Raw genomic sequence first — 55,105 nt, 5'->3', positions numbered from 1 at the left:
AGCTGCTCGGCGGCACGCACGCTGCGTTCGAGCTTGGCCACCGGGTCGGCGCCCCAGACCCGCTGGGAGATGAGCAGGCACGGCGTGTGCACCGACAGCACCGGGACGCCGTACCGCTCGGACAGCTCGCCGACGGCGTCGATGTCCTGGCTGACCGCCTCGGCCCAGACCATCAGCTCGACACCGTCGTAGCCGAGGCGCGCCGCGTACTCGAACGCCGCCTCGGTCCTCAGCGGGTAGACCGAGGCCGTCGACAGACCGACCTTGATGGCGGGACGCACTGGCCGGCTAGCCGGACTGCAGCAGCGCCAGGGGCCCCAGCGTGACCAACGCCCCGACCGCGACGGCGATCAGCGTGCTGCCGATGTCCTCGGTCTTGCGCACCACCCGCACCCCGACGACGAGGCCGAGGATCACCAGCACGGACAGCACCAGCGCGACGATGTTGTTCCATTTCCAGAGCTGGTCGAAGGCGACGAAGAGGCCGGCGCCGAAGACCACCGCGAGGATGCACTGCCCGACGATCCAGGCACCGCGGATGAACGCCGCCATCGGGGTGTCCGGCGTCTCGCGCACCGGGCCGTGCAGGTCCAGGTCGAGGTCGTCGACGTCAGGTGCGCCGCGCCCGCGGGCCAGGTCGTCGGCGACGGTCTGACCGCCGAACAGCGGGTTCTGGGAACCGCGCATGTAGGACGGCTCGTCGTCGTCGGTGTCCGCGGTGCCGGAGTAGCCGGCGTAGTCGGCCTCCGCCGGGTCCGCGAGGTCGAGCGGGGCGTCGAGGGCGTCGTCGCCGTAGGCCTCGCCGTAGGTGGCGTCCAGGTCGAGCACCGCGGGGTCAGGGCTCATGTCCTCGGCGCCCGCGGCAGCCGTGGACGGCTGGCGGCGCAATGCGTGCGCGTAGTGCGGCTTGCGCGGCGGCTGGAAGTCCACCGGATCGGGGTCGGCGTCCCGGCTGCCCAAATGAGCCGTGTAGTCGGCCTCGGGATCGTCGTCGTCATCGACCGGCGTCTCCGGTTCGGCCTCCGGTTCCGGCGCCAGTTCCACTGTGCCGTTGGTGGGGAGCCTGCCGGTGACGTCGTTGCCGCCGTCGGTGTCGACGGGCGCGTCCTCATGGCGGACGTCATCGCGGACGTCGTCGTGGGAGACGTCGCGGGCGTCGTCGTGGGAGACGTCGCGGTCGGAGATGATCGGGATCTCACCGGTCAGCTCGGCGACGGTCACCGAGTCGGTGTTGCCGCGCCGACGCCTGCGCCGGCCGCCGACGGGCGGGGCGCCGATCGTTCCGTTCTTCGCCAGCAACTCGGCAACCGAAATGGGCCGGGTGCCGCCGGCGTTGTCTTCTGGTCCTGTCATCGTGTGCTGCCTTTGGGCCTGAGAACCTCTCGTCGCGCATCTCGCACGGACGTTTCCACCAGGGCGGTGCCGTCGGCCTCACTGTCGAGTTTCCGCAGAATCAGGCCTTCCCGCAATGCCCATGGACAGATGTCCACGGAGTCGATCGAAAGTGCGCGCATGCTCGCCTCGGCTACCAGAGCTCCGGCCACGATCTGTGGCGCCCGGTCGGCACTCACCCCTTCCAGTTCGGCACGGTCGGCCGTCGTCATCCTAGAGATGAAAGCTATGAGCTGCCGCAACCCGGTGGCCGTGAGTGTCCGTTTCACCCGCGGCCCGGCTCCCGACGGCGCCGCGCCGGTGAGCCGCGCCAGCGACCGGAACGTCTTCGAGGTGGCGACGGCGAGGTCCGGGCTGCCCGCCTTCAGCAGTTCGGCGCCAGACTCGGCCAGTTCGGTGGCCAGCCAGTCGCGCAGCATCGCCACCCTCCGCCGGCCCGGCGGGTCGTCCTGCAGCCATTCCCGCGTCAGCCGACCGGCGCCCAGCGGCAGCGACAGCGCCGCCTCGGGCTCCTCGTCGACCCCGTTGGAGAGCTCCAGCGAACCCCCGCCGATGTCGATGTTGATGATCCGCCCGGCGCTCCAGCCGTACCAGCGGCGAACGGCCAGGAAGGTCAGCCGCGACTCGTCGACCCCGCTGAGCACCTGCAGGGAGACGCCCGTCTCGGCCAGCACCCGGGCCAGCAGGTCCTCGGAGTTGGTGGCGTCACGCACGGCCGACGTCGCGAAGGCCATCAATTCCGCGCACCCTGAACTGGCGGCGATCTTGGCGAACTCGTCGATGGTGTCGACGAGCTTGTCGGCGCCCTTGCGGGTCAGTTTGCCGGACGAGTCGATGGCCTCGGCCAGCCGCAGTGACGCCTTCGTCGAGCTCATCGGCGTCGGGTGACCGCCACGGCGGGCATCGACCACCAACAGATGCACCGTGTTGCTGCCCACGTCGAGTACGCCCAGTCGCACTCCCCCAACCTAGTGGGTGCCGGGCGAACTTCCGGGAGGACTCCGGCAATGCCCGTGAAGTGCCTCCGGCCATCTGTGGCGGGAGTGCCCCGCGGCGGACCGGAAGGCGTTGCGACGCATGATCGATGTGATCTTCGCGCTGCGGCGACGCGCTCGCATTCCTCATGCCGGATGACCGGTGCCGGGAGTAGCGTGTCGTCGTGGACAGTTCACATCCCGGCGAGGTCGAGCTCGACTTCGCCCGCGAGTGGGTCGAGTTCTATCATCCCGACGACCCCGAACAGTTGATCGCGGCCGACATGACGTGGCTGTTGTCGCGGTGGACCTGTGTCTTCGGCACGCCCGCATGCCAGGGCACCGTGGAGGGCAGGCCGGATGACGGCTGCTGCTCGCACGGCGCCTTCCTGTCCGACGACGACGACCGCGCCCGGCTCGACGACGCGGTCAAGCACCTCACCGACGACGACTGGCAGTTCCGCGAGAAGGGCCTGGGCAAGAAGGGCTACCTCGAGATGGACGAGTACGACGACAAACCCAACCTGCGGACCCGCAAGTACAAGGGCGCGTGCATCTTCCTCAACCGGCCCGGCTTCGAGGGCGGCATCGGCTGCGCACTGCACAGCAAGGCACTCAAGATGGGTGTCGAGCCGCTCACGATGAAGCCGGATGTGTGCTGGCAGTTGCCGATTCGGCGTAGTCAGGATTGGGTGACCCGGCCCGACGGCACCGAGGTGCTCAAGACGACGATCACCGAGTACGACCGTCGCGGCTGGGGTGAGGGCGGCGCCGACCTGCACTGGTACTGCACGGGCGACCCGGCCGCGCACGTCGGATCGCGGCAGGTGTGGGAGTCCTACGGTCCCGAGCTCACCGAACTGCTCGGCGAGAAGGCCTACGCCGAGCTCGCCGCGATGTGCAAGCGGCGCAGCGGTTTAGGGCTGATCGCCGTCCACCCCGCCACCCGCGCATCGGAGTCACACGCTCATGGCTGACACACTCTTCCTGTTCCGGTTGATCCCGCCGCGGGCGGACTTCGCGCAGACGATGACGGCCGACGAGCAGCAGGCGATGGCCGGCCATCAGGACTATTGGCGCACGTTGCTGGCCGACGGCAGGGTGGTGGTCTACGGCCCGGTCGCCGACCCCGAGGGCGTGTGGGGCATGGGTGTGCTGCGCGCCCGGGACCAGGCCGAGGTGCTCGAGATCGGCCATCGCGACCCGTCGGTGCTCGCCGGGGTCAACTCGTTCGAGGTGTTCGAGATCATGGGCGGAATCACCGGCTAGCTTCGCCGCGTCAAGCGGTTGTCGATTCAGATCGGCCCGATTTCGCCATTGTGCTCGGGGCACAACTCAACGGCGGAGTACTGAGCGAACAGCGTGGCGTAGTAGTTCCTGTTGGGAGAGTCGTCCCCGTTGTACGAGAGCAACACCTCTTGGATTGCCGCAGCCTCGCCGCCCGAATCGAAAGCCGCACACACCCTGCGACCGACGTCGAGAGCATCCTCGGCACAACCCGGGCATTCGATCGCGTAATGGTTCAGGGAGTCGATCGCCTTGAGGAAGCCGTCCTCACTGGCACCCGCCATCGGGGCACCGGCCAACCCCATCCCGGCGGCGGCCAGCATCGTCAACACGAGCTTCGTCATGCAGCCTCATCATGCCCGTCGCCGCGCGTAGTTGTAACGAAGTCACGCGATCGAGTTGTCAAGCGGTTGTCCACAGTCGCGAGTTCATCCACAGCTTGCCGTCGGTAGTCGTTGCGGCCGACTCCTGCGTCGGTGGTGCGCCGTAAATTCGCTCATATGTTCGAAGCGTTGGAGATGCCGGACCGCGACGTCCGCGGTGGCGCGGCCGTGGCGGCGTGGGCGCGGGTGGAGAACGCGGCCGCGGCGCGGCGATTGGCCGCGATCGCTTCGGTGTTGCAAGCGCGTCTTGCTGCTTCGAACGCCGCCGAGAGGGAGCAGTGGTGCCTCGACAACTGGGCTGCGGTGAGCGCCGAGGTGGCGGCCGCCATGGGAGTGACGCTCGGGGCGGCATCCCATCAGCTGATGGTGGCCAGGGCACTGGCCGACCGGCTGCCGCGGGTGGCCGATGTCTTCGCCGCCGGCGAGGTGTCCTACCGGCTGATCAACACGATCGTCTTCCGCACCGCGTTGATCAAGCAAGAGGAGGCGCTGGCCAAGGTCGATGCCGAACTGGCGGCGCACATCAGCGGCTGGGGATCGCTGTCCGCGGCCAAGCTGGAGGGCGCGATCGACTACTGGGTCGACCGCTACGACCCCTATGCACTGCGCCGCATCGAGATTCACGCACGCAACCGCCACGCCGATTTCCACATTCCTGATGGCAGCGGCGTGGGGTCGCTGTGGGCGCGCATGTACGCCCATGATGCGGTGGCTCTGGACAAGCGGCTCGATGCGATGGCTCGCGCGGTGTGTGACGCCGACGGCCGCGATCTCGACCAGCGCCGCGCCGACGCGCTCGGCGCATTCGCCTCGGGAGCTGACCGTCTGAGCTGCAATTGTGGTGAATCAGACTGCGCCGCAGCGGGAGTGACACCGAGCAACGCGGTGATCCATGTCGTGGCCGACGAGAGCAGCCTGGCCGAGTCCGAGGAAGCTCGATTGAACGGCGCCGAGCCGGAGCGTCCGACCGCCGGTAAGCCACTGCAGGAGCAGACGATCGCCGAAGCTTTCTGGCAGCCGGCGCCGAAAGGACCCACCGATGCCACTCCCGGCGTCCTGATCGGCGGCGGTCTGCTGCCGGCACCGGTGCTCGCGACGCTGGCGCCCCGGGCGTTGGTGCGTACGATCGTCCACCCTGGCGACAGTCCCCCGGAGCCTCGATACCGGCCATCGGCCAAGCTCGACGAGTTCGTCCGCTGTCGCGACATGACGTGCCGCTACCCGGGCTGCGACGTGCCGGCGTGGGACTGCGACATCGACCACACGATCAGCTATCCGGCCGGTCCGACGCAGGCCGCCAACCTGAAGTGTCTGTGCCGGAACCATCACCTCTTGAAGACCTACTGGAGTGGGTCCGACGGCTGGCGGGACCGGCAACTGCCCGACGGCACGGTGGTGTGGACGAGTCCCGACGGGCTGACGCACACCACCGAACCCGGCAGCCGGCTGCAGTTCCCGGCGCTCTGCCGGCCCACCGCTGCGGTGACCGTCCGCGGGGAGACAGTGGTCGCGACGGGTGTGATGATGCCGCGGCGGTCCCGAACCCGAGCCCAAGACCGCGCGGCCCGCATCGACGCCGAGCGCCGCCTCAACGAGGACTACGTCGCGGAGCGAAACAGGCCCCCGCCCTTCTAGAGGCCGCTAGGACGTGACGGCGAACAGCTGCCACGGCCCCGGCACGCCCTTGAGGTCATGCGCGCCGCGGTCCTCGAATTCGAGGCCCGAGCCGATCACCAGGTCGCGCAGGGTCCGGGACACCAGCACATCGTTCGGCCCCGCCAGTGCGCTCACCCGCGCACCGATGTGCACACCGATCCCGCCGATGTCATCGCCGCGGACCTCGCACTCCCCGGTGTGCAGTCCGGCGCGCACCTCGATGCCGAGCGCCCGCACGGCGTCACGGATCGAAATCGCGCAACGGATCGCGCGCTGCGGGCCGTCGAACATCGCCAGGAACCCGTCGCCTGACGTGTTCACCTCGCGACCCCGAAAGCGATTCAGCTGCGCCCGCACCACGGCGTCGTGCGCATCGAGCAAGGCATGCCAGTCGCGGTCACCCATCGCGGCCGCGCGTCGCGTCGAGTCCACGATGTCGGTGAACAGCACCGTGGCCAGCACACGGTCTTCGGCCACGTCCGCCTGGTGACCGGTGAGGAACTTCGCGACCGCCTGGAAGGACTCGCGCCACGGTTCGACGAAGTGAAACGTGTTGCGCCCCGGCAATTCGACATACCTCGCGCCCGCCACGTGTTCGGCGATGTACCTGCCCCAGTCGGACGGGATGATCGGATTGTCGCTGTGCTGGACGACCAGGGTGGGCACGCGGATCGCCGGAAGCAGCGCCCGGACGTCGAGTTCGGATACGAGTGCCATCATGAGGGCGACGGTCGCGGGACTCGCCGCCAGCCGTTCCATCCGGGCCATCGATGTTCGGATCTCCTCGTTCCACGGCATGTCCGGATTGAGCGTCCGTTCATACTCACCCGTTCCCCAGACGGCGACCATGGCATCGAAGAAGTCCTCTGGAGTCAGCGCGTCGTGCGCAACCGGATCCGCATAGGCCTCGAGCGCGACCAGCGCGGCGGTGCGGGCCGGATGTGTGGCTGCGAACAGCGCCGCAGCTGCGAAGGCGCCGTCGACCGCGACGAGGACCGCTTCGCTACTCCCGAGATCGTCCAACACTGCGGTGATGCTGTCGGCCCAGTGCTCCAGCGTCGGCAGCCCGCCCCCTCGGACGGGGTCGGAGGCCCCCACGCCCGGCAGGTCGAAGAGGATGAGCCGCCCGAGTGATGTCATCGCTTCGATCCAGCCCTGGACGGATGGTAGGTCCGGCAGAAGGTCGCAGCACGTGAACCAGGGCGGGATGAAGACGATGTCGCGCGGACCTTCAGTCGACGCCCGGTAGGCGACGCGCAAGTTCCCGTTCATCGCATACCGCGTCTCCGAGAACACGGCCGGAGTCTAAGCCGGGGAACAGCCGGAGTTCGGGGCTCTCGCCGAACCGGGCGGCTAGGACACCCGGGCGTCGATGAAACGTGGTGCGGCCGTGCGGCGGATGGCGGGCGCGACCGGCCGGCCGTCCAGCAGCCCGTCGACGGTCCCGGCGTCGATGGCGCGGCGGTAGACGGGCAGGGCGCCGCGCACCGCGGTGATCGTGTGCTCGATGTCCGCATCGGTGTGCGCTGCCGAGGTGACGAACGACTGCCCGAGCACCCCGCGGCGCAACAACTCCTGCAGGAACAGCGTCCGGTACGCCTGGGACGGAACACCGTCGGCGTCGCCGGTGACGAACACCAGGCACGACGGCCGGCCGATCACCCGGACGTGGCGTTCCAAGCCGTGCTCCGCCACCGCCGCCGTCACGCCGTCGGCCAGCAGCCGGCCCGCGCGTTCCATCCGCCCCACCGGGTCGCCATCTCGGTACGCCTGAACCACCGCCGAAAACGCTGCGAGCGAGGCGGTTTCGGCGCCGTGCGTGGTCGACAGCAGGAACACCCGGTCCTCGTCGGTGCGCAAGCCGCCCCGTTCCATGTACTCTCGCCGACCGGCCAGCGCTGACAGCGGGAACCCGTTGGCCATCGCCTTGCCCCAGCACGACAGGTCCGGTTGCACGCCGTACACGGCCTGCGCGCCACCGGCCGACCAGCGGAAGCCGGTGATCATCTCGTCGAACACCAGCAGCGTGCCGTGCCGGTCGCACAGCGCGCGTAGGCCGGCCAGGAAGCCTGGCGCCGGTTCGGCGGTCGCGGTGGCCGCCTCGAGGATCACGCATGCGACGTCGTCACCGGCCAGCGCCGCCGCGACCGAGTCCAGGTCGTTGTAGGTGAACCGGACCGTCGTCGCGACGTGCGCGTCCGGGATGCCGCTGTTCATCGCGGTCGTCCCGATGAACCAGTCGTCGGTGGAGAAGAACGGCTGCTCACACGCCGCGACCTTCACCCGCCCGGTGACAGCCCGGGCCAACCGCACCGCCGCGGTCGTCACGTCGGAGCCGTTCTTCGCGAACTTCACCATGTCCGCTCCCGGCACCAACGACAGGAAGTCCTCGGCGGCGGCGACTTCCATCGCCGTCGGCCTGCTGAAGTTCACGCCGTCGGCGATCGCCCGGCTCACCGCCTCCACCACCGGCCGATAGCCGTGGCCGAGGGTCACCGAGCGCAATCCCATTCCGTACTCCACATACGAATTGCCGTCGACGTCCCACACACGTGCGCCGGCCCCGCGCGTCAGCACCGGTGTCATGAACTCCGGGTACTGGTCGGACCCGCGCGCGTAGGTGTGCGCCCCGCCGGGGACAAGATCGTGCAACCGCTCCTGCAGCGCGCGCGAGCGTTCGAACGAAGGGTCTTGCGGCACAGCGAACCTCTCGTCGGTCACCCACCTGCCCGCCAGTGCGGGCATCCTCGACGACACCTCGGGCAGTAGGTCGGGCACGGTGAGCAGAACGGTGTCGGGCCCGGCGGCCTGCAGGTCCTCGGGCGAGATGATCGGCACGTCGGTGCCCGGCATCCGGCGGTCCTGTTTGGCCGGCGACGCATCGGCGACGCCGCCGATCAGCGAGCGGTCGAGGCCGGCGCGGGCGAACAGCGCCACCGCCCGCGACGCGGCGCCGTAGGCGTACACCCGCCGCCCCGCATGTCGTTCCGACTCCAGCCACCCGCGCAGTTGCGACGCGTGGGTGTCGGCGGCGGTCTGCAATGCCCCGACCAGCCGCGGGTCGGTCATCGCCGCGTCCGCGTCAAGCAACGCCGCAGCCTCGGGTCCCGGTGGCGCGTCGCCGTGCACGGCGGCCACCAGCACGGTGCCGCCGTAGAGGTCGAAGTGCCACACCGTCTCCGCCCTCATCCCCGCGCCAGCGAGCAGCCGGACCAGGGCGGGCATCGAGTAGTAGGCGAAGTGTCCGTGACGCAACGCATTCCACTGCCCGTGCGACACGATCGCGGCCAGCGAATGGTACTGCAGCAGCAGCACGCCACCAGGTCGGGTAGCGGCCGCACGCTGTGCGAACGCCGCTTTCTGATCGGGTTCGTGCATGATGCCGAAGCAGTCGAGCACCACGTCGGCGGGTCCCGGGGTGGTGGCGAATCCGCGGTCGGCGAGCAGCGGAAGCCAGCTGCCGCCGTGCGGACTGCCGAACTCGCGGACGGTGGCGCCCGTCAGCCAGCCCTGGCCGGCCACCCGGGCCACCGCGTCGGCAGCCTGGTCGCGAAGCGCCTGCGGTTCGATCCCGCGCGGTTCGTCGGTCACCGTGTCGTCCTCGGACAGCTGGGCCAGCCCACAGTCCGGGCACAGCGCCATCGCCAGCGGATGAGCCGTCTCCTGCGGCCGGACCGGCGACGACGCCGGCGGGAAGTGATCGGCCGCGGGCACGGCGCCCAGGTCCAGCACCCGGTGCAGCGCAGGCTCCCCGCATCCGCGACAACTCATGGCAGCATGTCCTCGTGCGTATCGAGCAGGCCGAACTGGCCGGGGTGGTGGTGCTCGTCCCGCAGCCGCACCGTGACGATCGTGGCCTGTTCACCCGCACCTTCGACGCAGACATCTTCGACGATCACCTCGGCACCCCCGGCGCCGCCGCGGCGTTCCGGCAAGATTCGCAGTCCCGTTCGGCCCGGGGTGTCATCCGCGGCCTGCACGGACGGCGAGGCCGCGGCGAGGCGAAGCTCGTCCGCTGCGCGCACGGCGCGGTGCACGACGTGCTCGTCGACGCCCGGCCGTCGTCGCCGACCTTCGGACGGCACCAGTCGTTCCTGCTCGACGACAACGACTTCCGTCACCTGTACGTGCCGCCCGGCATCCTGCACGGCTTCCAGGCGCTCACCGAGACGGCCGACGTCTGCTACCGCATCGACCGTCCGCACGACCCGGCCGAGGACGTCGCGGTGCACCACGCCGATCCCGAACTGGCGATCGACTGGCCGCTGCCGGTGACGCGCATCTCCGACCGCGACGCCGCCGCGGGCACCTGGGGCGAGCTGCTCACGCAATTGCGCTGACACGTCGCATCGTCTCGTCGATCGCTCCGCTGCCACGCAATTCCTGCAGTCGCGCCAACCGGGTGAATTTGTGTTCGAAGTCGTTGCGCTGCAGACCGTTTGCCGTGTACGCGGCATACAGCTCGGCGGCACCGTCGGCGATCGACCATGCCGCCTCGAAGCCGAGCTCGTTGCGGGCCCGGCTGAAGTCGACCCGGTAGGAGCGCGGGTCGGCGCCGCTCTCCCCGGTGATCGCGACCGTCGAGCCGGGTACGACATCGACCACCTCGTTGGCGATCTGCGCCACGGTGACGTTGTTCGCCTCGCCGCCGACGTTGAACGCCCGGCACGAGATGGTCTCCGCGGGCGCCGACAGGCAGACCGCGAACGCCTGCGCGATGTCGCGGGCGTGCACCAGCGGGCGCCACGGCGTGCCGTCCGACATCACCCGCACCACACCGCTGAGCACCGCATGGCCGACCAGGTTGTTCAGCACGATGTCCGCGCGCAGTCGCGGCGAGAAGCCGAAGGCCGTTGCGTTGCGCAGGAACACGGGGATGAAGTCGTCGTCGGCCATCGCCGCCACGTCGTCCTCGACGCGGACCTTGCTGATCGCGTACGGCGTCAGGGGTCGCAGCGGCGCATCCTCGGCGACCAGCCCGTCGCCCGCCGCGCCGTACACCGAGCAGGTCGACGCGTAGAGGAACCGCTTCACGCCCGCGTCCTTGGCCAGCCGTGCCAGCCGGACCGACGCCCAGTGGTTGATGTCGTAGGTGATCTGCGGCTCCAGCGCCCCCAGCGGGTCGTTGGACAGCGCGGCGAGGTGCACCACCGCGTCGAATCCGCGCAGCTCCTCGACGGTCACGTCGCGCAGGTCGGTGCGCAGGCCGGGCGGGTCCACCGGAGCCTGGCCCAGCACGCAGTCGCTGAAGTAGCCGTTGTCCAGGCCCACGACGTCGTGGCCCGCGGCCTGCAGCACCGGGACCATCACGGTGCCGAGGTATCCCTGGTGGCCGGTGATCAGAACCCGTTGTGTCATGCGGCGTTGCCTTTCCCGAATTTGACGACGACCTTGTCGACCACGAATGCCTCGGCGTGACTGCTGCGGCACTGTACGCCGCGCAGCCGCGACAGCCCGAGGAACGACAGTTCGTCGAACCAGTCCCTGGCGGTCTGGGACGGATAGTGCTTGTGCAGCAGCCGGACCTTCTCCTCGGCCGTCGCGGTGTCGAGCGGATGGAACACCGTCACCGCGGGGGTGTCGGTTTCCCACTTGAGGATCTCGTAACCCAGGATCAGCTGGTCGCGGAACTCGGTGGGCACCAGTTCGGCGAGCATCCGGTGATCCTGGTGGGCGTCGCCGCGATGCGTGGCGAACACCACGTCGGGCGAACAGGTCGCGCGAAACGCCTTCAGCGCGTCCTTCACCCGCTCCCAGTGCGCAGGTGCGCGCCCGTCGGGCACGTCGAGGATCGTCACGGCCACCGTCGCACCCGGACAGAACGCCGCGAGCGCGGCCCGCTCCTCGGCCTCACGTTCGGTACCGGCGCCGCTGAGCACCAGCGCATGCACACGCAGGCCGGGGTTGGCCTCTGACAGCGCCAGCAGTGTGCCACCCATGCCGATGGCGATGTCGTCGCAGTGCGCCCCGAGGACGGCGATCTCGCTCAGATCGCCTGCCTGCAGATCGATCACGTCGCCGGTGCGAGCTGCGGAGCCGCCTTCGAGTGCTCCCAGAGCATCCACGGCCGGTCGCCCCGCTGGTATCCGGCGTCGAGCTCGGCACGCTCCTTGAAGGTGTCGGCCGGCTTCCAGAACCCGAAGTGCTTGTGGCCGTACAGCTTCCCCTGGGCGGCCAGCTTGCCGCAGACGTCCTCGACGAGGTCGCAGTTCTCGGTGAGCAGCTCGAGCACGTCGGCGGTCTTGAGCACGAAGAAACCGCCGTTCTCCCAGATCGGGAGTCGCGACACGGCGGTGATGCCGCTGATGTTGCCGTCTTCGGCGATGTCGACGCAGTGGAACGACGACTGCGGCGGCACGATCAGCATCGAGGCGGCGGCGCCGGACGCCTTCACCTCGTCCACGATCTGGTCCATCGGCGCGTCGGTGAGCACGTCGGCGTAGTTGGCGAGGAAGTATTCGTCGTCCTCGACGAAGTGCCGGACCCGGCGCAGCCGCTCACCGATCGGCGACTCCGGCCCGGTGTCGACGAAGGTGATCGTCCAGTCGGCGATATCGGAGTCCAGCAGGTCGACCTGGCCGTCGCGGATGACGAAGTCATTCGACATCGCCTCCTGGTAGTTCAGGAAGAAGTCCTTGATGTGGCTCGCGCCGTAGCCGAGGCAGAGGATGAAGTCCTTGTGCCCGAAGTGCGCGTAGTACCGCATCACGTGCCAGATCAGGGGCCGCGGGCCGATCATCTGCATGGGCTTGGGCACGACGTCCTCGGCGCCGTTGCGCATCCGCATGCCGTATCCGCCGCAGAACAGCACTACCTTCATTCGGGGTCCCCATTCGTGGTTCGGCGTGCCGGAGTGGTCGCGCCGGGCTGGACGATCTGTAGGTGCGGCAGCGGGATCGCCAGTTGCGCACCCCATTCGGCCGTGTAGGCCAGCTGCTCGGTGATCTCGGTGGCGAGGTTCCAGGGCAGCACGACGATCACGTCGGGCCGGTCCTTCTCGAGCCGGTCCACCGAATGGATCGGGATGCGGGTGCCGGGGGTGTACCTGCCGTGCTTGTACGGGTTGCGGTCGACGGTGTACTCGATGAGGTCCGACCGGATGCCGCAGTAGTTGAGCAGGGTGTTGCCCTTGCCGGGGGCGCCGTAGCCGACCACCCGCTTGCCCGCCGCACGGCAGTCGAGCAGGAAGCGCAGCAGTTCATGACGGACGTGCTCGACGCGGGGCCGCAGCGTGACGTAGCCGGCGACGTCGTGCAGGCCGGCCTCCTCCTCGGCGGCCAGCGCCTCGGCCACCCGCGCGGTCGGCGTGCCCGCGACCGGCTCCGGCCTGGCCCACACCCGGATCGATCCGCCGTGGGTGGGGATCAGCTCCACGTCGACGACGGCGAGCCCGGCCGTTGCGAGCGCCCGCGCGGCCGAAGCCACTGTGTAGTACTGGAAGTGCTCGTGGTAGATCGTGTCGAACTGGGCGAGCTCGACGAGGTTGCGTGCGTGGTGCACCTCGATCGACAGCCAGCCGTCGTCGGCCATCAGCAGACGTAGCGCGCGGGTGAACCCCAGCAGGTCCGGGATGTGGGCATAGACGTTGTTGGCGACCACGAGGTCGGCGGCGCCGTGTTCGGCTCGCACGTCGCGGGCCGTCGCCTCGTCGAGGAACGCAGTGACCGTGGGCACGCCCCGCTCTACGGCCGCGGCGCCGACGTTCACCGACGGTTCGATGCCGAGGCAGCGCACGCCCGCGTCGACGACGTGTTGAAGAAGGTAGCCGTCGTTGCTGGCAACTTCGATGACAAATGACTTCTGCGTCAGCTCCAGCCGTTCGACGGCGCCGCCGACGAACTGGCGTGCGTGATCGACCCAGCTGTCGGAGAACGAGGAGAAGTAGGCGTATTCGGTGAAGGTGTCCTCCGGCGTGATCAGCGCGGGGATCTGGAGCAGCAGGCAGTCGGCACACAGCCGCAGGTGCAGCGGAAATGTCGCCTCGGGCAGCTCGAGGTCGGTGGCCGAGAGGAATTTCTCGCACGGCGGGGTCGCGCCGAGATCGAGGACGCTGATCAGCCGATCAGATGCACACAGGCGGCACGACACATTGAGGCCTTCGCTCTAGGGGTGACTCCGATGCGGAGCCTAACAGAGCTTAGCTAACTGTGCGAACGTTGCTGAAATCGCACGATCACGACACGTTTCGTCGCGGCATCCGGTTCGTGCAGGGGTCGCGCCTTAATGGTGACGACAGACAGGTGGACCCCCTGCGCGCGAGGGGGTCCACCGCCGTCGTTTCGGACTCAGCCCTCGAGCTTGTAGCCCAGGCCGCGGACGGTCACCAGGTGCACCGGATTGGCGGGATCGGCTTCGATCTTCGACCTCAGCCGCTTGACGTGGACGTCGAGCGTCTTGGTGTCGCCAACGTAGTCCGCGCCCCACACCCGGTCGATGAGCTGACCGCGGGTGAGCACCCGGCCGCTGTTGCGCATCAGGTACTCGAGCAGATCGAACTCCTTGAGCGGCAACGTGATCGCCTCACCGTTCACACTGACGACGTGCCGCTCGACGTCCATCCGCACCGGGCCGGCCTCCAGCACGCCGTCGCCGATGCCGGATTCGTCGTTCTCGGTGCCGCGACGCAGCACCGCGCGGATGCGCGCGATCAGCTCGCGGGCCGAATACGGCTTGGTGACATAGTCGTCGGCGCCGAGTTCGAGGCCGACCACCTTGTCGATCTCGCTGTCGCGCGCCGTCACCATGATCACCGGCACACTCGACCGCGACCGCAGTTGCTTGCACACGTCGGTGCCGCTCATGCCGGGCAGCATCAGGTCGAGCAGCACGATGTCGGCCCCCGAACGGTCGAATTCGGCGAGCGCCGACGGGCCGTCGACCACCACCGTCGTCTCGAAGCCCTCCTTGCGCAACAGGAACGCCAGCGGATCGGCCAGCGACTCTTCGTCTTCCACGATCAACACACTGGTCATGGTCCGGCGGGGTCCTCTCGTTGGTCGAACTGGTGAGCGGTGTCGCCGTCGACACCGAAGTAGGCGGGGATCGACAGCGTGAAGGTCGACCCCGTACCCGGCTGACTCCACAGCCGGATCGATCCGTTGTGGTTCGCGGCCACGTGTTTGACGATCGCCAGCCCGAGGCCGGTGCCGCCGGTCGCCCGCGAACGCGCCTTGTCGACGCGGAAGAAGCGCTCGAACACCCGCTCCTGGTCGGCCTTCGCGATGCCGATGCCGCGGTCGGTCACCGCGATCTCGATGTTGTCGCCGCGCCTGCGCCTGCTGATCGTCACCGACGACCCGTGCGGTGAGTAGGCGATCGCGTTGGAGATCAGGTTCGCCAGCGCCGTGACCAGCAGCGCCTGATCACCGTGCACGCGGAACCCGGTGGGCGCGTCGGTGGTGATCGCGATGTCGGCGTTGTCGGCGGCCACCTTGTGCCGCGACAGGGCCTCGGACACCACGCTGTCCACCTCGACGATCTCCAGGTCGGGCAGCCGTTCGCCGCCCTGCAGCCGGGACAGCTCGATCAGCTCACCGACCATGTCGGCCAGCCGGTGCGCCTCGGCGACCATCTTCTCGGAGAAGTGCCGCACCGTGTCGGGGTCGTCCGCCGAGGCCAGCAGGGCCTCGGCCAGCACGCCCATCGCACCCACCGGGGTTTTCAGCTCATGGCTCACGTTGGCCACGAAGTCCCGGCGGGTGGCTTCCATGCGGGCATGTTCGGACTGGTCGGCGACGTAGATGACGGCGAACCGGCGGTCGACCTGGGTCAGCAGCCGCACGTGGCCGCGCACCGAGAGGCCCGACCGGCCGGGGTGCTGCAGCTTGCGCGGGGTCAGGTCGACGTCGACGTCCTCACCGGTCGACAGCGTGTGCTCGGCCGCGGCCCATGCCCGGTCGTCGAGCAGACGCTCCCGCACCAGGCCCAGCTCGATGGCCCGTTCGTTGGAGTAGACGACGTCACGGAAGGTGTCGACCACGACGATCCCCGTCGGCGACGCCGACACGATGTGGGCGAGCATCTGGGAGACGGTGATGCCGGCCTGTTCGACGGCCCGCCGCTGCCTGGCCTCGAGGATCCGGGGCGTCAGCAACGCACCCACCCCGGCCCCGGCGGCCAGGGCGAGTAACGCAACCACTGCTGTCAGCAGCAGCGCGGAAACCACGCTCACGCGAAAAGCGTACGCATCCGGTGAACGTCATCCCAGCAGCGTGCGGCCAAAACGAGACATGTCACAGAGCCAGGAGCAGGTGTTCGGGCCGCGTTAACCCACTGTTTGCCGGGGCGGGGCCTTCCGACGGCTACTTCGCGCCCTGCGAAGCAACGGCCGCCGCGCCGGCCTCGGCCGCCTCGGGGTCCAGGTAGGTACCCCCCACCACCAGCGGCTTGAGGTCGGAGTCCAGGTCGTAGCGCAGTGGGATACCGGTGGGGATGTTCAGCCCGACGATGTCGTCGTCGGACATCTTGTCCAGGTACTTCACCAGGGCGCGAAGCGAGTTGCCGTGCGCGGCGATCAGCACGGTCCGGCCCGCCCGCAGGTCCGGGACGATGGTCTGCTCGAAGTACGGCACGAACCGGGCGACCACGTCGGCCAGGCACTCGGTGAGCGGGCCGCCGTCGATGTCGGCGTAGCGGGGGTCGGTGTCCTGGCTGAACTCGCTGCCCGCTTCGATCGGCGGCGGCGGGGTGTCGTAGCTCCGCCGCCACGTCATGAACTGCTCGTCGCCGTACTTCTCCTTGGTCTCGGCCTTGTTCAGGCCCTGCAGCGCGCCGTAGTGCCGCTCGTTGAGCCGCCAGTCGCGGTGCACCGGGATCCAGTGCCGGTCGGCCTTGTCCAGCGCCAGGTTGGCCGTGGTGATCGCGCGCCGCAGCAGCGAGGTGTAGACGACGTCGGGCAGCCGGTCCAGCTCGGCCATCAGCTCGCCGGCGCGCGCCGCCTCCGCCCGGCCCTTGTCGGTGAGGTCGACGTCGACCCAGCCGGTGAACAGATTCTTCGCGTTCCAATCACTCTCGCCGTGGCGGAGCAGGATCAGCGTGGATTCTCCGGAATCAGCCATGGCTGGCATCCTCTCACGCCTGTGCGGCACCGTCCTGGTCGCTCGCATCGTCGATGAGGTGCTCGAATGCGCGCAGGTTCTTCAGCGATTCGCCGCGCTTGACCCGCCACTCCCACTCCCGCTGGATCGACGATTTGAAGCCGAGTTCCAGCAGCGTGTTGAAGTCGTTGTCGACGGCCTCGAGCACCTGGCCGAGCACGCTGTCGAGCTCCTTGGCGGTCACCGCGGGCAGTGCGATCCGGCCGACGAGGTAGATGTCGCCGATGTTGTCCAGCGTGTAGGCCACGCCGTAGAGACGGCGGTTCCGCTTGAGCAGGAAGCGGTAGACGCCCTCGAAGTTCTCGTCGGGCTTGCGGCAGACGAACGCCTCGACGCGCACCGAGTGCTCGCCGACGGTGAGGATGGTGTTGGTGGTCAGCCTGCGCTCGCCGGGCAGGGCTACCACGATGCCCGGCAGCCCGCCGCGCGCGCCCGCGTGCAGGGTGTAGTTCAGCCCGTGCTCGACGAGCGTGTCCTCGATGATCTTCTGGACGCGTTCGGTCATGCGCGGACCCCGCGCCGCATCGAGAACCGCCTGCCGCCGCGGCGGGTGGTCGCGTCCCGGCGCGGGTGGCGGGTGCGGTAGTCGGAGATGGCCCGCCCGTAACCGGCCAGCAGTGCGTCGACGGTGTGCGCCCAGGAGAACGACGCGGCGTGCGCGACGGCCGCGTCGCGCATGGTGTCCGGCCCGCGTTCGAGCAGGGCGTTCATCGCATGCGCCCAGTCGTCGGTGTCGTGACCGTCGACGAGGGTCCCGGTGACGCCGTCACGCACGGCGACGGGCAGGCCGCCGACCGCAGCGGCCACCACGGGGGTGCCGCAGGCCTGGGCCTCGACGGCGACCAGACCGAAGGACTCCGAGTAGCTGGGCACCGCGACCAGATCGGCGGCGCGGTAGACCGTCACGAGGTCTTCGCGGGACTGCGGGGGCAGGAACGTCACGCGGTCTGCGATACCCAGTTCGTCGGCGAGCCGAACCAGCCCGTCGGGTGTGGCCATCCCGCTGCCGGACGGTCCGCCGGCGATCAGCACCCGCACGCCGGGAAGCTTGGCGGCCGCGCGAAGCAGCACGTCTGGCGCCTTGAGGGGCTGGATCCGGCCGACGAAGGCCAGTACGTCCTCATCGGCGGCCAGGCCGAGCCGGGCCCGGGCCTCTCCCTTGTCGCCAGGGGTGAAGACGTCGAGGTCGACCCCGGGATGCACGACGTCGATGCGCGACGGGTCGGCGTGATGCAGCGAAACCAGTTCGCGCGCTTCGTGCTCGGTGTTGACGATCAGCCGGTCGGCCTCGTCGACCACCTGCTGCTCGCCGACCGCGCGCAACGGCGGTTCCGGCGCGTCGCCCTCGGCGAGCGCGGCGTTCTTCACCGCGGCCAGCGTGTGCGCGGTGTGCACCAGCGGCACCGCCCAGCGGTCGCGGGCCAGCCAGCCCACCTGACCCGACAGCCAGTAGTGCGAGTGCACGATGTCGTAGTAGCCCGGTTCGTGGGTGGCCTCGGCGCGCAGCACCCCCGCGGTGAATGCGCACAGCTGCGTCGGCAGGTCGTATTTGTCGAGGCCCTCGAACGGTCCGGCGACGACGTTGCGCACCAGCACACCGGGCGCCACCCGCACCACCGGTGGGTCGGCCGACGACGTGGCGCGGGTGAAGATCTCGACCTCGACGCCGCGGCGCGCCATGTGCAGCGCGGTCTGCAGGACATACACGTTCATCCCGCCTGCGTCGCCCGTCCCGGGCTGGGCCAGCGGTGACGTGTGCACCGAGAGCACCGCGACGCGGCGCGCTGAGACGTCCGGCTGATCCGCTGCTAGGCGCACACCGTCATGTCTACACCTCGGCTACGCGCTGGCTTCGGGGCGGCGGGCCTGCGCGCGGCGCATCGCCGCGATCGGATCGGCGTACAGCCCGCCGAGCGACACGATGCCCGCGCCGGCCTCCTGCACCCGGTTGCCGAACGCCGTCAGCCGGATGTCGCGCGGCGCCAGCACCGACCGCTCGGCGAAGGCGGCCTCGACGGTCGCCATGGCCTCCGGGTACTCGGTGAACGCCTGCCCGCCGACGACGAGGTCGTCGGGGTTGAGCAGGTCGCGCAGCAGGGCGATCGACTCGCCGAGCACGCGGGCCCGTTCGTTGAGCAGCTCCCTGGCCGCCGCGTTGCCCTGCCGTGCCGCGCGCAGCACGTTCGCCAGGGTCGACGCCGGTCCGTCGGCGGGGACGACGCCCTGTCGGCGTGCGGCTGCGAGCACCGCCTCGTCGCTGACCGTGGACTCCAGTTGTCCTGTGCCGCCCAACAATTTGGACTGCGCGGGCAGCGCGGCGATGGTGCCCGGCCCGCTGCCCGGCGAATGCACCCGGCCGTCGATCGAGAGCGCGTACCCGACGGTCTCGCGGGCGTAGACGTACAGGCTCGTCGTGTGCGTGAGCGCCGAAGCGGCGGGGGCCGTGGCCGCCCGGCGCACGCCCAGCAGCAGTTCGGCGCCGGCCATCGCGTCGACGTGCGAGGCCACCGACACCGGGAGGCCGAGCGACTCGGCGAGCACCGGGCCGACGGGCGCGTCCGACCAGCCCAGCCGCGGGTGGTCGAGGTGTCCGGTGCCGCTGTCGACGATGCCGCCCGCCGCGACACCGATCCACAGCGGGCGGCGCCGGTGCCAGCGGCTCAGGTAGCGGCGGGCGCTGTCGGCCAGCGTCACCAGCGCGGCGGCCTGGGCGCTGCGCGGGGTCGGCGTCTCGACGACGTCGAGGGTGCGGCCGAACAGGTCGGTGGCCACGATGCTGGTGGTGCGGGCGCCGATGTGCACGCCGAGGGTGAGGAACGGCTCGTGGTTGACCTCGACGGGCACCCGCGGCCTGCCGATCGCCCCGGAGGCGGCGAGGTCGGCGCGTTCCCGCAGCACACCGGCGTCGAGCAGGGCGGTGACCTGGCGGTTGACCGTCGCGATGCTCAGGCCGGTGACCCTGGCGATGGCGTCGCGGGCGATGGGTCCGCGGGTCCGCGCGGCGCTGAACACCAGTGCGGCGGCGGTGTCGGCGACCCGCAGCGACGGGGCGACGATGTGGTGGCGGGCCAGCGGCGCCCGCTTGACGGTCGGCGCGGTGCGCACGTGGGCGCGGCGCGAGATCGGCGAGCTCGCGATGGGGGAGATCGCAGTGGGGGCGGGGGTGGCAATACTCACGGGATGTCCTCTGTCGGTCGGCTGGTGGGGTCCTTGCCACACCTGCGAATCAACGGGACGGAAGAATTGTCCTCGGGTCGGTCAGGCGCGGCGGCGCGAGCGGCGACAGCAACAACAGTGCTGCGCGGCGCTGACCTGACACATCCTGGACACGAAGTGAATCTAACACGCTGGCTAGAGTTGTTCAGATGACGACTCCCACTTCCGGCCGGCGCGTCGCAGTGGTCACCGGTGCCAGCGCGGGCATCGGTGCGGCGACCGCGAGAACCCTTGCCGCACAAGGCTTTCACGTAGTCTGCGCCGCCCGCCGCGAGGAGCTGGTGCAGGCCGTCGCCGATGAGATCGGCGGCACCGCGGCTGTGGTGGACGTCACAGACGCCGACGCGGTTGCGGCGCTGGCCGCCGGCCTGGACCGGGTCGACGTGCTGGTCAACAACGCCGGCGGGGCCAGGGGTCTGGAGCCCGTGGCCGACGCCGACGTCGACAACTGGCGCTGGATGTGGGAGTCGAACGTCCTGGGCACGCTGCTCGTCACCCGGGCGCTGCTGCCCAAACTCATCGAGTCCGGCGACGGGCTGATCATCACGGTCACCTCGATCGCCGCCGTGGAGATCTACGACAACGGCTCCGGCTACACCTCCGCCAAGCACGCCCAGGGCGTCCTGCACCGCACGCTGCGCAGCGAGCTGCTCGGAAAGCCGGTGCGGCTCACCGAGGTCGCACCGGGCATGGTGCAGACCGAGTTCTCGCTGAACCGGTTCGAGGGCGACGAGGAGCGTGCGGCGAAGGTCTATGAGGGCGTCACCCCGCTGGTCGCCGAGGACATCGCCGAGGTCATCGGATTCGTCGCCGACCGGCCCTCACACGTCGACCTCGATTTGATCGTGGTGCGGCCGCGCGATCAGGTCAGCGGCGCGGCCGGGTCGCGCTTCAACCGGAGGTGAGTCAGCCGCCGGGGCGGTCGTTCACCGGCTGCGGGGCGCCCGACGGCACGGCAGGCGCGGTGCTGGGGATGCCCGACGGCGGCGCGGCGTCCGACAGCGCCGACATCGACTTCCACTCCTCCCACGGCACGGCCCAGTCCCAGATGTCGCCGTCCGCGTAGGACAGCTGGATCCGGGTGCCGGTCACCTCGACCGGGTCGCCGTACATCGCGGTGTTGAAGTACTGCTGTGCGTCCTCGGTCGACAGGTTGATACAGCCGTTGGTGACGTTGCTGTTGCCCTGCGCGCCCGAACTCGCCGGGTTGGCGTGGATGAACTCGCCGTTGTTGGAGATCCGCACGGCGAACCGCTCCCGGATGTTGGCGTATCCGGCGGCCGGGTTGGTCATGTAGAAGTCCTCGTACTTCTCGGTGACCACATGGATGCCGCTGCGGGTGACGTTGCGGTCCAGATCGCCCTCGCCGTAGCTGCACGGCAGGGTCATGATCGTCCCCGCGTCGGTGATGACCTCGATCTGGTGTGACGACGCCTCCGCCTTGACCAGCTGGCGGCGGCCGATAGTGAAGTCCAGCGACGAGTCCGCCGCGCCATAGGCGTCCTGCCCGAACGGCACGCCGTAGAGCCGGGCGTCGACCCGCACGGTGGTGCCGGGGGCGAAGTACTCACGGGTGCGCCAGTGCACGCGGGAGCCGCCGACCTCGTCGGGCAGCCAGGCCCAGCTGCCCTCGGTCGGCGGGTTCGTGGTGACCGACAGCGCCCGTTCGACCGTCGGCTTGTCGTTGTCGTCGATCGACGCGTCGAACTGCAGGATGACGGGCGCCGCGATACCGACGGTCTGCCCGTCGGCCAGCTGGAACTGCCCGCTGACCTGGGTGGCCGGGTCGATCGTGCTGAACGTGCCCTTGACCGGCACGGCCTTGCCGTCCTCGCCGACCACCGACCCGCCCCAGGTGTACGACGTCCCGTAACCCAGCGGTTCGGTGGTGCTGAACGCGGTGCGCTCCCGGTTGAGGACACCCGCGACGGGCTTGCCCTCGGCGTTGGCCAGCACCACACGCTGGATGAATCCGCCGCTCACCTCGAGGCTGACCGGGGCATTCGGCGACACGTCGGTGGCCGCGGCCGCGGGCTCGAATTTCAGCTCGGGAGCGGCGGGCGCTTCATCGGCGGCCTCCGGTGACCCCACCTCGTTGCCGCAGGCCGCCAGGGCAGCGGGAACGACGACACCGACCGCCAGTGCGGTCAGGGCCTTCCGCCGATTCATCAGGGGCCGACCGGCTGGCCACTTCGCCTCTGCGCTCACGTGGATCCAGCGTACCTAGAGAGTGCATCCGATCAGAGTCGGCTCGGGGGTGAGTTCGATCCCGAAGGCGGCCGAGACACCGTCGCGCACCGTCCTGGCCAGCGACAACAGGTCCGCGGTCGTGGCGCCGCCCCGATTGGTCACAGCCAGCGCGTGCTTGGTCGAAAGCCGCACCGGGGCGCCGGGGCCGGGGTAGCCCTTGCCGAACCCGGCGTGCTCCACCAGCCAGCCGGCCGCCAGCTTCACGCCCTCGTCGGCGGGATAGTGCGGCACCGGGCCGTCGACGGTGGCCCGCAGCCGGTCGAAGTCCGCGGCGCTCACCACCGGATTGGTGAAGAACGAGCCGACGCTCCACGTGTCGTGATCGGAGCCGTCGTCCAGCACCATGCCCTTGCGGCCCCGCAGCGCCAGCACGGCCTCGCGGACGCGCAGCGGGTCGGTCCTGGCGCCCGGTTCCTCCCCCAGCGCGGTCGCCAGTTCGCCGTACCGCAGCGGCGCGCTGCGGCCGTCCGCGTCGAGGGAGAACTCCACCTCCAGCACCACGGCCGCGGCGGAGTTCTTCAAAATGCTTGTGCGATAACCGAATCCCATCGCCTCGGGACCCACCCAGCGCTCCTCGCCGCTGCGCCGGTCGAGCAGCCGGACGCGGGTGATGGTGTCGGCGACCTCGGCCCCGTAGGCGCCGACGTTCTGCACCGGTGTCGCGCCTGCAGAGCCAGGGATGCCCGACAGGCACTCGAGGCCGCCGAGCCCGTATGCCAACGCGGTGACCACCACGTCGTCCCACGAGGCGCCCGCCTCGGCCCGCACCACGTTGTCGACCACCGTGATCTCGGTGTTGGCCACCCGCACGACGGTCAGGTCGGCCATGTCGTCGGCGAGCACCACGTTCGACCCGCCGGCGAGCACCAGAGCGTCGGCGTTGTCGGCGCTGCGCAGGGCCGCCACCAGCTCTTCGGTGCTGGTGGCGGTGACGAGCCTGCGGGCCACCGGACCGATCCGCAACGTGGTCAACGGCGCCAGCGGCACGTCGCGTTCTTCGGACTGCTGCCCCACGGGCTGTCACGGTAGCCTGGCTGGCTATGCCGCGTTCATTCGACTTGGCCACCGAATACGAGGGCACCGTCGAAGAGGTTCACCGGGCGCTGCGTGACGAGGGCTACTGGCTGTCCCGGCTGACCGATTCCGGCGCCGACGACTATTCGCTGGACGCGCTGACCGCCGGGCCGGACGGCGGCGTCACCGTCGCCACCACGCAGGTGCTGCGCGCCGACCGGCTCCCGGGAATCGTCACCCAGTTCCACCGCGGCGACCTGGCGATCCAGCGCGAGGAGCACTGGGATCCGGTCACCGACGGCCGCGCGACCGGGTTCGTCAACGGCGTGATCCTCGGCGCTCCGGTCACCCTCGACGGCGCGATGACGCTGGCTCCGATACGGGCGGGCGAGGCGTCGCGACTGACCTGCAAGGCCACTGTCGAGGTGCGTGTCCCGCTCGTCGGCGGCAAGTTGGAGAACCTGATCGGCGGCCAGCTCGTCGACGTGCTGATCGCCGAGCAGCGCTTCACCACGGCGTGGATCGCCGAGAACGCCTGACCTGCGCCATACACTCGGTCCGTGGGTGCGCCCCTCGGCCAGCTGACCCGCGGCACCACCGGTTACAACCGGCTCCGCCGCAGCGACAGATGGCTGGTGCACTCGGCCCGGGTCCGCACCGCCGTCGGTTCGGCCACCGACCCGCTGGTCGTCGACCTCGGCTACGGCGCTCTGCCGGTCACCACGCTCGAGCTGGCCTCGCGGTTGCGGCCGATCCGGCCGGACGTTCGGGTGGTGGGCCTGGAGATCCATCCCGAGCGGGTCGACGCGGCCCGCCCGTCCGCCACGGCAGGGGTCGACTTCGCGCTCGGCGGCTTCGAACTGGCCGGCCTGAACCCGGTCCTGGTCCGCGCGTTCAACGTGCTCCGGCAGTATCCGGTCGAGGCCGTCGCCGATGCGTGGTCGGCGATGCAGCGGCGGCTGGCGCCGGGCGGGCTGATCCTCGACGGCACCTGCGACGAGTTGGGCAGGCGGTGCGCCTGGGTGCTGCTCGACGCCGAGGCGCCGGTCAGCCTGACGCTGGCCTGCGACCCGTTCGCGATCGAGCGGCCCTCCGATCTCGCCGAACGGCTGCCCAAGGTGCTGATCCACCACAACGTGCCGGGGCAGCCGATCCACGCCCTGCTGGTGGCCGCCGACCGTGCCTGGGCCAGTGTCGCCGGGCACGGCGTCTTCGGGCCCCGGGTCCGCTGGCGGGCGATGCTCGGCCTGCTGCGTGAGCAGGGCCTCCCGGTCGAGCCGCCGCGGCGCCGCATCCGCGACGGGGTGCTCACGGTCCCGTGGGAACACATTGCGCCGTTAGGCTGAGGTCATGCGGATCGCCCTGGCACAGATCGCCGCAGGCACCGACCCGGCCGCCAATCTGGAGACGGTCGAGGAATACACCAGGCGCGCCGCCGACGCGGGCGCGGAACTGGTGCTGTTCCCGGAGGCGACGATGTGCCGCTTCGGGGTGCCGCTGGCGCCCGTCGCCGAACCGCTCGACGGCCCGTGGGCCGACGGTGTGCGTCGCGTCGCGGACCGCTCGGGGATCGTGGTGGTCGCGGGGATGTTCACCCCGAGCGGCGACGGCCGGGTGACCAACACGTTGATCGCCGCCGGTCCCGGTGTCGAAACGCACTACCACAAAATCCACCTCTACGACGCGTTCGGGTTCCGCGAATCACGCACGGTCGCACCGGGTTCCGAGCCGGCGATGCTCGCCGTCGGAGGCTTCCAGGTGGGCCTGACCACCTGCTACGACATCCGCTTCCCGGAGCTCTACGTCGAGCTGGCCCGCCGCGGCGCCCAGTTGATCACCGTGCACGCCTCGTGGGGGTCGGGCCCGGGCAAGGTCGACCAGTGGACGTTGCTGGCGCGGGCCCGCGCGCTCGACACCACCGGCTACGTCGCGGCCGTCGGCCAGGCGTACCCGGGTGACGAGGTCGCGGCCTCCGGACCCACCGGGGTCGGCCACAGCCTGGTCGCCTCCCCCACCGGCGACGAGCTGGTCAGCGCGGGTCCGGATGCCCAGCTGCTGCTGGCCGACATCGACCACGAGACCGCGCAGAAAGCACGCGACAGCATCGCGGTGCTGGACAACCGCTCGGGGTCGGCTCAGTTCGGTAAGGCAGAATCGCTCGGGTGACCGATGACTGGGCCCGCCCTGCCAACCAGCCGCCCGTCCCGCCACCACCCCCACCGCCGAATCTGCCGCCGCCACCGCCCGGCGGGCAGGGCTACCCGCCCCAGGGTCCGCCGCCAGCGGGCGAGGACGAGCGCTCCTCCTTCGGCGACAAGATCAAGGGCCTGTTCCGCGATCCGCTGTCGATCGTGCTCGTGGTGGTCATCGTGGTCGCGTTGGTGGCCGCCGGACTGCTCGGCGGTGAGCTGTATGCCCGCAACCGCGCCGACGACGTCGTCTCCCGGGTGGTGTCGTGCATCGTGCAGGACGAGGCGAAGGCGTCGTTCGACCCGCTTCCGCCGTTCCTGCTGCAGCACATGACGGGGCACTACACGAACATCAACATCGAGACGGCGGGCAACCAGATCCGCGAGGCCAAGGGCATGAAGGTGGCCATCGACATCCGCGACGTCCGCCTCGAGGACACCGCGACCTCCGGCGGCTCGGTCGGATCACTCACGGCGAACATCACCTGGGCCGCCGACGGCATCAAACAGACTGTGCAGGATGCTATTCCGCTGTTCGGCAGCTTCTTGACGGGCGTCACGACCAACCCGCAGGGCGGCACGATCGAGCTGGAGGGCGCGCTCGGCACCATCACGGCCAAGCCGGAGGTCGTCGACGGCGGGATCGGGCTTCAGGTGACGAACCTGACTGGGCTCGGCTTCACGCTGCCCCGCGAGACGGTGCAGCCCGCGCTCGACGCGTTCACCGGCGAACTGACGAAGAACTACCCGATGGACATCACCGCCCGCAGCGTCGAGGTCACCGACACCGGAGTGACGGCGGTGTTCGCCACGGAGAACGCCCAGATGCCCAAGGGCCAGCAGGACCCCTGCTTCTCCGAGCTCTGATCCCGCGGCGCTGAGCCGGGTCAGTCGAGCGCGTCGAGCACGGCGCGCGTGCCCGACAGGCCCAGCCGCGTCGCACCGGCGTCGAGCATCGCCACCGCGTCGGCTGCGGTGCGGATGCCGCCGCTGGCCTTGACCTCGAGCCGCGGCCCGACCGTCGCGGCCATCAATTCCACGGCGGCCACCGACGCGCCGCCGCTGGGGTGGAAGCCGGTTGAGGTCTTCACGAAGTCGGCGTCGGCGGCCTCGGCGGCCCGGCACGCCTCGACCAGCGCGTGTTCACCGGCGAACTCGAGCAGCGCGGCCGACTCGAGGATCACCTTCAGGATGACGCCTTCGCCGACGGCCGCGCGTACCGCGGCGATGTCGTCGTGCACCGCGTCGAAGTCGCCCGCTACCGCAGCGCCGACGTCGATCACCATGTCGATCTCGACGGCTCCTGCTGCGGTCGCCAGCACCGCCTCGTGCGCCTTGACGGCGGAGAAGTGCTTGCCCGAGGGGAAACCGACCACCGCGGCGATCACCGGTCCCGGCGCCTGCGCCGACTTCGCGGCGGCCACCATCGTCGGCGACACGCAGGCGGCGTACACGCCGAGTGCGTCGGCCTCGCGCATCAGCGCGACGACGTCGGCCTCGGTGGCCTGCGGCTTGAGCAGGGTGTGGTCGACGAGCTCGGCCACCGCATCGCGGGTCCACACCATCAGAACGGCTCCAGGGTGCCGCCCGGATTACAGCCGGCGGCCATCATCTCCTCGCCGGTCACCTCCGGACGCCACGGCTCGAGGTTCCAGCTCACCTTGCCGGGTTCGGCCATCTCGGCGAACTGCCAGTGGCAGATGAACTGTTCGCGCATGCCGGGAATCGCGGCGTCCGGGGACAGCGCGAGCACCTCGGCCCACGCCACGTCCGCAGGCGCGGAAGCGGCCTGCCGGCCGGACGGCGTCGGGTAGACCCGCAGGCTGGACAGGTCACCCCACTTGGCCCACTCGACGTGGTCGACGTACGGCGGAGCCGGGACCGGGTTGGCCGCCGCCGTGGGCAGCACGGTGAACGCGGACGCGAGGATGCTGAGGGCCGCCAGCGCGGCGGTGACGACGGGTCGCACGGGTCAGCGTGACTTCCCTTGGATCTCCAGGATCTTGGGCCGTACGTCGACGAGGTAGACGCCGGCGGCGCAGGCGCAGATCGCGGCGCCGAACACGTCCTGCAGCAGGAGCAGCAGCAGCACGCTCACGCCGAGGATCGCCAGCCACACCGGCTTGGTGAGCTTGCCGGCGGCGGGGTAGGCGTCGGTCCGCTGGATCGCCGCGTGCACGAACGAGTAGACGCCCACCACCAGGACGACGAGGACCAGGGCGAAAGAGATGACGCCCGCTAGGTCGGCAAGTATCACCTCACCACCCTAAGCGGGCGCCATCCGTGCGTCGAATTACTTCTGTGTGACCTTCTTGGCCGGAGCCTTCTTGGCCGGGGCCTTCTTGGCCGGGGCCTTCTTGGCGGCCGGCGCCGGGGCGGTCTTCTTGGCCGGGGTGGGGGCAGGCGCCTTGACGGCGGCCTTCTTCACCGGCTCCGAGGCGCTCTCGGTGCGCTTCGGCAGCTCGACACCCACCAGCTTGGCGGCCCGCTCACCGACGGCGCGGGTCTGCGTGGCCACGTTGCCGAGCGCCTCCTGGGTCAGCTCGACGGCCTGGTCGGTGATCCCCTCGACGCGGTTGGCGGCGTCCTCGAGGGCCGGCTGGCTGCGGAGCCGCTCGAGTGCGGCCTCGCCACGCTCGACGAGCTTCACGTAGGTGGTCTGCGCGGCGTCGGCGTACCCCTCGGCCGCCTTGCGCAGCTCTTCGGTGGTCAGCCGCTCGCGCAGCTCACCGACCTGTGCGGGGATCTCTTCCTGCAGCTTGTTCAGCCGGGCGCGACGCTCCTCGAGACGGGCGTTCGCGTCGGTGCGGGCGTCGCCGGCGCGGTCACGCAGGCTGGCCACGATCTCGTTGACGGTGGCGAGCGCCAGGTCGGCGGCACCCACGGCCGCGAGCAGCGGCGCCTTCAGGTCTTCGATGTCGAGGTTCTGCTGCTGGTTCTTCTCGGCCATGTCGTACTTCCTTTCAGGATCTGTCTTCATTCAGATATGTGGTTCTCAGGGGCGGATCTGTTCTCAGTCAGTCGTCGGCTCCCCTTCCGCCGGGAGCTCCGCAGCCTCGTTCTGCTGTACGAACGAGGAGTAGATGTCGAGCAGGACCCGCTTCTGCCGCTCGTTGATCGCCGCGTCGTTGACGATGGCGTCGCGTACTTCGCTGGTCTCGCTCGGCTCGAGGATCCCGGCCCGGACGTAGAGCACTTCGGCTGACACCCGCAACGCCTTCGCGATCTGGTTGAGCACGTCGGCGGACGGTTTGCGCAGTCCCCGCTCGATCTGACTGAGGTAGGGATTGCTGACGCCGGCCTTCTCGGCCAGCTGCCGCACCGATACCTGGGCCGCTTCGCGCTGACTCCGGATGAAGCTGCCGATGTCCTGCGCGGCGGTGGTCACGACCGCGGCAAGATTTTCATCCTGCTGCATGGTCTCAGCCCCCTCCGTGCGTCGGGTATCCGATTGGTGTCGGAATCAACCGTACGACGGAGTGCTAACTTTTGCAAGCACTAGCTAGCGCAGGTCAGAAGAGTAGCTGGGCTATCGAGTAGATGACGAGGCCCGCCAGCGAGCCCACCACCGTGCCGTTGATACGGATGAATTGCAGGTCGCGGCCGACGTGCAGTTCGATCCGATCGCTGGCCTCCTCGGCGTCCCACCGCTCGATGGTGTCGGTGATGATCGTGGTGATCTCCGCCCCGTATTCGGCCACCAGGTGTTGCGCGCCCCGCACGATCCAGTTGTCGACCTTGCGGCGCAGATCGACGTCGTCGCGCAACGACTCGCCGATGCGGATCACCGAGTCCGCGATGCGACCCCGCAACGTCGACGACGGGTCGTCCACCGACTCGAGGATGATCCGCTTGGCCGCCGTCCACGCGGTCTCGGCCGCCCGCGTCACCTCGTCGCGGGCCATGATCTGCTCTTTGACGTTCTCCGCGCGCTGGATCGTCGCCGCGTCGTGCTGCAGGTCGTTTGCGAACTCGAACAGGAACTTGGTCGCCGAGCGCCGCAGCTCGTGGTCGGGATTGCGGCGGACCTTGTCGGTGAAGTCCATCAGCTCGCGGTGGATCCGGTCGCCCACCAGGTGGTCGACCCAACGCGGTGACCACTGCGGCGAATCGCGCTCGATGACGCGCTCGATGATCTCGCCCGCGTTGAGCGACCACTGGAACGCGCGGTCGGCCAGCAGCTGGATCAGCGCCTCCTGCCGCCCCGCCTCGAGCAGCTCGTTGAGCACCCGGCCCACCGGCGGCCCCCACTGCGGCTCGGCGACGCGCTTGACGATCATCTTGTCCAGCACCTGCTGGACGTCCTCGTCGCGCAGCATCTCCACCAGCACCCGCAGCACCGTCGACACCTCCGCGGCGACGCGGGCGGCGTTGACGGGTTCGGCGAGCCACTTGCCGGTGCGGCTGGCCACGTCGGCGGAGCGCAGCTTGGTCTCGACGTTCTCCGGCGACAGGAAGTTCTCCCGGACGAACATGCCGAGGCCCTCGCCGAGCTGGTCCTTCTTGCGCTTGATGATCGCGGTGTGCGGGATCGGGATGCCCAGCGGGTGCTTGAACAGGGCGGTGACGGCGAACCAGTCGGCCAGCGCGCCGACCATGCCGGCCTCCGCGGCGGCCCGCACATAGCCCACCCACCCCGGCGCACCGTGGGACTGCGCCCACGTGCACACCAGGAACACGACGGTGGCCCCGAGCAGGAATCCGAGCGCGACCGCCTTCATCCGGCGCAGCGCGCGGCGCCGTTCGGCGTCGGCGGCGGAGTCCGCGCCGGCAAGCGCCTCGGCGAAACTCGCCTTCTGTGCCACCGGTGCCGGTTCGACGTCTGCTCTGTGTGCCACCAATCCATCATGGGCCATGCCGCCATGTACCCGTCTGACCGCGCCGATCCCCGACGGCGGGTCGTAGTATCGAGAGGGACTACGGAATGGACTACGGGGATAGTGGCACAGCAGACCCCGCCGGTGGCGGTCAAGACCGATGGACGCAAACGGCGCTGGCATCAGCACAAGGTCGACCGGCGCAACGAACTCGTGGACGGCACCCTCGAGGCGATCCGCCGACGTGGAAGCAACGTCAGCATGGACGAGATCGCCGCTGAGATCGGGGTGTCCAAGACGGTGCTGTACCGCTACTTCGTCGACAAGAACGACCTCACCACCGCGGTGATGATGCGATTCGCCCAGACCACGCTGATCCCGAACATGGCGGCCGCGCTGACGTCGAACATGGACGGCTTCGACCTCACCCGGGAGATCATCCGGGTGTACGTCGAGACGGTGGCCAACGAGCCGGAGCCGTACCGGTTCGTGATGGCCAACAACTCGGCCAGCAAAAACCAGGCGGTCGCGAACTCCGAGCAGATCATCGCCCGGATGCTCGCGGTGATGCTGCGCCGCCGGATGGCCGAGGTCGGGATGGACACCAGCGGTGTCGAGCCGTGGGCATTCCACACCGTCGGCGGCGTCCAATTGGCCACCCACTCGTGGATGTCGCACCCGCGCATGACGTCCGACGAACTCATCGACTACCTGACCATGCTCTCCTGGAACGCACTCTGCGGAATCGTCGAGGTCGGCGGCTCACTCGAGGTGTTCCGCAGGCAGGCACACCCTTCGCCGATCCTGCCCACCAGCCGATGACCGCCGAAGCCGAGCTGCCCGACGAGTGGACGCACGAACCCGGAGAAATGCTGGCATTCCGTCCCGGCTCCAAGGTCGCCGACATCGACACCGACGCGACGCCCGGTTTCGGGGGGTCCAAGGACGACGCGAAAGCCCTGCAGTGGGAACGCAACGAGCTGCTGGCCGACCTGCAGGAGAGGTTCTATGCCGGCAGCAAGGGTGGGGGCGACACCCGCTCGGTGCTGCTGGTGCTGCAGGGCATGGACACCGCGGGCAAGGGCGGGATCGTCAAACACGTTGTCGGCGCCGCGAATCCGCAGGGCGTGCGGTACACCAGCTTCGGCAAGCCGACGGAGGAGGAGCTGGCCCACCACTACCTGTGGCGCATCCGCAAGGCGCTGCCGCCCGCGGGGCACATCGGCGTGTTCGACCGGTCGCACTACGAGGACGTGCTGATCGTGCGGGTGCACGATCTCGTCCCGCCGAACGTGTGGGCCACGCGCTACGACGAGATCAACGCTTTCGAGCGCGAACTCGTCGACGGCGGAGTGACTCTGGTGAAGGTCGCGATGTTCGTCTCACTCGACGAGCAGAAGAAGAGGCTGGAGAAGCGTCTCGCGCGGCCGGACAAGTATTGGAAGTACAACCCCGCCGACATCGACGAGCGCCTGCTGTGGCCGAAGTACGTGGACGCCTACCAGGCGATGCTCGACCGCACGTCGACCGACATCGCGCCGTGGCACATCGTGCCCTCCGACCACAAGTGGTACAGCCGCCTCGCGGTCACCGAACTGCTCATCGAAGCGCTCGAGGGCCTCGACTTGTCGTGGCCCCCTGCCGATTTCGATGTCGAGGCGGAGAAGCGCCGCCTCGCCGAGGCCTAGAGGGCCGCGCTCTTCGCTGAGTGCACGCTTGTTCGCACCCTCACTCGGCGTTTGCGTACAACAACCGTGCACTCGCTTCCGGTTATCCACAGCCGCCACGATTGCCGCGCGAAGTGGTGGGCGACGGGCCAGACGATGAAGGTATGCATCCTCGTCTCATCGTCGCGACCGAGGCGCTGGCCGACGGTGGTTTGACCCGCCGCGATCTCATGCGCAGTTACCGGAAGGTGCATCGCAACGTCTATGTGCGGGTCGACACGGAACTGAGCGCGCTGGACCGTGCCCGTGCCGCCTGGCTGTGGTCCGGGCGGAAGGCAACGCTCGTCGGCCATTCAGCGGCCGTTGCCCTCGGCAGTCGCTGGATCGACGCGGACGCACCCGTGGAGCTGGCCCACTCCAGGCGGCCCGGCGCGCGGGGGATTCTCGTGCACTCGGACGTGATCCGCGACGATGAGGTGTGCCTCCGATACGGCATGCGGTGCACGACGCCCGCACGCACCGCCTACGACCTCGCCAGACGCCTCCCCCACGAGCAGGGCGTCATCCGGGTGGACGCACTGCTGAACGCCTCCGGTGCCAGCGTCGCGGACGTCACAGCCGTCGCGCGCAGATACCCGGGAGCGCGAGGTGCACGACGCCTTCGTGAGGTGATGGACGTGGCCGACGGCGGCGCCGAGTCCCCGCAGGAGACCCGTCTACGACTCCTGCTCGTTCGTTCCGGCCTCCCTCGGCCCGCCACCCAGATCAGAGAGGGCAGCAGGCGTATCGACATGGGCTGGCGCGCCGCGAAAGTGGGCGTCGAGTATGACGGCAAGCAGCACTGGACCGATCCCGACGAGCATGCCCGCGACATCGAGCGCCTGGAGTTCCTCGCCTCGCGCGGCTGGCTGATCGTCCGGGTCAGTGCTCGACAGCTCAACCAGCGACCGGCGAGCGTGGTGCAACGAGTCCGCGCCGCATTGCGCGCGCGAGAGCACGCTTGTTGACGGGGTCACTCGGCGTTTGCGTACAACATCCGTGCACTCGCGAAGAACTCAGTACGTGTAGAAGCCCTTGCCCGACTTCTTGCCCAGCTGGCCGGCCTCGACCATCCGCTGCAGCAGCGGCGGCGGCCCGTAGAGCGGCTCCTTGAACTCCTCGAACATCGAGTCCGCGATGAGCTTGAGCGTGTCCAGCCCGACCAGGTCCGACAGCTTCAGCGGCCCCATCGGGTGCGACAGCCCGGCGACCACGGCGGTGTCGATGTCCTCGACGGTGGCGACGCCGGCCTCGGCCATCCGGATCGCCGACAGCAGGTAGGGCACCAGCAGTGCGTTGACGACGAAGCCCGACCGGTCGGTGCAGCGCACCACCTTCTTACCGAGCGTCTCACCCGCGAACTGCTCGACGCGCGCCAGCGCCTCGTCGTTCGTGACCAGCGTCGGCACCAGTTCGACCAGCGGCAGCACCGGCACCGGGTTGAAGAAGTGCAGGCCCAGCACGCGGCTGGGGTTCTTGGTGGCCGCGGCGATCTTCATGATCGGGATGCTGGACGTGTTCGACGCCAGCACGGCATCGGGATCGGTGATGGCCTCGTCGAGCTGCGCGAAGACCTTCGCCTTGACGGCCGCATCCTCGACGATGGCCTCGACCACCAGCTGGCGGTCCGCCAGGTCGGCGATGTCGGTGGCGACGCTCAACCGCGCGAGCGCCTCGTCGCGTTCGGCCTCGGTCAGCTTGCCCTTGCTGACACCGCGCTCCAGCGACGAGACGATGCGGCCGCGGCCCGCCTCGGCAAGCGCCTCGGTGGGCTCGTAGATGCGGACGTCCACACCCGCGCGCAACGACACCTCGGCAATGCCAGCGCCCATCTGTCCGGCGCCGACGACGCCTACCCGCTCGATGCTCATTGATCTCCTCCGATACAGCGACAGGCCCCGCCCGAGAACACGGACGGGGCCTGACGCTATCAACTGACTTCTAGTGGAACTGACCCTCTTCGGTCGAGCCGGTCAGCGCCGTGGTCGAGCTGGTCGGGTCCACGGTGGTGGCGATCCGGTCGAAGTAGCCGGCGCCGACCTCGCGCTGGTGCTTCGTCGCGGTGTAGCCCCGCTCCTCGGCGGCGAACTCGCGCTCCTGCAGCTCGACGTACGCGCTCATCTGGTTGCGGGCGTAGCCGTAGGCCAGATCGAACATCGAGTAGTTCAGGGCGTGGAAGCCCGCGAGGGTGATGAACTGGAACTTGAAGCCCATCGCGCCGAGCTCCTTCTGGAACTTCGCGATGGTCGAGTCGTCGAGGTGCTTCTTCCAGTTGAACGACGGCGAGCAGTTGTACGACAGCATCTGGTCGGGGAACTCCGACTTGACGCCCTCAGCGAACTTGCGGGCCAGCTCGAGGTCCGGCGTGCCGGTCTCCATCCAGATCAGGTCGGAGTACGGGGCGTAGGCCTTGGCGCGGGCGATACAGGGCTCCAGGCCGTTCTTGACCCGGTAGAAGCCTTCCTTGGTGCGCTCACCGGTGATGAACGGCTGATCGCGCTCGTCGACGTCGGAGGTGATCAGCGTGGCCGCCTCGGCGTCGGTGCGGGCGATGACCAGGGTCGGCACGTCGGCCACGTCGGCGGCCAGGCGGGCCGACGTCAGGGTGCGGATGTGCTGCTGGGTGGGGATCAGCACCTTGCCACCGAGGTGGCCGCACTTCTTCTCCGACGCCAGCTGGTCTTCCCAGTGCGAACCGGCGACACCGGCGGCGATCATGGCCTTCTGCAGCTCGTAGACGTTCAGTGCGCCACCGAAGCCGGCCTCGCCGTCGGCGACGATCGGGGCCAGCCAGTTCTCGATCGAGGTGTCGCCCTCGACCTTGGCGATCTGGTCGGCGCGCATCAGCGCGTTGTTGATGCGACGGACCACCTGCGGCACCGAGTTGGCCGGGTAGAGGCTCTGGTCGGGGTAGGTGTGGCCGGACAGGTTGGCGTCACCGGCGACCTGCCACCCCGAGAGGTAGATGGCCTTCAGCCCGGCGCGAACCTGCTGGACGGCCATGTTGCCGGTCAGGGCGCCGAGGGCGTTGACGTACTCGAGGTCGTGCAGCTGGCTCCACAGCACCTCGGCGCCGCGGCGGGCGAGGGTGTTCTCTTCGACGACACTGCCCTGCAGCGCGACGACGTCCTCGGCGCTGTACTCGCGGGTGATGCCCTTCCACCGGGGGTTGGTGTCCCAGTCCTGCTTGATCTGTTCGGGCGATTTCGGGGTGCCAACGGTCGACATCGACTGCTCCTTCGTGGGTACTGAATCGCTGCGGTGTGGCCGACTTTCCCGGCTTGCTAACACTCGAACGACTTCGCGGCTGTGCTCCTACGAGGATGCCTCAAGGTATAACTGCAGGTCCACCCGTTTCGCTTGCCAAGTTTCGCCAACACCCCCGGCTAACTTGTGAAGATTGCGAAGACACCCCGCAGCTGTACCGGTTCAGAAGCTACTGATCAGTAACCCGTTTCCGCTGGTCAGTACGCCCGTACTGTTAAACCGGGATGATCAGAGCGTGAAGAGTGATGCGACGGCTTTCGTCTCGTCGCCGACCGCATATGTGAGCGTTGTAACAGTGCGATCCGTCAGCTCGGCGCCGAACTTGTCGGTCGAACCGGGCGGGTGCACGTGCGAGATGATCTCCAGTTTGTCGCCGAGGGCCACCGGCAGGTCGTGCTCGATGGTGGCGCGCAGCGGCTTCTGCAGCAGTTCGGGGTGGCTGCCCAGGTAGTCCTCGACCACTGACCAGTACACCGAGTTGTTCATGTGGTCGAAGATGTCGATGTCCGAGACGCGCACCGGGTACTCGCGGATCTCAGCGGCGTCCTCACGGGCACCCGCGCTGAGGTAGGCCTTCCAGCGCAGCCGGTTCACGTCGGTGGTGCGCCGCAGTCCGGCGATGAAGTCGTCGGAGATGCGCGCCGGACCCTGGGTCTCGCGGTTGATGTTGATCCAGAACGCCTCGGACTCCATCAGCCCGCCCTTGCGGCCGTCGATGCGAACCCGCATCTCGCACCACCGGTTGGACGTGCCCGAACACCAGCGGCGCAGCCGCATCATGTCCTGGAACTCGATGGGCCGGATCAGGTCGATCATGGTGCGGCGCACGATCCACAGCGGATGGGTCTCCTCGAAGCCCAGTTCGCGGAGGTGGTCGGAGCCGATGTCCTGGATGTGACGGGTCGCGGCGTCGAATTTCAGGCGGCCGGTGCGGTCGACGTCGGCGACGCGCAGGGGCCAGCCGGTGTCGAACACGTCGGGGTGCGGGTCGGGCACCGGCATCATCGTCTTTGCCAGGCCGGCGCCGGCAGCTGCCTGCGTGCCGCTCACGTTCGTCCTTCCACATCGTTGCCCAACCGAATCATGCCAGGCGCCCCGATCCTGCCACAGCGGCTCCCGTGCGAACGCTGCGAAGCGCTTCTTCGCACGTTGTTACGCTGGTCAGCATGGCCAGGACCTTCGTCGGCTCGCGCGTGCGGCAGCTGCGCAGCGAACGGGGCTACAGCCAGGCCGCCCTGGCTCAGAAGCTCGACATCTCGCCGAGTTACCTGAACCAGATCGAGCACGACGTCCGCCCGCTGACCGTCGCCGTGCTGCTGCGGATCACCGAGGTCTTCGGTGTCGACGCGACCTTCTTCGCCTCGCAGGACGACACCCGGCTCGTCGCCGAACTGCGAGAGTTGACGATGGACCGCGACCTCGGCGTCGAAGTCGACGTCGCGGAGATCGCCGACGTCGTCGCCGCGCATCCCACCCTCGCCCGCGCGATGGTGAACCTGCACCGGCGCTACCGGCTCACGACGGCGCAGCTCGCCGCGGTGACGGAGGAGCGATTCGCAGACGGCAGCGGTTCGGGCTCGATCACGATGCCGCACGAAGAGGTGCGCGACTACTTCTACGACCGGCAGAACTACCTGCACGAGCTGGACACCGCCGCCGAGGACCTCACCATCCGGCTGCGCATGCACCGCGCGGAACTGGCCCGCGAGCTGTCCGACCGCCTGACCGCGGTGCACGGGGTCCGCATCGTCCGGCGCAACGACCTCGGTGAGAACGTCATGCACCGCTTCGATCCCGCGACGAAGACCCTGGAGATCGGCGGGCACCTCTCGTCGGGCCAGGTGGTGTTCAAACTCGCCGCCGAACTCGGCTTCCTGGAGTTCGGCGACCTGATCGACAGGCTCGTCGAGGAGGGCACCTTCACCAGCGACGAGTCCCGCACGCTGGCCCGCCTCGGCCTCGCCAACTACTTCGCCGCGGCGACGGTGTTGCCGTATCAGCAGTTTCACCACGTCGCGGAGAACTTTCGTTACGACGTCGAACGGCTGTCGGCGTTCTACGCGGTCAGCTACGAGACCATCGCGCACCGGCTGTCGACGCTGCAGCGGCCGTCGATGCGCGGTGTCCCGCTGTCGTTCGTGCGGGTGGACCGGGCGGGCAACATGTCGAAACGTCAGTCCGCCACCGGGTTCCACTTCTCGTCCAGCGGCGGCACCTGCCCGCTGTGGAACGTCTACGAGACGTTCGCCAACCCGGGCAAGATCCTGGTTCAGATCGCACAGATGCCCGACGGGCGGGACTACATGTGGGTGGCCCGCACGGTGGAACGGCGCGCGGCGCGCTACGGGCAGCCCGGCAAGACGTTCGCGATCGGGTTGGGATGCGAGTTGAGGCACGCCCACCGGCTGGTCTACTCCGAGGGACTCGATCTGTCGGGCGACGCCTCGGTGGCCACCCCGATCGGCGCGGGATGCCGGGTGTGCGAACGGGACAACTGCCCGCAGCGCGCCTTCCCCGCCCTCGGCCGGGCGCTGGACCTCGACGAGCACCGCTCGACGGTGTCGCCGTATCTGGTCAAGCAGACCTGATCCGTCACCGGTGCCCGGGCCTTTTGAGGCCTACCTGTGCCAGACTCGATGAGGTGAGTTCAGTAGAGCCTGCGCGCATCGAGCCCGGCGGTTTCCGCGAACTGGGTCCGCTCAACTGGGCCATCGCCAAGGCGGGCGCCCGCTCGATACGCGCCCCGCGGTTCAGCCTGGTCAACGTCCTCGGCCGGCACCGGCTGCTGTTCCTGGCCTGGCTGCCATACAGTCTCGTGCTGCTCGGCCCGCTCGGCAAGCTCACCCGCCGCGACGCCGAGACGGTGATCCTGCGAGTCGGCCACCTGCGCGACTGCGAGTACGAGCTGCAGCAGCACCGCAGGCTGGCCCGCAGCCGCGGTGTGGACGCCGAGACGCAGGCCCGGATCTTCGACGGCCCGGACGCCGAAGGCCTCACCGACCGGCAGCGGGTGCTGATCACCGCCACCGACGAGTTCGTCGTCACCCGCGGCGTCTCCCCGGAGACGTGGAAGGCGCTGGCGAAGCACCTGACGGAGCAGCAGCTGATCGAATTCTGCATGCTCGCAGCACAATACGACGGCCTGGCGGCGACCATCAGCACACTGCAGGTGCCGCTCGACTTCCCGGACTGACTACAGGTAGGTCACGCCGAGCACGATGATCGAGAACAGCACGGGCGCCGCGGGCAGGCACCACAGAAACGCCGCCCACACGTGCGACTTGCGCTGGAAGTGGCGCCATCCCAGCACCCCCGCCGCGACGCCGAGCAGCAGTGAGACCGCCGCCACCAGCAGCACCCAGAAGCTGATGTCGGAGGTGCCGGTGGCCAGCGAGATGCCGATCAGCCACAGGACGTGCCCAATCACCAATCCGCCGATGCCGGCGACGAGCTCGTTTCTCAAAAGTTGATCATGTGGCCGGTGAGGCCGTGGAAGCATTCCTGCAGCGCCTCCGACATCGTCGGGTGGGTGTGCACGTTGCGGGCGAGCTCGGTGGCCGTCAGGTCCCACTTCTGCGCCAGCGTGAGCTCGGGCAGCAGTTCGGACACGTCGTGGCCGATGAGGTGGCCGCCGATCAGCTCGCCGTACTTCGCGTCCGCGATCAGCTTGACGAAGCCGCTCGGGTCGCCCATCCCGTGCGCCTTGGCGTTCGCGGTGAACGGGAACTTCGCGACGACGACGTCGTAGCCCTCGTCGCGGGCCTGCTCCTCGGTGAGCCCGAAGCTGGCCACCTGCGGCTGACAGAACGTGGCGCGCGGCATCATCCGGTAGTCGCCCAGCGGCAGCGTCTCCGCGCCGGCGATGGTCTCGGCCGCGACCACGCCCATCGCCTCGGCGACGTGGGCCAGCTGCAGCTTGCCCGTCACGTCGCCGATCGCGTAGACGTGCGGCTTGTTGGTGCGCATGTAGTCGTCGATGCCGATGCCGCCGCGCTCGGTGAGTTCCACCCCGGCCTTGTCGAGGTCGTAGCCCTCGACGTTCGGGACGAATCCGATGGCCTGCAGCACCTTCTCGGCCTTGATCTCCTGCGACTTGCCGTCCTTGCTGACGGTGACGGTGACCTCTTTGCCGTCGTCGTCGATCGACTCGACCTTGGTGCCGGTGAGGATCTTGACGCCGAGCTTCTTGAACTGCTTCTCGATCTCCTTCGAGACGTCGGCGTCCTCGTTGGGCAGCGCCCGCGGCAGGAACTCGACGATGGTCACCTCGGTGCCGTAGTTTTTCATCACGTACGCGAACTCCATGCCGATCGCGCCCGCGCCTGCGATGACGATCGACTTCGGCAGTTCACGCTCCATGATCTGCTCTTCGTAGGTGACGACGTTCTCCGACAGCTTCGTGCCGGGCACCAGCTTGGTGTGCGCGCCGGTGGCGATGATGACGTTGTCGAACGTGACCTCTTCGGTGCCGCCGTCGTTCAGGTCGACCGACAGCGTGTGGTCGTCCTTGAACTTCCCGTAGCCCTGGATCTCGGTGATCTTGTTCTTCTTCATCAAGAAGTGCACACCGGTGACGCGGCCGTCGGCGACCTTGCGGCTGCGGTCGTAGGCGACGCCGTAGTCGAACGTCGCCTCCCCGCTGATGCCGAAGGTCTTGGCTTCCTTGGTGAAGATGTGGGACAGCTCAGCGTTGCGCAGCAACGCTTTCGACGGGATGCAGCCGACGTTGAGGCACACCCCGCCCCAGTACTTGGGTTCGACAACGGCGGTGTTCAGCCCGAGTTGGGCGGCGCGGATGGCCGCGACGTACCCGCCGGGACCGGCTCCGAGGACGACGACGTCATAGTGGGTCACGCCCACCAGCCTAGTGGTCCGACGGTGCGCGCTACCGGGCGATCCAGCCGAACACGTAGGCGCCGTAGAGCACGGCCGCGGCGGCCGTCGACGCCAGCGGCGCCGACATCAGCCCGATCGCCATCGCCGACACCTTCGGCCGGTGCGCGACCATCGCCGCCAGCAGTCCCGCCACGGTGCACGCCACCAGGTACACCAGCACCGCGAAGACCGGCCACCGCTTGGTCAGGTCCGGGTCGGTGTACCACCACTGGTACAGGCCGGCGCCGATCCCGGCCGCGGCCACCCACACTCCCGCCACGACGAGCGCGAACATCCACCGCTTGACGAACTGGTAGGAGCCCGGCACGACGAGCGGCTGGGCGGCGGCCACCTGTTCGGGCATCGGCTCGGACGGCACGTCCTCGAACGCGACGGGCGGTGCGTAGTCGGGTGATGGCGCGAGCACCGGTTCGGGTTCGGCGGCACGGGGCTCGACCGGGTTGCGCAGCGCCTCGAAGCTGCCGGTGTCGAAGGTCGGCAGGTACGGCGAGGTGTTGTCGCTGGTCTTCTCTTCTGTCTTCTCAGGCACCGCTCACCACCTGGGTCAATGTCAGGACTCCGAACCACCCGGGCGCGATCGCGACGACGAACGCACCCAGCGTGGTCACCCAGCGCTGGGCCGAAAGCAGGATGGCCAGCATGCCGATCGTTCCCGGTACGCCGACCACCAGGCCGATCACCACGTCGGGCCGGACGCTGGCGTCGACGAGCAGGATCGTCGTCACGCCGGCGAGCAGCCCCACCGCGGCGCCGACCAGCATCGCGCCGGTCAACAGCCAGGCCCTGGGAAGCGGGATCACGATTGAAAACGATAAGGGCCGAGAACCGTGTCAGCCCTCAACCGGCGCGGCGCGCCCAGGTAACGGACATGCATCCGATTCGACACGGCCGGTCTCGGCGACGACGTGGGTGCCGTGCGGCTGCGGGCGCTCCCCGGCCTCGTAGCGGGCGCCGGTGAGCGGCGGATCCCCGGCGAGTGCGGCGTTCTCCTCGGCGGTGAAGGCCCTGCCCCGGCTGAGGAACCGCTTGCCCTCCGGCGCCTCGAGGCTGAAGCCGCCGCCGCGTCCCGGCACCACGTCGATCACCAGTTGGGTGTGTTTCCACGTGTCGAACTGCGGCCCCGAGATCCAGACCGGGACGCCCGGCTCGCCGACGTCGAGCACGGCGAGCAGGACGTCGCGGTCGCCGACGATGAAGTCGCCGTCGGGGTAGCACATCGGCGAGGAGCCGTCGCAGCAGCCGCCGGACTGGTGGAACATCAGCGCGCCGTGGCGGGCCTGCAGCGTCTCGACCAGGTCGGCGGCGGCACGGGTGATGAGCGCCCTGTGCGGGCGAACGTGAGCTTGTGCGCGAGATCTGGGCCCGTCATCGCGCACAAGCTCACGTTCGGCATCCATCAGAAGAATCCCTGGGCCTTATCGCTGTAGGACACCAGCAGGTTCTTGGTCTGCTGGTAGTGGTCGAGCATCATCTTGTGGTTCTCCCGGCCGATGCCGGACTGCTTGTAGCCGCCGAAGGCCGCGTGGGCGGGATAGACGTGATAGCAGTTCGTCCACACCCGGCCGGCCTTGATGTCGCGCCCGGCGCGGTAGGCGGTGTTGCCGTCGCGGCTCCACACACCCGCGCCCAGGCCGTAGAGGGTGTCGTTGGCGATGCGGATGGCGTCGTCGTAGCCGTCGAACGACGTCACCGCGACCACGGGCCCGAAGATCTCCTCCTGGAAGATCCGCATGGCGTTGTCCCCGGCGAAGATCGTCGGCTGCACGTAGTAGCCGCCGTTGAGGTCGCCACCGAGGTCGGCGCGCTCGCCGCCGGTGACCACCCGGGCGCCTTCGGAGCGGCCGATCTCGATGTAGGACAGGATCTTCTCCAGCTGGTCGTTGGAGGCCTGGCTGCCGATCATCGTCTCGGTGTCGAGCGGGTCGCCCTGGCGGACGGCCTTGGTCCGGATCGCGGCCAGCTCGAGGAACTCGTCGTAGATGTCGGCCTGCACCAGGCTGCGCGACGGGCAGGTGCACACCTCGCCCTGGTTGAGCGCGAACATCGTGAAGCCCTCGAGCGCCTTGTCCTGGTAGTCGTCGGCAGCGGCCATCACGTCGGAGAAGAAGATGTTCGGGCTCTTGCCGCCCAGCTCCAGCGTCACCGGGATGAGGTTCTGCGATGCGTACTGCATGATCAGCCGCCCGGTGGTGGTCTCGCCGGTGAACGCGATCTTGGCGATCCTGTTCGACGACGCCAGCGGCTTGCCCGCCTCGAAGCCGAAACCGTTGACCACGTTGAGCACGCCCGCGGGAAGCAGGTCGCCGATCAGCGACATCAGATAGAGGATCGACGCCGGGGTCTGCTCGGCGGGCTTGAGCACGACGGCGTTGCCCGCGGCCAGGGCGGGCGCCAGCTTCCAGGTGGCCATCAGGATCGGGAAGTTCCACGGGATGATCTGGCCGACAACGCCGAGCGGTTCGTGGAAGTGGTAGGCGACGGTGTCGTCGTCGATCTGGGACAGCGACCCCTCCTGTGCACGGATCGCGCCTGCGAAGTAGCGGAAGTGGTCGACGGCGAGCGGGATGTCGGCGTTGAGCGTCTCGCGGATCGGCTTGCCGTTGTCCCACGACTCGGCCAGCGCCAGCGACTCCAGGTTCGCCTCGATGCGGTCGGCGATCTTGTTCAGGATCACCGCGCGCTCGGCGGGCGACGTCTTGCCCCAGGCCGGTGCGGCGGCGTGCGCGGCGTCCAGTGCCTTCTCGATGTCGGCCTCGGTCGAGCGCGGGATCTCGCAGAACCCCTGTCCGGTGACCGGCGTCGGGTTCTCGAAGTACTCCCCGCCGGCCGGCGCCACCCACTCACCGCCGATGAAGTTCGCGTACCGCGACTCGAACGACATCAGCGCGTCGGCGGTGCCTGGGCGGGCGTAGGTGGTCATGGGTGCCTCCCTCGATCAGCGGTGTAACTGAGGTCACAGTACGCTCGCCGCCACAATGAATTCCATGGCTCCTGAAGACCGCTCGCGCGACGAGACCACGACAGCCGATCCCCATCTGTGGCTCGAGGACATCACCGGCGACGACGCGTTGAACTGGGTGCGCGCGCACAACGAGCCCACACTCGCCGGCCTGGCCGGGGACCGCTTCGAACAGATGCGGGCCGAGGCGCTCGAGGTCCTCGACACCGATGCCCGGATCCCCTACGTGCGGCGCCGCGGTGAGTACCTGTACAACTTCTGGCGCGACGCGGCCAACCCGCGCGGGCTGTGGCGGCGCACCACCCTGGACAGCTACCGCGGTGAGAACCCCGACTGGGATGTCGTCATCGACGTCGACGAGCTGGCGCGCGCCGACGACGAGAACTGGGTGTGGGCGGGCGCCGACGTCATCGAACCGGAGCGCACCCTGGCCCTGGTGAGCCTCTCCCGAGGTGGCTCGGATGCCGCGATCGTCCGCGAGTTCGACATGTGGACAAGGCAGTTCGTCGACGGCGGATTCGAGCTGCCGGAGGCGAAGACCCAGATCGACTGGGTCGACGAGGACACCGTGCTGGTCGGCACCGACTTCGGCGACGGTTCGCTGACCGACTCGGGTTACCCGAGGCTGGTGAAGCGGTGGCGCCGCGGGCAGCCGCTGGCCGACGCCGAGACGCTGTTCAGCGGCGAGCCCAGCGACGTCGTGGTGGCCGCACACGCCGACCGCACACCGGGATTCGAGCGCACCATGCTGCGCCGGGCGGTCGACTTCTACAACGACGAGGTCCACGAACTGCGTGGCGACGAGCTGATCCGGCTCGACGCACCCACCGACGCCACGGTCTCGGCGCACCGCGAATGGCTGCTCATCGAGCTGCGGACCGACTGGAACACCGGCGCCGCCGAGTACCGCGCCGGCTCGCTGCTGGCCGCCGACTACGAACAATTCCTCAGTGGCGCAGCACAACTGAAGGTGGTGTTCGAACCCGATGAGCACACCTGCCTGCATCACTACACGTGGACCCGGGACCGGTTACTGCTCGTGACGCTGGCCGACGTGGCGAGCCGGGTGCAGGTGGTGACGCCGGGCACCTGGACCGCCGAACCGGTGCCGGGGATCCCGGAGAACACCAACACCGTGGTGGTGGCGGCCGACCGCGACGGTGACGAGATCTTCCTGGACTCCAGCGGATTCGACACGCCGTCGCGGTTGTTGCACGGCACCGCAGGAGGAGAGCCGACCGAGATCAAGCGGGCTCCGTCGTTCTTCGACGCCGCCGACCTCGAGGTCAGCCAGCACTTCGCCACCTCGGCGGACGGCACCCGGGTGCCCTATTTCGTCGTCGGGCACCGGCACAGCCAGGCGCCGGGACCGGTGCTACTCGGCGGGTACGGCGGGTTCGAGGTGTCCCGTACGCCGGGCTACGACGGGGTGCTCGGCCGGCTGTGGCTGTCACGCGGGGGCACCTACGTGCTGGCCAACATCCGCGGCGGCGGCGAGTACGGCCCGGGCTGGCACACGCAGGCGATGCGCGCGGGACGCCACCTCGTGTACGAGGACTTCGCGGCGGTGGCGGCTGACCTGGTAGCCCGCGGCCTGACGACGGTCGAGCAACTGGGCGCCCAGGGTGGCAGCAACGGCGGCCTGCTGATGGGCGTGATGCTCACGAAGTACCCGGAATTGTTCGGCGCGCTGGTGTGCAGCGTGCCGCTGCTCGACATGAAGCGGTTCCACCTGCTGCTGGCTGGCGCGTCGTGGATGGCCGAGTACGGCGACCCGGACAACCCCGACGACTGGGCGTTCATCTCGGAATACTCGCCCTACCAGAACATCTCGGCCGATCGGCGGTACCCACCCGTGCTGATCACCACGTCGACCCGCGACGACCGGGTGCACCCGGGGCACGCCCGCAAGATGACCGCGGCGCTCGAGGCGGCCGGTCAGCCGGTGCAGTACTACGAGAACATCGAGGGCGGCCACGGCGGCGCGGCCGACAATTCGCAGGCCGCGTTCCGGTCGGCGTTGATCTACGAATTCCTGCACCGGAAGTTGAGCACGTAGCGGTGTAACGGATGGCGGGTCAGGCGGCACTCAGTCGTATAACCGATCCGCCATTCACGTCAGGAGCCGCACATGACCACCATCCACGACCACGGTGCCAGGAGCCTGGTCTCATCTCTGCGCACCGGCTCGAAGGTCGCCACCGTCGCGGCAGGTGCCTTCACCGCTGCCTTCATCGGTCTCGCCGCCCCGGTCGCCGCCGCCCCCGCGGGCCCGGCCAACGCCGAGCGGGCCATCGCGGAACTGCGCTCGCAGGGGTACCGAGTGGTCGTCGATCGCATCGACGACGTCCCACTCGACAAAGCGCGCATCGTGTCGGTGCGCCCCAACGTCAGCATCCGCCCCGGCGCCGTCCGGACCAACGACGGACCCAACGAGACGTTCGCGCAGACGATCTACGTCGAGGTGAAGTGAACACCGCAGCGATTCGTCGACGACGGCCCCCGGACACATCCGGGGGCCGTCGTTCGCGTAGCGGTGTAACGGATGGCGGGTCAGGCGGCACTCAGTCGTATAACCGATCCGCCATTCACGTCAGGAGCCGCACATGACCACCATCCATGACCACAGTGTCAGGAGCTTCCTCACCGGAGCCGGACTCGAGCGAGCCGGAGCGGTGCTGATCCGCTACAGCCTCGTCCTCGTCATCGGCTGGCTCGGCCTGATGAAGTTCACCACCTACGAGGCCAAGGGCATCGAACCGCTCGTCGCCAGCAGCCCACTGATGAGCTGGGTGTACGACATCTTCTCGGTCACGACGTTCTCGGCGCTGCTCGGCGTCGTCGAGGTGACCGCCGCGGTGCTGCTGGCGGTCAAGCCGTTGTGGCCCCGCGCATCGGCGTTCGGCAGCGTGATCGCCATCGGCCTGTTCGTCGCCACGATCAGCTTCCTGGTCACCCTGCCCGACGCCTTCGCGGCGGAGGAGGGCGGCTTCCCGATGCTCACCCTCAGCGGCGGATTCCTGATCAAAGACGTTGTGCTGATCGCCGTCTCGGTGTGGACGCTGGCCGATGCGCTGAAGTCGGCCGAAACGGACCGCCGTGGAGCTACCCTCACGACGAGATGACCACCGCCACCGGCGATGAAGCGGCGCTCGTCGCCTCCCTTCGGGGTGGTGACGAGGCCGCCTTCGCGCTACTGGTGGACCAGCACACCCCGGCGATGCTGCGGGTGGCGCGCGGCTACGTGCACACCCACGAGCAGGCCGAGGACGTGGTGCAGGAGACGTGGATCGCCCTGCTGAAGGGCATCGCGGGTTTCGAGGGACGATCGTCGGTGCGCACCTGGCTCTTCACGGTGCTGATCAACATCGCCAAGTCCAGGGCGGTGCGCGAGCGGCGCGACAGCGACCTGCAGATCATGGCGTTCACCGAGGGCACCGTCGATCCGGCGCGGTTCCGCGACGCCGGTGACGAGTGGCCGGGGCACTGGCGCGCCGACGCCGCACCCGCGCCCTTCCCCGAGACGCCGGAGGGCTCGGTGCTCGGCGACGAACTCGTGGCGGTCGCCCGGCGCGAACTCGACAAGCTGCCGGAGCGGCAGCGGCAGGTGGTCACGATGCGCGACCTGCTCGACCTCGACTCGGCCGAGGTGAGTGAACTGCTCGGCATCACGACCGGCAACCAACGGGTGCTGCTGCACCGCGGCCGCGCGGCGGTCCGGCAGGCGCTCGAAGATTATGTGAGGGACCAGCGATGACCGGAGACATGGACTGCAACGAACTCGTCGAACTGGTGACCGCGTACCTCGACGGCTCGCTGGATCCCGACACCCGTGCGCGCTTCGACGTGCATCTGGTCGAGTGCGACGGCTGCGAGCACTACCTGCAGCAGTTCCGCACCACCGTCGACACCCTGGGCCGGATCGGCGACGACGCGATCGAACCGGCGTTCCGTGACCGGCTGCTCGACGCGTTCCGCGACTGGCGGTGAGTCAGGCGCGCTCCCCTGCCACACTGCAGCCATGCCCGACTTCGAGACCCTGCTCTACACGGTCGCAGCGCCGATCGCCACGATCACGCTGAACCGTCCCGACCAGCTCAACACGATCGTGCCGCCGATGCCCGACGAGATCGAGGCCGCCGTCGGCCTGGCCGAACGTGACCCGGCGGTCAAGGTGATCGTCTTGCGCGGCGCGGGCCGGGCGTTCTCCGGCGGCTACGACTTCGGCGGCGGCTTCGGTCAGTGGGGCGAGGCGATGAACACCGACGGCCGGTGGGACCCGGGCAAGGACTTCGCGATGGTCAGCGCCCGCGAGACGGGGCCGACCCAGAAGTTCATGGCCATCTGGCGGGCGTCCAAGCCGGTGATCGCCCAGGTGCACGGCTGGTGTGTGGGCGGTGCGAGTGACTACGCGCTGTGCGCCGACCTCGTCATCGCCAGCGAGGATGCCGTCATCGGCACTCCCTACAGCCGGATGTGGGGCGCGTACCTCACCGGGATGTGGCTCTACCGGCTGAGCCTGGCGAAGGTGAAGTGGCATTCGCTGACCGGTGAACCGCTCACCGGCCGGGAGGCCGCGGACGTGGAACTGATCAACGAGGCGGTGCCGTTCGAGCGGCTCGAGGCCCGTGTCGCCGAGATCGCCGGGCGGCTCGCCAGAATCCCGCTGTCGCAGTTGCAGGCGCAGAAACTCATCGTCAACCAGGCCTACGAGAACATGGGGTTGGCGTCCACCCAGACGCTCGGCGGCATCCTCGACGGGCTGATGCGCAACACCCCGGACGCGCTCGACTTCATCGACACCGCGTCCAGGGAGGGCGTCCGGGCCGCAGTCGAGCGCCGCGACGGCCCCTGGGGCGACTACAGCCAGGCACCGCCTGAGCGCAGGCCGGATCCGTCACACGTGATCGAACCCTGAGCGCCGTTCGCGGCGCAACCCGCCGAGCATCGCCACCAGCACACCGACCAGCACCAGCGCGCCGCCGGCGGCCAGGGTCAGGTTGAACCAGTGGTGCAGACTGCCCTCGGCGTGGCCGACCATCGCCTCGGCGATCAGGCGGATGTCGCCGGTGGTGTTGCCGAGTGCGCCGTCGATGCGCCCGCGGGCGACCTCCAGTCCGGCCCAGCCCGCAGCGCCCACCAGTAGCGCCGATACTCCCAGTGCGGCAACGGCTTTGCCGCGCGACCGGGCGGCGGCCAGGGTCAGCAGCGCGAACACCCCGGCCAGCACGGCCGAGCCGACGGCCGCCCACGGCGTCCAGGTGGCCAGCGGCCGCAGCTTGCCGGGCCGCAGCTCGGCGGACGGGACGGTGATCGGCACCTCGAGCGTCTCGGGCACGCCGAGGTTGAGGTCGCCCAGCGTCGCGCGGAACGACGTGTCAGACAGCATCGGCGCGACGTCGATCAGCCACTGGTTCTGCTGGTCGCCGGGCTGCGCGGAATCGGTGAACACGTAGCGGTGCGCGATGCGGTTGGCCTGCGCGAACTGGCCGGGGAAGCCGGTGTTGCCGGTGTAGGAGGTGGCGACCTGGCGCACAAGGGCCGGGTTCAGCCCGCCGTAACCGTTCTCGCCGGCGAGGTCGAGGATCTGGGTGGTCAACTCGGCGGCGACCGCCTGCTGCAGCGCCGGGTCTTCGGCGGCCGACGCGGCGAATTCGGCGTAGCCGTCCTCGCTGACGACGGTCGTCTGGGCCCACGCCGTCGGCACCGCCACCGCAAGTGCTGCCGTCGTGACGAGCCACAGCAGCACCGTCATGACGAATCGCACGCCCGGGCCTCCCCACGTCGGTGAAGGACCGCGGGGTTTCAGTCCGTCAGCGCCCGTCCCACGATCAGCGGATCCGCGCGGCCGACCACCTCGTGGTCCTTGTTGTCGTAGTCGAACTTACCGAGCACGTGGCGCATGGCGTTGATCCGGGCGCGCTTCTTGTCGTTGCTCTTGACCACGATCCAGGGCGCGAACTCGGTGTCCGTCAGCGCGAACATGTCCTCTTTGGCCTGTGTGTAGTCGTCCCACTTGTCCAGCGACGCCAGGTCCGTCGGGGACAGCTTCCACTGCCGCACCGGGTCCACCTGCCGGATCGTGAACCGGGTGAGCTGCTCGCCCTGGGTGACCGAGAACCACAGCTTGGTCAGGCTGATGCCGTCGTTGACCAGCATCTGCTCGAAAAGCGGTGCCTGCCTGATGAACTCGGCGTGCTGCTCGGGTGAGCAGTAACCCATCACGCGCTCGACGCCTGCGCGGTTGTACCAGGAGCGGTCGAACAGCACCATCTCCCCGGCGGCGGGCAGATGGGGAACGTAGCGCTGGAAGTACCACTGCGTCTGTTCGCGCTCGGTCGGCTTCTCCAGCGCCACCACGCGGGCGCCGCGCGGGTTGAGGTGCTCCATGAATCGCTTGATGGTGCCGCCCTTGCCCGCCGCGTCGCGACCCTCGAACACGATGACGTGCCGTAGACCGTTGGCCTGGCTCCACTTCTGCAGCTTGAGCAGTTCGATCTGCAGCAACCGCTTCTGCTGCTCGTACTCCTCGCGGCTCATCCGCTCGTCGTACGGGTAGTTCTCCCGCCACGTGTCGACGGGCTTGCCGCTCGGCTGCACGAGCAGCACCGGATCGTCGTCGTCATCGTCGCGGACGGTGTAGCCGTCGGTCAGCAGGGTCACGGCGCCGAACGTAACGGCTCGCCGGTACGCGAAGGTGACGCCGAAGTGAACTGGCGGTGGACGCCGCCGCGGACGCTAGCGGGCTTCGCGGCGGGGGCGGATGAGCGCCATCTTCGTCATCATCGTGTTCATCCGCTTGAGCGCCTTCTGGGACTGGTTGTAGTAGTTCCCGCCGGCGCCGACGCTGGTGCGCGGCGCCACCACGGCCTCCTGACGGCAGAACTTGCGCAGCCCGTCGGCGCCGCCGAACCGGGCGCCGATGCCCGAGGTCTTCCACCCGCCCATCGGCGCCGTGGTGCACATCAGGTTGGAGATCACGTCGTTGACGTTGACCGCGCCGCAATCAAGTTGCAGCGCAACGGCTTTGCCGCGTTCGACATCCTTGGAGAACACCGATGCGCTCAAGCCGTAGGGGCTGTCGTTGGCGAGGCGCACGGCCTCCTCGACGCTGGACACCTTCATGATCGGCAGGGTCGGGCCGAACGTCTCCTCGGTCATGCACATCATCGAGTGGTCGACGTCGACGAGCACCGTCGGCGGGTAGAAGCTGCCCTCACCGGCGGGCCGTTCGCCGCCCGTCAGCGCGCGGGCACCCTTGGCCTTGGCGTCCTCGACGTGGCGCTCGGTGACGGCGACCTGGCTCTGGTCGATCTGGGCGCCGACGTCGTACCCGTCGCCCGCACCCATCTTGAGGTCCTCGACGGCACGCACGACGGCGTCGACGAACTGCTGGTAGATCGCGTCGAGGACGTACACCCGCTCCACCGACACACATGTCTGGCCGGCGTTGAACATCGCGCCCCAGACGGCGGCGTGTGCGGCCAGGTCGACGTCGGCGTCCTCGAGCACGATCATCGGGTCCTTACCGCCCAGCTCCAGGCTGACCGGGGTGAGCCGGCGCGCGGCGCGCTCCATCACCTTCGCGCCGGTGGCGCTGGAACCAGTGAACTGGATGTAGTCGGAGTTGTCGACCACGGCCTCGACGGCCTCGCGGGCGCCCTGCACGATCGCCATCACCTCGGGGGCCCCGGAGTCCAGCCAGCCGCGCAGCAACAGCTCGGCCGTCAGCGGTGTCCGCTCCGACGGCTTGAGCAGCACCGCGCAGCCGGCGGCCAGTGCGGCGATGCCGTCCATCAGCAGGTTGGCCACCGGGTAGTTCCACGGCGCGATGATGCCGACGACGGGACGGGGCCGGTAGTGCACCGTGACCTTCTTGATCGACAGGAACGGCAGCGACGCAGGCCGGCTCTCCGGCGCCAGCGCCTTCTCCATGGTCTTGATGTAGTACGAGGCGATCATGATCAGCAGCGGCACCTCCTGCGCCGCGTCGACCGCGGACTTGCCGGTCTCCTTGATCAGCAGCTCTTCGATCTCGTCGCGGTGCTCACCCAGCCACACGGCGTAGCGGGCGAGGACCTTCGCGCGACCTTTGGCGCCGCGGGCCTCCCAGTCGCGCTGCGCGGCCCGCAGGCCGGTCGCGATGCGCGGCACGTCGGTGGGGTCCGTCCAGCGCACGGTGCCGGCGACGGCGCCGGTCGCGGGGTTGCGGATGGTGCCGGTCTGGGCCGCGTCCACGTCAGGCGTAGCAGTCATGACCCCATGCTAACCGCCTGCTGTGACGCAGATCGCAGTGGGGTTGACACCTGTCAAGTGGGGTGCCGGAGCACGCGGCCGGCCAACGTCACGATCGCCGTGCCGAGCAGCAGCGCCCCGACCGTGTCGGTGAAGTAGTGGAAGGTCGATCCGACGGCCAGCATGCCGACCGCCACGGGCAGCGCGGCCATTGCCAGCACCCACAACCGGCTCCCTGCGGCCAGCACCACCAGTCCCGACACCACCACGAGCGTCGTCACGTGACCGCTCGGATACGCCAGGGCACCGCCGCTCAGGCGGCCGAACAGCGGCTTGACGGTCCAGACCACCGCGATGCCCAGCGGCGGGCAGACCACCGCGGCGATCGCCAGCCGCCACCGTCCGCGCCACAGCGCGACGGCGAATATCGCGGCCAGCACGGCGAGCAGCACCCGCCAGTCCACCACCACCCGCCACCAACGCGGGAAATCGCGGTCGGAGAACCAGGCGTCCAGACCGGTGGTCCCGGTCCCCACGGCGACGCCGAGCAGCACCATCGCCGCGATCGCGACCGGCGGCCACCATGCGGCCGCTCTCGTCATCGACACCTCAGCCGGCGATGCCCTGCACGTACGCCGCCTGCCCCAGGTGCTGGGCGCAGTCGTCGACGATGCTGACCAGGCGCGCACTCGCGGTGACCGGTGGGTCCCACCGCTCGTCGACGATCCGGCTCAGGTCCTCCGGCGTCACCGACGCGATGTACTCGAGCGTCACCTTGTGCACAGCGTGGTAGTAGCCGGCCAGTAGATCGGCCGACGCCCGGACCTTGGCGACGTCGTCCGCACCGTGGCCGTACCCGGTGTCGTCGCGCGGGAGGTCGAGGCCGAACCGGTCGACCCAGCCGTCGCGCGTCCACACCTCCTCGACCCCGGCGATGTCGCACAGCTGTGCGTCCTGCACGCGGGCGCTGTGCCACAGCAGCCAGGCGATCGTGTTGGCGGTCGGCGCCGGCCGGTAGAGCGCCACCTCGTCGGACAGCTCGTCGGCGATCGCGTCGACGTGCTCGATGAGCCGGGTGAACGAGTCACGCAGCAGTTCGCGGGCCGCGGTCGCGTCGGAGTCAGCCATGGGTCTCAACGTACCCGTGACCCCGTCAGAACTGCCGCCCGAAGCGGGCCGCCGGGGCGCTTACGATCGGTCGGTGACAGCGCTGAGCAGAGTCGTTGTGGCCGCGATGATCCCGGTGAACATCGCATTGATCCTGTGGGTCTGGGTGGGTCGCGCGATGTTCGGCGGGACGGTGGGTCTGATCGCACTGATATCGGCGTTCACGGTGGTCCCCTTGCTCGTGATCGCGCTGTCGATGTCGACGTGGTCGGCGTTGCGGCACACGCGCCGGCACGGCCGGCTGACGACCGCTCAGATCGTGGTGCAACTGCTGCTGTGGGCGCTGCTGCTCGTCATCGGCGCGGTGCTGCCCGATGTGGCGGACAACAACGCCGAGCAGTCGGTGCTGACCAGGACCGTCGGCTGGAGCGGCGAGCTGCTGACGGTCGGCTTCGAACTCGCGCAGTGGCTCGCCGTGGCGGCGGTGGCGTGCTGGATCGCCGTCATGGCGCTGCTGTCGCGAGGACGCGGCGCGGTGACGATCCCGCCGCACTAACCCTTGGGGCCGCCGCCGTGGAAGACCGCCTCGACGTTGTTGCCGTCGGGATCCCGGACGAACGCCCCGTAGTAGTTCTCGTGGTACTCCGGCCACAGTCGCGGCTCGTGCAGCGGTTCCACACCCAGCGCCAGCGCGGTGCGGAAGAACGCCTGCACGCTCTCGGGGTCCTTCGCGGCGAACGCGACGTGCATCTCCCGGTTGGGGCCGGGCACCTCGCCGGCGTTCATGTCGGCGATCCAGAAGTGCGGATGCCCCTCGGCGCCGTAGCCGACGGCCACGCCGAAGTCCATCTGCCTGCTGTAACCCAGGACGTGGAGCACCTTGTCGTAGAACTCTTTTGACCTGTCGAAGTCAGCGCAGTTGATTCCGAAGTGATCGATCACCCCGTCACCGTACATTCGTGCCATGACATATGACCTCCTCATTCGCAACGGCACCGTCGTCGACGGCCTCGGCGGTGAGCCGTTCACGGCGGACGTCGCGGTGTCCGACGGCGTCATCGCCGCGGTCGGCGCCGTCGACGGGACGGGCGTCCGGGAGATCGACGCCACCGGCCTGCTGGTCACGCCTGGATTCGTCGACCTGCACACCCACTACGACGGACAGGCCATCTGGTCGGACCGGATGACGCCGTCGTCGGCGCACGGCGTGACCACAGCGGTGATGGGCAACTGCGGGGTCGGCTTCGCGCCGTGCCGGCCGGAGGACCACGACGTGCTGGTCGACGTGATGGCGGGTGTGGAGGACATCCCGGGCGTGGTCATGGTCGACGGCCTGCCGTGGACGTGGGAGACCTTCCCCGAGTTCCTCGACGCGCTGGATTCGCGACAGCGCGACATCGACGTCGCCGCCTTCCTGCCGCACTCGCCGCTGCGCGTCTACGTGATGGGCCGGCGCGGCGTCGAGCGCGAACCGGCCACCCCCGAGGACCTGGCGCTGATGCGGAAGCTCGCCGCCGAGGCCGTCCAGGTCGGCGCGCTGGGCTTCGCGTCGTCGCAGCTGACCCTGCACAAGAGTGAAAGCGGCCAGCCCATCCCGAGTTTCGGCGCGGCGTACGCGGAGTTCGACGCGATCGCCCGTGGCGTCCGCGACGGCGGAGGCGGGCTGATCCAGTTCGTGCCCGACCTCGTCGCCGGTGACTACGAGCCCGCGCTGCGGACGGTGTTCGACGTGGCCGAGGACGTCGGCCTGCCCGTCACCTTCACCCTGGCGATCGGCAACGCCGGTGACCCGTTCTTCGTCGACGCGCTCACCATGGTGGAGAAGGCCAATGCCGCCGGCGGTGACATCAGCGCCCAGGTGTTCCCGCGGCCGATCGGCCTGGTGCTAGGTCTCGAACTGTCCGGCCACCCCTTCGTGCTCTACCCGAGCTACCGCGAACTGGCGGGCCTGCCGCTGGCCGAACGGGTCGCCGAGATGCGCAGACCCGAAGTGCGCGAACGCATCCTGAACGACACCGCGGCCGGCGACGGGCATCCGCTGATGTTCGCCGCGCAGGCGTTCGAGTGGATGTTCCCGCTGGGCGACCCGCCGAACTACGAACCCGACCGGTCGGACAGCATCGCCGCCAGGGCGCGGGCGCGCGGCGTGAGCCCGCTCGAGGAGGCCTACGACCGGGTGCTCGACGACGACGGGCACGCCATGCTGCTGGTCACCCTGGCCAACTTCCGGGACGGCTCGCTGGACACGGTGGCCGACCTGATCTGCCGCGACGATGTGGTGCTCGGCCTCGGCGACGGCGGCGCGCACTACGGGATGATCTGCGACGCAAGCTTTCCGACGTACATGCTGACGCACTGGGTCCGTGATCGCGCGGCGGGCCGGCTGTCGGTCGCCGACGCGGTGCGGGAGCTGACGTCCGCGCCCGCGCGGGTGGCCGGCCTCGCCGACCGGGGCCGCATCGCTGTCGGCTACAAGGCCGACCTGAACGTCATCGACCCCGATGCGCTGCGGCTGCACAGGCCGGTGGTGGCCCACGACCTGCCCGCGGGCGGGCGGCGGCTGGACCAGCGCGCCGACGGGTACGTCGCCACGGTGGTGTCGGGCGAGGTGATCGCCGAGGACGGCGCACCCACCGCGGCCCGGCCCGGGCGGCTGGTCTC

The 55,105-nt window shown here is 69.2% G+C and carries 61 protein-coding genes and 1 pseudogene (1 of these 62 cut by a window edge); 22 read left to right on the top strand and 40 right to left on the bottom strand.

What is annotated here, in order from left to right; all coding sequences use genetic code 11:
* The 3 genes in view from H7I41_RS13610 to H7I41_RS13600 are tightly spaced (at most 7 nt apart) and all read right to left on the bottom strand, a layout consistent with a single transcriptional unit that may run on beyond the window.
* Positions 1–281 carry the 5' end (the start) of a sugar phosphate isomerase/epimerase family protein gene (locus H7I41_RS13610; protein ID WP_264013118.1) on the bottom strand. 565 nt of this gene lie to the left of the window's left edge, so only the first 281 of its 846 coding nucleotides appear in the window; the start codon lies at positions 279–281; its stop codon lies beyond the left edge, outside the window.
* 7 nt (positions 282–288) lie between these two features.
* Positions 289–1,353, bottom strand: coding sequence for an Rv0497 family membrane protein (locus H7I41_RS13605; protein ID WP_264013117.1), 1,065 nt, complete (start codon positions 1,351–1,353; stop codon positions 289–291).
* Positions 1,350–2,351, bottom strand: coding sequence for a Ppx/GppA family phosphatase (locus tag H7I41_RS13600; RefSeq protein ID WP_264013116.1), 1,002 nt, complete (start codon positions 2,349–2,351; stop codon positions 1,350–1,352). Before H7I41_RS13600 ends, H7I41_RS13605 begins: the two co-directional genes overlap by 4 nt.
* A 200-nt stretch (positions 2,352–2,551) precedes the next feature.
* On the opposite strand from H7I41_RS13600, the gene H7I41_RS13595 reads away from it, so the two are divergent.
* Both H7I41_RS13595 and H7I41_RS13590 read left to right on the top strand, forming a co-directional pair.
* A complete protein-coding gene (locus H7I41_RS13595) occupies positions 2,552–3,343 on the top strand; it encodes a DUF3109 family protein (RefSeq protein WP_264013115.1) in 792 nt (263 codons plus the stop codon).
* The gene (locus tag H7I41_RS13590) at positions 3,336–3,635 is read left to right on the top strand and encodes a YciI family protein (RefSeq protein ID WP_264013114.1); all 300 of its coding nucleotides are present in this window, start codon (positions 3,336–3,338) and stop codon (positions 3,633–3,635) included. The genes H7I41_RS13595 and H7I41_RS13590 overlap by 8 nt, the downstream gene beginning before the upstream one ends.
* Positions 3,636–3,661: 26 nt before the next feature.
* On the opposite strand, the gene H7I41_RS13585 is transcribed toward H7I41_RS13590, so the two are convergent.
* A complete protein-coding gene (locus H7I41_RS13585) occupies positions 3,662–3,997 on the bottom strand; it encodes a DUF732 domain-containing protein (protein WP_264013113.1) in 336 nt (111 codons plus the stop codon).
* Positions 3,998–4,153: 156 nt separating this feature from the next.
* On the opposite strand from H7I41_RS13585, the gene H7I41_RS13580 reads away from it, so the two are divergent.
* Positions 4,154–5,671: an HNH endonuclease signature motif containing protein gene (locus H7I41_RS13580; RefSeq protein ID WP_264013112.1), complete on the top strand. Its 1,518-nt coding sequence runs from the start codon at positions 4,154–4,156 to the stop codon at positions 5,669–5,671.
* Between the two features lie 6 nt (positions 5,672–5,677).
* On the opposite strand, the gene H7I41_RS13575 is transcribed toward H7I41_RS13580, so the two are convergent.
* The 3 genes and pseudogenes from H7I41_RS13575 to H7I41_RS13565 form a co-directional block, all read right to left on the bottom strand.
* Positions 5,678–6,988 (bottom strand): adenylate/guanylate cyclase domain-containing protein, encoded by a 1,311-nt coding sequence (locus tag H7I41_RS13575; protein WP_264013111.1) that lies wholly within the window; start codon positions 6,986–6,988, stop codon positions 5,678–5,680.
* A gap of 57 nt (positions 6,989–7,045) precedes the next feature.
* Entirely contained in the window at positions 7,046–8,437 is a 1,392-nt protein-coding gene (locus H7I41_RS13570) for a glutamate-1-semialdehyde 2,1-aminomutase (protein ID WP_264013153.1), read from the bottom strand.
* A 48-nt stretch (positions 8,438–8,485) separates the two neighbouring features.
* A pseudogene (locus H7I41_RS13565) lies at positions 8,486–9,463 on the bottom strand (class I SAM-dependent methyltransferase); the annotation flags it as partial.
* A gap of 14 nt (positions 9,464–9,477) precedes the next feature.
* Between H7I41_RS13565 and H7I41_RS13560 the strand changes: the two are divergent.
* Positions 9,478–10,032, top strand: a complete 555-nt coding sequence (locus H7I41_RS13560) for a dTDP-4-dehydrorhamnose 3,5-epimerase family protein (protein ID WP_264013110.1) — start codon at positions 9,478–9,480, stop codon at positions 10,030–10,032.
* On the opposite strand, the gene H7I41_RS13555 is transcribed toward H7I41_RS13560, so the two are convergent.
* The 10 genes from H7I41_RS13555 to H7I41_RS13510 form a co-directional block, all read right to left on the bottom strand.
* On the bottom strand, positions 10,016–11,050 hold the full coding sequence (locus tag H7I41_RS13555; protein WP_264013109.1) for an NAD-dependent epimerase/dehydratase family protein: 1,035 nt from the start codon (positions 11,048–11,050) through the stop codon (positions 10,016–10,018). The genes H7I41_RS13560 and H7I41_RS13555 overlap by 17 nt on opposite strands.
* On the bottom strand, positions 11,047–11,706 hold the full coding sequence (locus tag H7I41_RS13550; RefSeq protein ID WP_264013108.1) for a PIG-L deacetylase family protein: 660 nt from the start codon (positions 11,704–11,706) through the stop codon (positions 11,047–11,049). Before H7I41_RS13550 ends, H7I41_RS13555 begins: the two co-directional genes overlap by 4 nt.
* Positions 11,703–12,512, bottom strand: a complete 810-nt coding sequence (locus tag H7I41_RS13545; protein WP_264013107.1) for a glycosyltransferase family protein — start codon at positions 12,510–12,512, stop codon at positions 11,703–11,705. The genes H7I41_RS13550 and H7I41_RS13545 overlap by 4 nt, the downstream gene beginning before the upstream one ends.
* Positions 12,509–13,780, bottom strand: a complete 1,272-nt coding sequence (locus H7I41_RS13540) for a class I SAM-dependent methyltransferase (RefSeq protein ID WP_264013106.1) — start codon at positions 13,778–13,780, stop codon at positions 12,509–12,511. The genes H7I41_RS13545 and H7I41_RS13540 overlap by 4 nt, the downstream gene beginning before the upstream one ends.
* A 197-nt stretch (positions 13,781–13,977) precedes the next feature.
* Complete coding sequence (gene regX, locus H7I41_RS13535; protein ID WP_264013105.1) at positions 13,978–14,664, bottom strand: two-component sensory transduction protein RegX; 687 nt, start codon at positions 14,662–14,664, stop codon at positions 13,978–13,980.
* Positions 14,661–15,863 (bottom strand): sensor histidine kinase, encoded by a 1,203-nt coding sequence (locus H7I41_RS13530; protein WP_264013104.1) that lies wholly within the window; start codon positions 15,861–15,863, stop codon positions 14,661–14,663. The genes regX and H7I41_RS13530 overlap by 4 nt, the downstream gene beginning before the upstream one ends.
* A gap of 130 nt (positions 15,864–15,993) precedes the next feature.
* Positions 15,994–16,749 carry a phosphoglyceromutase gene (locus H7I41_RS13525; RefSeq protein ID WP_264013103.1) on the bottom strand — a complete coding sequence of 252 codons (756 nt, stop codon included), beginning with the start codon at positions 16,747–16,749 and terminating at the stop codon, positions 15,994–15,996.
* A 13-nt stretch (positions 16,750–16,762) separates the two neighbouring features.
* On the bottom strand, positions 16,763–17,293 hold the full coding sequence (locus H7I41_RS13520) for a type III secretion system chaperone family protein (RefSeq protein WP_264013102.1): 531 nt from the start codon (positions 17,291–17,293) through the stop codon (positions 16,763–16,765).
* A complete protein-coding gene (mshA, locus tag H7I41_RS13515) occupies positions 17,290–18,606 on the bottom strand; it encodes a D-inositol-3-phosphate glycosyltransferase (RefSeq protein ID WP_264013101.1) in 1,317 nt (438 codons plus the stop codon). The genes H7I41_RS13520 and mshA overlap by 4 nt, the downstream gene beginning before the upstream one ends.
* A 21-nt stretch (positions 18,607–18,627) precedes the next feature.
* Entirely contained in the window at positions 18,628–19,893 is a 1,266-nt protein-coding gene (locus H7I41_RS13510) for an ROK family transcriptional regulator (RefSeq protein WP_264013152.1), read from the bottom strand.
* Between the two features lie 260 nt (positions 19,894–20,153).
* Between H7I41_RS13510 and H7I41_RS13505 the strand changes: the two genes are divergently transcribed.
* Entirely contained in the window at positions 20,154–20,909 is a 756-nt protein-coding gene (locus H7I41_RS13505; RefSeq protein ID WP_264013100.1) for an SDR family oxidoreductase, read from the top strand.
* Between the two features lies 1 nt (position 20,910).
* On the opposite strand, the gene H7I41_RS13500 is transcribed toward H7I41_RS13505, so the two are convergent.
* Both H7I41_RS13500 and H7I41_RS13495 read right to left on the bottom strand, forming a co-directional pair.
* Positions 20,911–22,173, bottom strand: coding sequence for a L,D-transpeptidase (locus H7I41_RS13500; protein WP_264013099.1), 1,263 nt, complete (start codon positions 22,171–22,173; stop codon positions 20,911–20,913).
* A 54-nt stretch (positions 22,174–22,227) separates the two neighbouring features.
* Complete coding sequence (locus tag H7I41_RS13495; RefSeq protein ID WP_264013098.1) at positions 22,228–23,268, bottom strand: UDP-N-acetylmuramate dehydrogenase; 1,041 nt, start codon at positions 23,266–23,268, stop codon at positions 22,228–22,230.
* A gap of 26 nt (positions 23,269–23,294) precedes the next feature.
* Between H7I41_RS13495 and H7I41_RS13490 the strand changes: the two genes are divergently transcribed.
* From H7I41_RS13490 to H7I41_RS13475, 4 genes are read left to right on the top strand one after another with little or no spacing between them, the layout of a single operon-like run.
* Complete coding sequence (locus H7I41_RS13490; protein ID WP_264013097.1) at positions 23,295–23,807, top strand: DUF2505 domain-containing protein; 513 nt, start codon at positions 23,295–23,297, stop codon at positions 23,805–23,807.
* A gap of 21 nt (positions 23,808–23,828) precedes the next feature.
* On the top strand, positions 23,829–24,614 hold the full coding sequence (locus H7I41_RS13485) for a class I SAM-dependent methyltransferase (RefSeq protein ID WP_264013096.1): 786 nt from the start codon (positions 23,829–23,831) through the stop codon (positions 24,612–24,614).
* A gap of 4 nt (positions 24,615–24,618) precedes the next feature.
* A complete protein-coding gene (locus tag H7I41_RS13480; RefSeq protein ID WP_264013095.1) occupies positions 24,619–25,434 on the top strand; it encodes a carbon-nitrogen hydrolase family protein in 816 nt (271 codons plus the stop codon).
* Entirely contained in the window at positions 25,431–26,324 is an 894-nt protein-coding gene (locus H7I41_RS13475; protein ID WP_264013094.1) for an LmeA family phospholipid-binding protein, read from the top strand. The genes H7I41_RS13480 and H7I41_RS13475 overlap by 4 nt, the downstream gene beginning before the upstream one ends.
* A gap of 20 nt (positions 26,325–26,344) precedes the next feature.
* Here H7I41_RS13475 and deoC read toward each other — a convergent pair whose 3' ends face one another.
* The 6 genes from deoC to H7I41_RS13445 form a co-directional block, all read right to left on the bottom strand.
* On the bottom strand, positions 26,345–27,022 hold the full coding sequence (gene deoC, locus H7I41_RS13470) for a deoxyribose-phosphate aldolase (protein ID WP_264013093.1): 678 nt from the start codon (positions 27,020–27,022) through the stop codon (positions 26,345–26,347).
* Entirely contained in the window at positions 27,022–27,426 is a 405-nt protein-coding gene (locus H7I41_RS13465; protein ID WP_264013092.1) for a DUF2599 domain-containing protein, read from the bottom strand. Before H7I41_RS13465 ends, deoC begins: the two co-directional genes overlap by 1 nt.
* 3 nt (positions 27,427–27,429) lie before the next feature.
* Positions 27,430–27,714: a DUF2516 family protein gene (locus tag H7I41_RS13460; protein ID WP_264013091.1), complete on the bottom strand. Its 285-nt coding sequence runs from the start codon at positions 27,712–27,714 to the stop codon at positions 27,430–27,432.
* Positions 27,715–27,750: 36 nt separating this feature from the next.
* Complete coding sequence (locus H7I41_RS13455) at positions 27,751–28,407, bottom strand: heparin-binding hemagglutinin (protein WP_264013090.1); 657 nt, start codon at positions 28,405–28,407, stop codon at positions 27,751–27,753.
* A gap of 63 nt (positions 28,408–28,470) precedes the next feature.
* Positions 28,471–28,875, bottom strand: a complete 405-nt coding sequence (locus H7I41_RS13450; RefSeq protein ID WP_264013089.1) for a helix-turn-helix domain-containing protein — start codon at positions 28,873–28,875, stop codon at positions 28,471–28,473.
* Positions 28,876–28,969: 94 nt separating this feature from the next.
* Positions 28,970–30,313, bottom strand: a complete 1,344-nt coding sequence (locus H7I41_RS13445; RefSeq protein WP_264013088.1) for a DUF445 domain-containing protein — start codon at positions 30,311–30,313, stop codon at positions 28,970–28,972.
* A gap of 84 nt (positions 30,314–30,397) precedes the next feature.
* Between H7I41_RS13445 and H7I41_RS13440 the strand changes: the two genes are divergently transcribed.
* From H7I41_RS13440 to H7I41_RS13430, 3 genes are all read left to right on the top strand, one after another.
* Complete coding sequence (locus H7I41_RS13440; RefSeq protein ID WP_264013087.1) at positions 30,398–31,096, top strand: TetR/AcrR family transcriptional regulator; 699 nt, start codon at positions 30,398–30,400, stop codon at positions 31,094–31,096.
* On the top strand, positions 31,093–31,962 hold the full coding sequence (locus tag H7I41_RS13435) for a polyphosphate kinase 2 family protein (protein WP_264013085.1): 870 nt from the start codon (positions 31,093–31,095) through the stop codon (positions 31,960–31,962). The genes H7I41_RS13440 and H7I41_RS13435 overlap by 4 nt, the downstream gene beginning before the upstream one ends.
* 143 nt (positions 31,963–32,105) lie before the next feature.
* Entirely contained in the window at positions 32,106–32,948 is an 843-nt protein-coding gene (locus H7I41_RS13430) for an endonuclease domain-containing protein (protein ID WP_264013151.1), read from the top strand.
* Positions 32,949–32,996: 48 nt separating this feature from the next.
* On the opposite strand, the gene H7I41_RS13425 is transcribed toward H7I41_RS13430, so the two are convergent.
* From H7I41_RS13425 to H7I41_RS13415, 3 genes are all read right to left on the bottom strand, one after another.
* Complete coding sequence (locus H7I41_RS13425) at positions 32,997–33,851, bottom strand: 3-hydroxybutyryl-CoA dehydrogenase (RefSeq protein WP_264013084.1); 855 nt, start codon at positions 33,849–33,851, stop codon at positions 32,997–32,999.
* Between the two features lie 70 nt (positions 33,852–33,921).
* Complete coding sequence (gene aceA, locus H7I41_RS13420; protein WP_264013083.1) at positions 33,922–35,208, bottom strand: isocitrate lyase; 1,287 nt, start codon at positions 35,206–35,208, stop codon at positions 33,922–33,924.
* Between the two features lie 267 nt (positions 35,209–35,475).
* Complete coding sequence (locus H7I41_RS13415; RefSeq protein ID WP_264013150.1) at positions 35,476–36,252, bottom strand: acyl-[acyl-carrier-protein] thioesterase; 777 nt, start codon at positions 36,250–36,252, stop codon at positions 35,476–35,478.
* Positions 36,253–36,413: 161 nt separating this feature from the next.
* Between H7I41_RS13415 and ramB the strand changes: the two genes are divergently transcribed.
* Both ramB and H7I41_RS13405 read left to right on the top strand, forming a co-directional pair.
* Complete coding sequence (ramB, locus tag H7I41_RS13410) at positions 36,414–37,835, top strand: acetate metabolism transcriptional regulator RamB (RefSeq protein ID WP_264013082.1); 1,422 nt, start codon at positions 36,414–36,416, stop codon at positions 37,833–37,835.
* 53 nt (positions 37,836–37,888) lie between these two features.
* Positions 37,889–38,440 carry a carboxymuconolactone decarboxylase family protein gene (locus H7I41_RS13405; protein ID WP_264013081.1) on the top strand — a complete coding sequence of 184 codons (552 nt, stop codon included), beginning with the start codon at positions 37,889–37,891 and terminating at the stop codon, positions 38,438–38,440.
* On the opposite strand, the gene H7I41_RS13400 is transcribed toward H7I41_RS13405, so the two are convergent.
* Genes H7I41_RS13400 through adh form a run of 6 tightly spaced genes read right to left on the bottom strand, consistent with a single transcriptional unit; the run spans position 38,441 to position 43,063 of the window.
* Positions 38,441–38,710: a hypothetical protein gene (locus tag H7I41_RS13400; protein ID WP_264013080.1), complete on the bottom strand. Its 270-nt coding sequence runs from the start codon at positions 38,708–38,710 to the stop codon at positions 38,441–38,443. It lies immediately after the preceding gene.
* Positions 38,707–40,101, bottom strand: a complete 1,395-nt coding sequence (gene lpdA, locus H7I41_RS13395) for a dihydrolipoyl dehydrogenase (RefSeq protein WP_264013079.1) — start codon at positions 40,099–40,101, stop codon at positions 38,707–38,709. Before lpdA ends, H7I41_RS13400 begins: the two co-directional genes overlap by 4 nt.
* Positions 40,102–40,132: 31 nt before the next feature.
* Positions 40,133–40,672 carry a hypothetical protein gene (locus H7I41_RS13390; protein ID WP_264013078.1) on the bottom strand — a complete coding sequence of 180 codons (540 nt, stop codon included), beginning with the start codon at positions 40,670–40,672 and terminating at the stop codon, positions 40,133–40,135.
* A complete protein-coding gene (locus H7I41_RS13385; RefSeq protein WP_264013077.1) occupies positions 40,665–40,943 on the bottom strand; it encodes a putative holin in 279 nt (92 codons plus the stop codon). The genes H7I41_RS13390 and H7I41_RS13385 overlap by 8 nt, the downstream gene beginning before the upstream one ends.
* 30 nt (positions 40,944–40,973) lie before the next feature.
* Positions 40,974–41,540 carry a DUF779 domain-containing protein gene (locus H7I41_RS13380; protein ID WP_264013076.1) on the bottom strand — a complete coding sequence of 189 codons (567 nt, stop codon included), beginning with the start codon at positions 41,538–41,540 and terminating at the stop codon, positions 40,974–40,976.
* Positions 41,540–43,063 carry an aldehyde dehydrogenase gene (gene adh / locus H7I41_RS13375; RefSeq protein WP_264013075.1) on the bottom strand — a complete coding sequence of 508 codons (1,524 nt, stop codon included), beginning with the start codon at positions 43,061–43,063 and terminating at the stop codon, positions 41,540–41,542. The genes H7I41_RS13380 and adh overlap by 1 nt, the downstream gene beginning before the upstream one ends.
* A 64-nt stretch (positions 43,064–43,127) precedes the next feature.
* Here adh and H7I41_RS13370 point away from each other — a divergent pair, with 64 nt between their 5' ends.
* The 6 genes from H7I41_RS13370 (at position 43,128) to H7I41_RS13345 (ending at position 48,020) form a co-directional block, all read left to right on the top strand.
* Positions 43,128–45,161 (top strand): prolyl oligopeptidase family serine peptidase, encoded by a 2,034-nt coding sequence (locus H7I41_RS13370; protein WP_264013074.1) that lies wholly within the window; start codon positions 43,128–43,130, stop codon positions 45,159–45,161.
* A 72-nt stretch (positions 45,162–45,233) separates the two neighbouring features.
* On the top strand, positions 45,234–45,575 hold the full coding sequence (locus tag H7I41_RS13365) for a hypothetical protein (RefSeq protein ID WP_264013073.1): 342 nt from the start codon (positions 45,234–45,236) through the stop codon (positions 45,573–45,575).
* A 133-nt stretch (positions 45,576–45,708) separates the two neighbouring features.
* Entirely contained in the window at positions 45,709–46,227 is a 519-nt protein-coding gene (locus H7I41_RS13360) for a YkgB family protein (RefSeq protein WP_264013072.1), read from the top strand.
* The gene (locus tag H7I41_RS13355) at positions 46,224–46,859 is read left to right on the top strand and encodes an RNA polymerase sigma factor (protein ID WP_264013071.1); all 636 of its coding nucleotides are present in this window, start codon (positions 46,224–46,226) and stop codon (positions 46,857–46,859) included. The genes H7I41_RS13360 and H7I41_RS13355 overlap by 4 nt, the downstream gene beginning before the upstream one ends.
* Positions 46,860–46,867: 8 nt before the next feature.
* The gene (locus H7I41_RS13350; RefSeq protein WP_372503741.1) at positions 46,868–47,092 is read left to right on the top strand and encodes an anti-sigma factor family protein; all 225 of its coding nucleotides are present in this window, start codon (positions 46,868–46,870) and stop codon (positions 47,090–47,092) included.
* A 31-nt stretch (positions 47,093–47,123) separates the two neighbouring features.
* A complete protein-coding gene (locus tag H7I41_RS13345; RefSeq protein WP_264013069.1) occupies positions 47,124–48,020 on the top strand; it encodes a crotonase/enoyl-CoA hydratase family protein in 897 nt (298 codons plus the stop codon).
* Here the strand turns inward: H7I41_RS13345 and H7I41_RS13340 are convergent.
* The 5 genes from H7I41_RS13340 to H7I41_RS13320 all read right to left on the bottom strand — a co-directional run bounded on the left by H7I41_RS13340 (position 48,000) and on the right by H7I41_RS13320 (position 52,465).
* On the bottom strand, positions 48,000–48,869 hold the full coding sequence (locus H7I41_RS13340; protein WP_264013068.1) for a hypothetical protein: 870 nt from the start codon (positions 48,867–48,869) through the stop codon (positions 48,000–48,002). The genes H7I41_RS13345 and H7I41_RS13340 overlap by 21 nt on opposite strands.
* Positions 48,870–48,907: 38 nt before the next feature.
* Positions 48,908–49,765, bottom strand: a complete 858-nt coding sequence (ppk2, locus tag H7I41_RS13335; RefSeq protein ID WP_264013067.1) for a polyphosphate kinase 2 — start codon at positions 49,763–49,765, stop codon at positions 48,908–48,910.
* Positions 49,766–49,840: 75 nt separating this feature from the next.
* Complete coding sequence (locus H7I41_RS13330) at positions 49,841–51,358, bottom strand: aldehyde dehydrogenase family protein (RefSeq protein ID WP_264013066.1); 1,518 nt, start codon at positions 51,356–51,358, stop codon at positions 49,841–49,843.
* 53 nt (positions 51,359–51,411) lie between these two features.
* A complete protein-coding gene (locus H7I41_RS13325; protein WP_264013065.1) occupies positions 51,412–51,939 on the bottom strand; it encodes a phosphatase PAP2 family protein in 528 nt (175 codons plus the stop codon).
* A gap of 7 nt (positions 51,940–51,946) precedes the next feature.
* Complete coding sequence (locus tag H7I41_RS13320) at positions 51,947–52,465, bottom strand: mycothiol transferase (RefSeq protein ID WP_264013064.1); 519 nt, start codon at positions 52,463–52,465, stop codon at positions 51,947–51,949.
* A 73-nt stretch (positions 52,466–52,538) separates the two neighbouring features.
* On the opposite strand from H7I41_RS13320, the gene H7I41_RS13315 reads away from it, so the two are divergent.
* Positions 52,539–53,000 (top strand): hypothetical protein, encoded by a 462-nt coding sequence (locus tag H7I41_RS13315; RefSeq protein WP_264013063.1) that lies wholly within the window; start codon positions 52,539–52,541, stop codon positions 52,998–53,000.
* Here H7I41_RS13315 and H7I41_RS13310 read toward each other — a convergent pair.
* On the bottom strand, positions 52,997–53,386 hold the full coding sequence (locus tag H7I41_RS13310; protein ID WP_264013149.1) for a VOC family protein: 390 nt from the start codon (positions 53,384–53,386) through the stop codon (positions 52,997–52,999). The two genes, H7I41_RS13315 and H7I41_RS13310, sit on opposite strands and share 4 nt — an antisense overlap.
* A gap of 22 nt (positions 53,387–53,408) precedes the next feature.
* On the opposite strand from H7I41_RS13310, the gene H7I41_RS13305 reads away from it, so the two are divergent.
* The coding region (locus tag H7I41_RS13305) for an N-acyl-D-amino-acid deacylase family protein (RefSeq protein WP_264013062.1) at positions 53,409–55,105 on the top strand (1,697 nt) is incomplete at its 3' end.

Origin of the sequence: [Mycobacterium] manitobense, from assembly GCF_025821665.1 — a bacterium.
In the GTDB taxonomy this organism is placed as follows: Bacteria; Actinomycetota; Actinomycetes; order Mycobacteriales; family Mycobacteriaceae; genus Mycobacterium; species Mycobacterium arseniciresistens.
The sequence above is the reverse complement of the archived record's forward strand: the minus strand, read 5'-3'. Positions and strand labels throughout refer to the sequence as shown.

Coding starts and splice junctions, on each gene's coding strand:
- H7I41_RS13345 (WP_264013069.1), top strand. CDS start 47,124: ATGCCCGACTTCGAGACCCTGCTCTACACGGTCGCAGCGCCGATCGCC.
- H7I41_RS13490 (WP_264013097.1), top strand. CDS start 23,295: ATGCCGCGTTCATTCGACTTGGCCACCGAATACGAGGGCACCGTCGAA.
- H7I41_RS13360 (WP_264013072.1), top strand. CDS start 45,709: ATGACCACCATCCATGACCACAGTGTCAGGAGCTTCCTCACCGGAGCC.
- H7I41_RS13435 (WP_264013085.1), top strand. CDS start 31,093: ATGACCGCCGAAGCCGAGCTGCCCGACGAGTGGACGCACGAACCCGGA.
- H7I41_RS13450 (WP_264013089.1), bottom strand. CDS start 28,875: ATGCAGCAGGATGAAAATCTTGCCGCGGTCGTGACCACCGCCGCGCAG.
- H7I41_RS13415 (WP_264013150.1), bottom strand. CDS start 36,252: ATGATGCCGGTGCCCGACCCGCACCCCGACGTGTTCGACACCGGCTGG.
- H7I41_RS13330 (WP_264013066.1), bottom strand. CDS start 51,358: ATGACTGCTACGCCTGACGTGGACGCGGCCCAGACCGGCACCATCCGC.
- ramB (WP_264013082.1), top strand. CDS start 36,414: ATGGCCAGGACCTTCGTCGGCTCGCGCGTGCGGCAGCTGCGCAGCGAA.
- H7I41_RS13350 (WP_372503741.1), top strand. CDS start 46,868: ATGGACTGCAACGAACTCGTCGAACTGGTGACCGCGTACCTCGACGGC.
- H7I41_RS13380 (WP_264013076.1), bottom strand. CDS start 41,540: ATGGATGCCGAACGTGAGCTTGTGCGCGATGACGGGCCCAGATCTCGC.
- H7I41_RS13555 (WP_264013109.1), bottom strand. CDS start 11,050: ATGACACAACGGGTTCTGATCACCGGCCACCAGGGATACCTCGGCACC.
- H7I41_RS13480 (WP_264013095.1), top strand. CDS start 24,619: ATGCGGATCGCCCTGGCACAGATCGCCGCAGGCACCGACCCGGCCGCC.
- adh (WP_264013075.1), bottom strand. CDS start 43,063: ATGACCACCTACGCCCGCCCAGGCACCGCCGACGCGCTGATGTCGTTC.
- H7I41_RS13505 (WP_264013100.1), top strand. CDS start 20,154: ATGACGACTCCCACTTCCGGCCGGCGCGTCGCAGTGGTCACCGGTGCC.
- H7I41_RS13585 (WP_264013113.1), bottom strand. CDS start 3,997: ATGACGAAGCTCGTGTTGACGATGCTGGCCGCCGCCGGGATGGGGTTG.
- H7I41_RS13605 (WP_264013117.1), bottom strand. CDS start 1,353: ATGACAGGACCAGAAGACAACGCCGGCGGCACCCGGCCCATTTCGGTT.
- H7I41_RS13370 (WP_264013074.1), top strand. CDS start 43,128: ATGGCTCCTGAAGACCGCTCGCGCGACGAGACCACGACAGCCGATCCC.
- H7I41_RS13545 (WP_264013107.1), bottom strand. CDS start 12,512: ATGAAGGTAGTGCTGTTCTGCGGCGGATACGGCATGCGGATGCGCAAC.
- aceA (WP_264013083.1), bottom strand. CDS start 35,208: ATGTCGACCGTTGGCACCCCGAAATCGCCCGAACAGATCAAGCAGGAC.
- H7I41_RS13430 (WP_264013151.1), top strand. CDS start 32,106: ATGCATCCTCGTCTCATCGTCGCGACCGAGGCGCTGGCCGACGGTGGT.
- deoC (WP_264013093.1), bottom strand. CDS start 27,022: ATGGTGTGGACCCGCGATGCGGTGGCCGAGCTCGTCGACCACACCCTG.
- regX (WP_264013105.1), bottom strand. CDS start 14,664: ATGACCAGTGTGTTGATCGTGGAAGACGAAGAGTCGCTGGCCGATCCG.
- H7I41_RS13425 (WP_264013084.1), bottom strand. CDS start 33,851: ATGAGCATCGAGCGGGTAGGCGTCGTCGGCGCCGGACAGATGGGCGCT.
- H7I41_RS13580 (WP_264013112.1), top strand. CDS start 4,154: ATGTTCGAAGCGTTGGAGATGCCGGACCGCGACGTCCGCGGTGGCGCG.
- H7I41_RS13590 (WP_264013114.1), top strand. CDS start 3,336: ATGGCTGACACACTCTTCCTGTTCCGGTTGATCCCGCCGCGGGCGGAC.
- H7I41_RS13355 (WP_264013071.1), top strand. CDS start 46,224: ATGACCACCGCCACCGGCGATGAAGCGGCGCTCGTCGCCTCCCTTCGG.
- H7I41_RS13570 (WP_264013153.1), bottom strand. CDS start 8,437: ATGCCCGCACTGGCGGGCAGGTGGGTGACCGACGAGAGGTTCGCTGTG.
- H7I41_RS13365 (WP_264013073.1), top strand. CDS start 45,234: ATGACCACCATCCACGACCACGGTGCCAGGAGCCTGGTCTCATCTCTG.
- H7I41_RS13525 (WP_264013103.1), bottom strand. CDS start 16,749: ATGGCTGATTCCGGAGAATCCACGCTGATCCTGCTCCGCCACGGCGAG.
- H7I41_RS13500 (WP_264013099.1), bottom strand. CDS start 22,173: ATGAATCGGCGGAAGGCCCTGACCGCACTGGCGGTCGGTGTCGTCGTT.
- H7I41_RS13445 (WP_264013088.1), bottom strand. CDS start 30,313: ATGGCCCATGATGGATTGGTGGCACACAGAGCAGACGTCGAACCGGCA.
- H7I41_RS13455 (WP_264013090.1), bottom strand. CDS start 28,407: ATGGCCGAGAAGAACCAGCAGCAGAACCTCGACATCGAAGACCTGAAG.
- H7I41_RS13320 (WP_264013064.1), bottom strand. CDS start 52,465: ATGGCTGACTCCGACGCGACCGCGGCCCGCGAACTGCTGCGTGACTCG.
- H7I41_RS13325 (WP_264013065.1), bottom strand. CDS start 51,939: ATGACGAGAGCGGCCGCATGGTGGCCGCCGGTCGCGATCGCGGCGATG.
- H7I41_RS13520 (WP_264013102.1), bottom strand. CDS start 17,293: ATGACCGAACGCGTCCAGAAGATCATCGAGGACACGCTCGTCGAGCAC.